Consider the following 54,099-nt stretch of genomic DNA (forward strand, 5'->3'; position numbering starts at 1 on the left):
AAAGGGTTGAATCAAGTCACTGAATCGCCGTGGTACGTGATCCGTATGCCCGGTGATGTGGGAGGAGGGGCATCGTGAGGTGCCTCCCTATCCCGATTAAGCTCTATTGTTGCGTGGTGCGCAACATGCTAGTATTCCCTCATGATTAAATCATTCCGTCACAAAGGACTGAAGCGGTTTTACTCGACCGGCCACACGTCTGGCATACAACCCGACCATGCCAAGAAGCTGCGTATGCAGCTGGCTGCTCTGGATACGGCGACTTCAGTGGAAGACATGGATATCCCTGGTTTTCGGCTTCATCCATTGAAGGGCAAAGACAAAGGCCGGTGGTCGATTAGGGTTAACGGAAATTGGCGCATGACGTTCGAATTCCAGGACGGCAACGCCTACATTCTTGATTATGAGGATTATCACTAATGACTATGCATAATCCGCCGCATCCTGGTGAATTCATTCGCGAGGTGTACCTGGAGCCTTTCGGTATCAGCTCTCGTCAGCTTGCTTCCAGTCTGGGCGTTTCACCTTCTACTTTGTCTCGGCTGCTCAAAGGGGATAGTGGCATTAGCCCTGAAATGTCTTTGCGGCTGTCCAAGGTTCTCGGGCGTACTCCTGAGAGCTGGTTGGCGATGCAAGATATGTATGACCTATGGGTGGCTCGCGGCACAGTCAATCTGGATGGTATTCATCGCCTGGACTTCGAAGCAGCTTAACCAGTGGCTGTTGTCGGACGCGCCTGCGCTGGCGCTCCGGCACGCCGCAAAGCCAAGCGTTACACCTCACTGATCCGACCTTGACGTCTGTACGGCAACGCCGTATATTTTGGCAATGCTATTCATCGAAACCTCAACGTTCACCAAGCTATTGCCGAATTACCTCACGGACGAGGAATATCGTGGGCTTCAAACCTACCTTTTGCAGAAGCCGGATGCCGGGGATCTAATCAAAGGCTCAGGTGGCGTTCGTAAAGTTCGATGGGCACCAGCGGGTTCGGGAAAGAGCGGTGGTATCAGAGCCATTTACTACTGGAAGAAGTCTGACCACGAGATATGGATGCTCACGCTGTACAGTAAATCAGAGCGCGCCAGCATTCCTGGCCATACGCTCAAGCAGATAGCGGAGGCAATCAAAAATGGGTGACAGGAACCTTGGGGCAGAAATTCTTGATGGCATCAATGAAATCAAGCAGTTCAAGAAGGGCAAATTGGCTCTACGAACCCATGAGCTATCAGAGCCCTCACCGCCTAAAGTGATCAGGCTGAAGTTGAACATGTCGCAATCTGCGTTTGCCGGTCTTATGGGTGTGAGTGTGCGAACCCTTCAGGATTGGGAACAGGGTCGGCGCGAGCCGCAGGGGCCTGCGGTTGCGCTTCTGCGCATTGCTGAGCAACACCCGGAAGTTTTCAATCAGCTTCACTGACCAGAGTGAGGTGTAACCAGGCCATGCACCGGATGCCAAAACCTCCGCTTCGCTCTGGTTTTGTCACCGGTGATGGCGGGCGTTATGCCTTAAAGAAGATGCCCTTCTGGCAACATGCGTTTGTGCAGGATACGGATAACTTCAACGACACCGTCGGTGGCTACCCGATAAAAGATGATGTGGCTTCCTTGGGGGTACTGTCGGTAGCCTGGGCTGATCTCCTCGCAGGATTGCCCGAGGTTCGGATTTTCACCTAGTAGGTTGAAGCACTGGTCGAACTGAAAAATGTAGTGGTTTCGCTGATCCCGGCCCCATTCACGCTCCGTGTAAAGTGCAATCGATTTGAGGTCAGCTTTGGCCTTCCTGGAAAGCTTGAAGTTCGGCATCAGCGCTCTTCGTTGTCCAGTTCGCGAATGAACGAGTCATAGGAGTAGTCTTCAAAACCACTGTCCTCGCCTTCTTTAAGCAGTTTGCGGAGAGCAGTCAGGCGGGTTTCGGACTCTTCAAGCAGGCGCAATCCTGCACGAACAACTTCGCTGGTTGAGCTGTATCGGCCATTTTTGAGTTGTTCCGCAATGAACGCATCAAAATGTTGGCCTAGAGTGATGCTGGTGTTCTTTTGCATGATGCCACCTCGCTAGTACCAATAATTGGTATATTTTGGTCCAGGTGGCATAACAATGCAATCCACGCGACAAGCGCGTGATTGGGGGCGTTAAATCAGTAGTGATACCGGAGTTGGGCGATAAGCAAAGCGTCATCCGTGACTTTGTAAACTATTCGGTGTTCTTCGTTGATCCGGCGAGACCAGTATCCGGCGAGGCTGTGTTTGAGGGGCTCTGGTTTACCAACACCTTCGAACGGTTCTCGCTTGGTCTCTTTTATCAGCTTGTTGATTCGGCTAAGAATCTTTTTTTCGGTTTTCTGCCAGTACAGATAGTCTTCCCATGCGTTCTCGGAGAAGATCAGTTTCATTCAAGAAGTTCCTTTTCCTGACCACCGCCTTGTTCCAGTTCGGCAACGGATTCCAGCAAACGACGGGCGTTCTTTGGTGCGCGCAAAAGGTATGCAGTTTCTTGCAGCGCCTCGTAGTCTTCAAGTGAGATCATTACCACGGACTGCGCCTTACTCCGGGTAATGATTACTGGAGAATGGTCCTCACAGACCTGCTCCATGGTTTTTGCTAGATTGGTTCTAGCGGCTGTGTAGCTAATGGCATCCATAAGGTTGCTCCTGTACAGGATATTGGTCATGTTCAGAATACCGTACGCCAAAGGATTTAACAATCGGCTGCACAGTGACCGATTTTCCCCCCGGTTCGCGGCTCCAAACCGGCGTGTGAGCCGGGCGTAAGCCCAACAAAAGACTCGGACCAAGATGAATACGTTCAAAAATTTAGTAGTAGTTGCATTTTTCAGCCTGATCGCAGGATGTTCAAGTGTCCAGCCTGTGGCCGGGGGTAGCTGGGCTGGATTCACTGAAACCGGGCAAGCGTCTTTTTATGGGGATAAGTTCCAGAACAGACAGACTGCCAGTGGCGAGCTTTATAAGCACGAGCTTCCTACCGCAGCACATAAAAAGTTGCCGTTCGGTTCAGAGGTGAAAGTCACCAACCTGGAGAATGGCAAGAATGTCGTTGTAAAAATCAACGATCGTGGGCCATTCGTGAAGGGCCGTATCATTGATCTCTCGAAATCTGCGTTCAGTAGTATCGGGAGCACATCATCGGGCTTGATCGACGTGAAAATCGAAGTGCTGAGGTAGCCCAAAGGGAGAGAATGCAGCGGACACCAATTACGGTTTCCCAACACTGAACTGCCAGTCAAACCTGCTTCGCTTCCACATCATCGCGGATAACCCGAAGTAGAGGGACATGTATAACGCAAAGTGCCATTCGATGACGTTCTCCGACTGATCGGCCCAGCTGACGCCGGTGGCTTTGATGACAACGTTGGCGATGCCCAGGCACCAATAGAGCACCATTAACAGGAACTGCAGGCTCAGGTAGCGGCGGATGTGGGTGTCCAGCTCGGTCGATTTCTGTTGAAGGCTTCGAATACTGAACATCTGTGCCAGTACCGTCAGGGCAAAATAGAGCGTCGTGCCGTATTGGCGCAGGAACTGGTAGAAATCGCCTTCGGTTCCCAGGAAGTCCACATAGAGAATCAGGAAGAGCGCGCCAATAGCCCCTGAAACAAAGGTCCAGGGATGGGCCTTTTGTGTGATCTGCTTTAACCAGACGCTTTGCAGGTACCAGAATAAAACCAGTAAAGCAGCCACGGGCATCATCAGGCCGCGAAACAGAAAGATCGCATTGCCTTCACGGGCCGCACGACTGATGGATGTGCACCCTCCGACATAAGGCACGCATTCGTTTGCCACCCCTTCCCATAATCCAAAGAAAAATGACCCGTGAGCCGCGATGATGGGAATCAGGCAAACACTCCAGGCAATATGGTGGGGATGCATACTGAGCTCCTGAACTTTTGAATTTTTATTATGGCAAGTTCGAGGAAAATGGGCGTGGATTGATCAAGCAAGAGCTCCCCGCTGACAGGGTGATTGCTAGTCCGTATTGGTATACTTCTGGCCGTACATAATCTGGAGGAACATTTTTTGAACGATAAACATTTGAAGTATCTGCTGATGGCATTTGCTTGCCTTGCGATCTTATTGGGTGGCGGTATGGCGCATGCTGCAAAGATGATCGATGGCAGTAAGCCTGGGGATATCCTGGAGATTGCCAAGGGTTTCGGCTATGCCACCTTGGACACCGATGATGACGGCGACCCGATGATCACTGGCCGTATCGATGGTAACCGCTTCGTTATTCACTTTTATAATTGCACCAATGGTGAGAACTGCGGCGTGATCCTGTTGAGAGCGGCTTGGATATCTGACAATGTCGACTGGGAGACGCTCAACGGCTGGAATACCAGAATGCTGGTCGGCATGGCCTATCTGGATGATGAGAACGATCCGGTCATCGAGTTGCCGGTGATTCTGGAGGGAGGGGTCAGTGCCGATAATCTTGAGGAGGTCTTTGATTACTGGCGCACCGTGCTGGGGAGCTTCGAGACGGAAGTGATCAAGGACTGACAATCAGCTTTGGTTCGGAATGATTACTCTGGCAGGCCGCCCTCATGGCTGCGGCCTGCATCTTTATTGAATCGCCGTCTTACCCGAAGTAGAAAAACGCCAGCTTGTTACCATCCGGGTCTTTCACGTAGGCCCCATAGAACTGCCCCGGAATGCGCTGCCCCGGTTCGCCGTCACAGGTGGCGCCCAGTTCAATGGCCTTTTTGTAGTGGGCATCGACGGCCTCCTTCGATCCGGGGTGGATGGCCACCATGTTGCCGTTGCCCGGATGGTTGGGTTCGCCGTTGAACGGTGTGCATACCGCCAGAGTGGGTTCGCGCATGCTCTTGCCGATGAACGCGATGCGGTCCATATCCAGCAATACCTTGGCGCCCAGATCACTCAGCAGTTCGCTGTAGAAGGCTTTTGCCCGTTCCATGTCACTGACACCGATGGTGACGTAGCCGATCATTGTGTTTTCTCCTCATTGGTTGTTGATGCAGCAGTGTAAATACGAGGCGAGCGGCGAAAAGCTCTGTTCGTCTCGGGGCTGCCAGGCGAATAGTCGGGAAGGGTAGAGATGGCGGAAGAGAGCAGGAGTCGAACCTACCAGGGATTGCTTGACAACCCCTCCCGGTTTTGAAGACCGGGCGCCCCACCGGGGAACGATCTCTTCCTTAAGCGTTTCTTGCTGACCAAGGTGGTGCAGTACTGTCCTCGCGAATTACATGGTCGTCACGGACTCGCCGAGTGTAGCCGATGCGATCGAAGAATTCGAGAATGCGAATAGCCACCTTGCGACCGCCGCTGCCGTCCGGATAGAGGATGTCCCGAAAAGGCGCTGCTCGGGCGCCGTCCTGGGTTTCATTGAGCTGGCGGACGATCCCGGCCAGCTCAGCCACGGCGTCGGTGGTGAAATAGTGGTCGTGGGCGACCGGGTAGAGTTCTCCGGCACGGGCGAGGCGTTTGAATAGTTGCCGCACCTCGTGCTCCGGCACGCCGGTGGCGTGGAAGACGTCCCGTACGCGCGGCGGGTTATAGGGCCTTTCGTCCAATAGTGGCTTGAGCCGGGCAAATTGCGCCCGGTCTTCGTCCGTGACATTGGCGCGGTGTGTTGGCAGGTGCAGCCAGGCCCGGGTCTGGATGATCTGGCCGGATGCCAGCAGTTCGTTGCAGAGGGCGTCGAAGGGAGCACCGGCGAGTCGTGCGGCAGTCATTCGGCGCAGACGGTCAGGCTCGACACCGATCATGTCCGGGCTGTTGTCGTGTTCGCGGGCAAGGGTATCGAGCAACCGGGTCTTGAGTGCCTCCCAGGCCGGTTGGGTGAAACCGGTGGCGGTCTCCCGATCCCGGATCACCTTGAGCCCTGCCCGCTCCCAGAGCACTTCAGCTTCCTCATCCGCCAGGTTCCAGTCCAGGGTGAAACGCCGCAAATCAACGCCGGCCGCAGCCTGTTCTGACAGGGTTTGCAGTGTGACCAGAGGATCGTCCCGGCGCATCTGGTCAAGCAGCGCCAGGCGTTGTTCACTGCGTTTGTGGCGCGTGGGCGGGAAGATGTCGAGCACCCGGCCTCCGCCGACGGTGCGACGCGCGCCGGCATCGCGCAGGATGAAGCAGTCCCCCCGCAGGGCCAGGGTTTCGCGTTCCAGCAGGATTTCGGCCAGCGCTGTGTTGCCGGATTCCACCTTCTTGCAATCGAGCAGTGCCACGCGCCCCATGATGTCATCGGCGCCCAGGTGTACATGCACGGTTTGCATGTGCTTGACCGGTTGCTGGCCGGCCGGAACCCGCAGTTCGCCCTGGAACCGCGTGAGCGGCAGATGCAGTGACGGGTCGATCAGCCGCATGCCCCGCTCGATGTCCTGCTTGTCGAAATCCCCTTTCAGGGCTACGGCGCAGCGGTCGCCGGCTCGGCCGGTTTCGGCTTCCCGGTCCTGAACGTGCAGTCCTCGCACTCGTGCCGTCAGGCCGGCCGGTGAGACCATGACTGTCTGGCCGACGGTGACGGTGCCTGCGTGGGCCGTGCCGGTCACGACCGTGCCGACGCCGGTAATCGAGAAGCGCCGGTCAATGGCAAGGCGGAAGCGGCCTTTTGCCGGCCGGGTGGGCCAGGCGGCTGCGGCGGTTTCCAGATACCCCCGCAGAGCCGGCACGCCCTCGCCGGTGTGGCCGGACAGGGGAAAGACGGGGCTGTCCCTAAGCCCGGTCCCGGCGAGCAGTTCCTTGATTTCTTCTTGTGCCTGCTCAAGCCGCTCGGGCGAGACCGCATCGATCTTGGTCAGGGCGACTGCGCCCTGTGTCCGGTCCAGCAGGTCGAGCAGTTCCAGGTGTTCCCGGGTCTGGGGCATCGGTCCGTCGTCAGCGGCAATGACCAGGAGCGCGAAATCGATGGCGGTCGAGCCGGCGAGCATGTTCCGGATGAGTTTTTCATGGCCGGGTACGTCAACGAATCCCAACACCGAACCGTCCGGCAGGGGGCTATAGGCATAGCCCAGGTCGACCGTGATGCCGCGGGCCTTTTCCTCCGGCAGGCGGTCGGCGTCGACGCCGGTCAGCGCTTTGACGAGGGTGGTTTTGCCGTGGTCGATGTGTCCGGCGGTGCCTATCAGCATGGTGCGGGGCTCAGCGTGTCGGGGTTTGGGGCAGATCCAGTTGCGCCGTGAAATTCGCTTCCTGTTCTGGCGGCAGGCAGCGCAGGTCGAGCAGCAGGGCGCCGTCCTCGATGCGGCCGACCACCGGCTTGGGCAGGCGGCGCAAGCGGGCCTCGAGATGGTTGAGCACGCTACCGCTGCGGCCTTGCGGACGCACCGCGAGACCGGCGGAGGGCAGGCGATCCACCGGCAGCGAACCCGAACCGATCTGGGAGCGCAGCGGGACGATCTCCACGTCCACCGGCCACGCGTCGAGCGCGGATTTCAGCTCTGGCAGCAGCCGCTGGGCGGCTTCGCGAATTTCGGCCTCGGGCCGGGTCAGTTGCTGCAGGGTGGTCAGGCGTTGTGACAGCCGATCCGGATCGCGATACAGGCGCAGTACGGCTTCCAGGCTGGCCAGAGTCAGCTTGCCGACGCGCAACGCCCGCTTTAGCGGGTTCTGTTTGATCTGGGCAATCAGGTCGCGGCGGCCCACCAGCATTCCCACTTGCGGGCCGCCGAGCAGCTTGTCACCGGAGAAGGTGACCAGGTCGGCGCCGGCCTCGATGCTTTCGCGCGGGGTGGGCTCATGGGGTAATCCCCAGCGTTCGAGATCGGTCAGGGTACCCGAGCCCAGATCCACCGCGAAGGGCAATTCGTGCTCATGGGCGAGGGTGGCGAGTTCGTGTTCGGGAACGGCGTGGGTGAAGCCCTCGATGGCATAGTTGCTGGTGTGTACCTTCATGAACATGCCGGTGCGCGGGCTGATGGCGCCGTCGAAATCCCTGAGGTGGGTGCGGTTGGTGGTGCCAACCTCGACCAGCTTGGCACCGGCCCGTTTCATGATATCCGGGACCCGGAACGCACCACCGATCTCGACCAGCTCACCCCGGGAAACCACCACTTTTTTCTTGTGGGCCAGGGTATTGAGCAGAAGAAACACCGCGGCGGCGTTGTTGTTGACCACCGTGGCGGCCTCGGCACCGGTCAGTTCGCAAAGCAGTTGCTCGACCACGTCGTCGCGATCACCCCGGCCGCCTTGCTCGATATCGTACTCCAGTGCACAGGGGTTGCGGGCCGCCTCGACCAGGGCCGCGATGGCCTCCTCGGGCAGTGAAGCGCGGCCGAGATTGGTGTGCAGCACGGTGCCGGTCAGGTTGAACACCGGGCGCAGGCGGGGAAGGGCCTGTGCCTGCGCGGCGGCGGACACATCCTCGATCAGGCTTGATTCATCCGGAATCGGTGCCCCATTACGGCCGGCCTCGCGGGCTGAGGCCAACTGGTCGCGAATCAGGCCGGTAATGACGGCGCGACCATGGGCTTCAACCAGGGCCTCGATGCGGTCATGGGTTAGCAGATGGCTGACCGAGGGCAACTTTGAAAGAGCATTCATCATGGAGTTCCATTTGTTGTCATCGTCCCGCCTTCCAGCCAAAAAGAACCCCGCCACTGGGACGGGGTTCGTGATGCTTGGCTACGAGATGAGACCGATCATTCCATGGAGGGATTCCAGACCTTCCAGACATTCCCGACCAGATCCGGCCCGGGTTTGAGGGTGGTCTTGCCCGGTTCCCAACCGGCCGGACAGGCTTCTTTGCCTTGAGTCGCACGAACGTGCTGGTAGGCCTGAATCTGCCGGATGGTTTCACCCAGCTTGCGGCCGACTGGCGGGGTGAGCATTTCCATGGCCTGGATGACACCATCGGGATCGATGATGAACCGACCGCGGAGCTCAACGCCCTGATTCTCTTCCCAGCAACCGTAGGCCCGGCCCAAGGCGCCGTTTTGATCGGCCACCATCGGGAAGGGGACTTCTCCTCCGATCATTTTGCTCAGTTCGTGCTCATCCCAGATCTTGTGCACGAACTGACTGTCGACACTGACTGAAATGACTTCAACATCCAGATCCTGGAGCTTCTGATAATTTGCGGCGACCGCCGACACTTCAGTAGCTCAGACGAATGTGAAATCACCCGGATAGAAACAGAGCATCACCCACTTGCCGGCATAATCGGAGAGCGACACGTTGGTGAATCCCCCCTTGTGATAGGCCGGTGCTGTGAAGTCCGGGGCCTTTTGCCCGACACGTGCTGCCATCACAGATACCTCTTCTTTCGCGGTTGGTTCAGTTGTTTCCGGCGGTGGGCCGCTCTCGACCGAGCCGGTAGGCCGGTCACACGATGCAGAATCCTGATTTGCCATAAGTTCTCCCTCAATAGCGGTGTGACAGATGCGAGTACAGGTACTCAAAACCCGTCACATTCAAGATTAGCGCATGGGAAACAGTTTGCCAGTCAGCCACTTTTCCAATTCGAGTATCATGAGCACGCCCAGTCCGATAGCAAGTATCACGAACCACATAGCGGCAGGGATGGGCCGGGTGCCAAAGAATGTTTCCATGAACGGTGCGTAGGTGAAAATCAATTGCAGTAATATCACCACGCCGACTGCCACCAGGACCTTGCCCGAGCCAAACAGTCCGGCGAATCCCAGCGAAGTGCTGCGAAGACGGCGCACACTGAACAGATAGAAAATTTCCATGATGACGAGGGTATTGACGGCATAAGTGCGCGATTCCTCAAGGCTGTAGCCGTGGTATTGGGTCCAGCTGAAGATGCCGAAGATTCCCGCGGCGAACAGCGACGAAACCAGCAATATGCGCCACACCAGGAAGGAGGTGAGCATCGATTCCTTGGCGGGCCGTGGCGGGCGTTTCATGATGTCGTTCTCACTGACTTCGAAAGCCAGTGCCATCGCCAGCGCCACCGAGCTGACCATATTGACCCAGAGAATCTGCAGGGGTGCAATGGGCAGAGTCAGTCCCGCGAGGATAGCCACGATGATGCTGACGGATTCGCCACCATTAACGGGCAACAGAAAGGCAATGGCTTTTTTCAGGTTGTCGTAAACGGTGCGTCCCTCACGCACCGCATCGACGATGGAGGCGAAATTGTCATCGCTGATCACCATCTCGGAGGCTTCCTTGGCTGCCTCGGTGCCCTTGTGGCCCATGGCGATGCCGACATCGGCACGCTTGAGCGCCGGCGCATCATTGACACCGTCACCGGTCATGGCGACGATGGCTCCCTGCTTCTGTAGCAGGGTGACAATTCGCAGTTTGTGCTCGGGACTGACCCGCGCGTAGACGTCCACCTCACTCAGGCGTTTCTGAAGCTCGGCATCGTCCATCGATTCCAGTTCGTGCCCGGTAATGGCCGCAGAAGTGTTCAGGAGCTTGAGTTGCGCGGCGATAGCACGCGCCGTTGATGAATGATCACCGGTGATCATCTTCACCCGGATTCCGGCTGCCTGGCACTCGCTAACGGCGCTGATCGCCTCTTCCCGGGGCGGGTCGATCAGCCCATAAAGACCGAGCAGTGCAAGGCCGTTCCGGACATCATTGAAGGTGAGCTCTGACTGGTCATCGCGAGCTGGCTTTGTGGCCACGGCCAATACCCTCTGCCCCTGTGCTGCCATCTCTTCGATTTGTTGGTGCCAGTAATCACGATCGAGCGGCTGGTTCTGATCCGCTCCCACTACCTCCTCACACAGTTCCACCACCCGCTCCGGGGCTCCCTTGAGGAAGATAAAGGCATGTCCTTCATGACTGTGGTGCAGTGTCGCCATGAACTTGTGCTCTGATTCGAAGGGAATGAGATCAGTGCGTGGGTATTGTTTGCTTTCCTGTTCCGGGTACATTCCGGCTTTCATGGCGGCGACCAGCAGTGCGCCCTCCATCGGGTCGCCATGGACTTGCCACCCGTTAGCACCCTCGCGTTTCTCCACTGAAGAATCGTTGCACAGTAGCGATGCCAGGAGCGTTTGGTGTAATAGGTTATCCTCGCTCGGCTCGCAGGTCTGACCATCGCGCTCGAACGTGCCGTGGGGATCATAGCCGGTGCCACTGAGTGCATAGTGGTCCCCGACAGTGACAACACTGCGTACCGTCATTTCGTTTCGGGTCAGGGTGCCGGTTTTGTCGGAGCCGATGATACTGACCGAACCGAGAGTCTCGACCACCGGTAGCCTTCTGATGATGGCCTTGCGCCTGGCCATGCGCTGAACGCCGATAGCCAGGGTCACGGTGAGGATCGCCGGCAGGCCTTCGGGTATGGCTGCCACGGCCAGCCCGACCACGATCATGAACATCTCCACCGCTGTGTGATCCCGAAGGGTGATCCCGGCCACAAAGACCAGCATTGCGACCAGCAGTACGGCAGCGGTGATCCAGCGCGCCAACAGGTTCATCTGTTCCAGAAGGGGCGTGGTGAGCGACTCCACATGTGACACCATGGTGCTGATGCGCCCGATCTCGGTACCAATTCCAGTCGCCACAACAACGCCGGTACCCTGCCCCTGGGTGACCAGGGTGCCTGAATAGGCCATGTTCCGTCGGTCACCCAGAACCGCATCGGGCCGGATCGGATCAAGCGATTTCGTGACCGCCACTGACTCTCCGGTAAGTGCAGCTTCCTGGACCTGTAGCCCCTTGACCTTCAGCAACCGCAGGTCGGCTGGTACCTTGTCACCCGATTGGAGCATTACCCGGTCCCCGGGCACCAGTTCCTCGGCGGGCAACGATACCCGACGTCCTTCGCGCACTACCATCGCCTTGGCCGAGAGCATCTGGCGGATAGCCCGCAGGGCATCCTCGGCTTTGCCCTCCTGGATAAAGCCGATGGTGGCATTCACCAGAACGACCGCCAGGATGACCCCCGTATCAATCCAGTGATGCAGTGCCGCGGCAATTGCGGCCGCTGCCAATAACACATAGATCAGAAGGTTCCTGAATTGGGAGAAGAGGCGGACCAGCACGCTGCTCCGCCTGGCTTCAGGCAGCGCATTCGGCCCGTATTCTGCCAGCCGCCGTCTGGACTCCTCCTCGGACAGCCCTTCGCCGTCGGTATCAAGCTGCGCCAGCAGATCGTCCTGGCTCAGGGCATGCCAGGTTGGTTGGGATGACGCGTCGTCGTCATGAGTCTGAATGCCGGATCTTGCCATGGGCTGTTCCTTTTCCCGGGGTGAGCCGAAACGATACAACAGAGTTAAACACAAGTTTGCGTTTTGCACATGACCCGGATCAGGACTCCGCTTTTCTCTGCCTGATTAGGGGTTTGTACCAAGCCTTCGAGACGAACCCCCTCAAAAACTGGATAATGACGGGTTTAAGCCTGACGGCTCGCCGAAATTCTCCAAGCCTGGTGCTCCCGCTATGGAAATCAAAGTCAATTTTCTCGACAACCTCCGCCTTGAAGCCAAGTTTGACGATTTCACCGTCGTCACCGATCAGCCCATCCGTTACAAGGGCGATGGCTCGGCCCCGAGTCCTTTCGACTACTTCCTGGCATCCTCAGCGCTGTGTGCGGCCTATTTTGTCCGGGTGTATTGCCTGGCGCGTAACATTCCCACCGACAACATCCGGCTGTCCCAGAACAACATCGTGGACCCGGAGAACCGCTACAACCAGATCTTCAAGATCCAGGTGGAGCTGCCGGAGGATCTGCCCGAGAAGGACCGCCAGGGCATTCTGCGTTCGATCGACCGCTGCACCGTGAAAAAGGTGGTGCAGACCGGCCCGAACTTCGAAATCGAGACCGTGGAAAGCCTGGACGAGGATGCCCAGGCGCTGCTGATGGTGGAGCCGGACAGCGAACATCACACCTTCATCGAGGGCAAGGACGCACCGCTGGAGCAGACCATCGCCAGAATGACCGGCATCCTGCGGGAGCTGGGCATGAAGATCGAGATCGCCTCCTGGCGCAACATCGTGCCCCACGTGTGGTCCCTGCACATCCGTGATGCCGCCTCGCCCATGTGCTTTACCAACGGCAAGGGTGCCACCAAGGAGAGCGCCCTGTGTTCGGCCCTGGGCGAGTTCATCGAGCGGCTGAACTGCAACTTCTTCTACAACGATCAGTTCTTCGGCGAGGAAATTGCCAACGCCGATTTTGTGCATTATCCGGATGAGAAGTGGTTCCAGCCGGGCCCGGAGGATGAGCTGCCCGAAGGCATCCTGGACGACCACTGCCTGGCCATCTACAACCCGGAGGGGGAGCTTGGTGGTTCCAACCTGATTGATACCAACTCCGGTCGGGTGGACCGGGGTATCTGCTCCCTGCCGTTCGTGCGCCAGTCCGATGGTGAGGTGGTGTATTTCCCCTCAAACCTGATTGAGAACCTGTTCCTGAGCAACGGCATGAGTGCCGGTAACACGCTTGCCGAGGCCAAGGTGCAGTGCCTGTCCGAGATTTTCGAGCGGGCGGTGAAGAAGCAGATCATCGAGGAAGAGATTGCCCTGCCGGATGTGCCCCGGCATGTGCTTGAGCGCTATCCCGAGATCGTGGAAGCCATCGAGGCGCTGGAAGCCCAGGGCTTCCCGGTGCTGGTGAAAGATGCCTCCCTGGGTGGTCGGTTCCCGGTGATGTGTGTGGCCCTGATGAACCCGAAAACCGGCGGTGTGTTCGCCTCCTTCGGGGCGCACCCGAGCTTCCATGTGGCCCTGGAACGCAGCCTGACCGAGCTGATGCAGGGCCGCAGCTTCGAGGGCCTGAACGACGTGCCGCCGCCCACCTTCAACAGCCTGGCCGTGTCCGAACCCAACAATTACGTGGAGCACTTCATCGACTCCACCGGCGTGGTGTCCTGGCGCTTCTTCAGCGCGAAGTCCGACTACGAGTTCAGTGACTGGAACTTCTCCGGCAGCAACGAGGAAGAGGCCGATCTGCTCTTCGGTATCCTCGCGGACCTGGGCAAAGAAGTTTACGTGGCGGTGCATGAGGATCTTGGCGCCCCGACCTGCCGCATCCTGGTGCCGGGCTACTCCGAGGTCTATCCGGTGGAGGACCTGATCTGGGACAACACCAACATGGCCCTGGACTACCGGGAAGACATCCTCAACCTGCACGCCCTGAGTGACGAGCAGCTGGCGGACCTGGCGGAGCGGCTGGAAGCGAGCCAGCTCGATAACTACATGACCATCATCGCCCTGATCGGCGTGGAGTTTGATGAGAACACCGTGTGGGGGCAGCTGACCATCCTCGAGCTCAAGCTACTGATCTGCCTGGCCCTGGGCTGGCATGAGGAAGCGCTGGAATTTGTCGAGATGTTCCTGCAGTTCAACGACAACACCGTCGAACGTGGTCTGTTCTACCAGGCCATGCAGGCGGTGCTGGAAGTGACCCTTGATGAGGAACTGGAGCTGGAAGACTACATCGTCAACTTCCGCCGCATGTTCGGCGACGACACCATGGATGCGGTAGTCGGCTCCGTGGAAGGCACCGTGCGCTTCCATGGTCTGACGCCGACCAACATGCAGCTCGAAGGTCTGGAGAAGCACCTGCGACTGGTCGAGAGCTACAAGAAATTGCACGCGGCCCGGGCACGGGCCGCAGGTATGCCATCGGGAGAATCCGGGGGCGCCTGAGCGCCCTTCTATTCCTCCACCACGACTTCAAAGCCCCCGTAGATGAGCCGCTTGCCGTCAAAAGGCATGGGATTCACATCCGGCTGTAAGCGGGGGTCTTCCATGATTCTGGGCATGGCCTTATCCCGTACCTCCCGGGAGGGCCAAACCAGCCATGAGAACACTACCGTCTCATCCGGGCGGCTTTTGACCGCCATGGGAAACGAGGTGACTTCACCCTCGGGTACATCATCTCCCCAGCATTCCACCATCTTCACAACACCGTGTTCCTTGAAGACGGCTGCCGCATCACTGGCGTGCCGGATGTATTTCGCCTTGTTGGCGGTGGGTACGGCTGCAACAAATCCATCGATATAGCTCATGGCGAGTCTCCTTGTTCAGTCTTTTGGGGGCAGTTCCCGAGCAGGTCTTACCTCGATACTGCCAAAACGGGCGGGAGGAATCCGGCTTGCCAGTTGAATCGCCTCGTTCAGATCCCTGGCTTCCAGCAGGTAGAACCCCGCCAGTTGTTCCTTGGTTTCCGCGAAGGGTCCATCGGTGATCAGCACCTCCTCATTCCGGACCCGAACGGTGGTGGCGGTATCCACCGGTTGCAGGGGCTGGCCGGTCACAAAATTGCCCTGGGCTGAGAGCCGCTCCACGCCGGCCACGCATTCCTGGTTGAGGTCGTGCCACTCCTGCTCGGTCATCGCATCGATGATGCTTTCCTGGTAATACACCAGGGCAACGTATTTCATGGTCTGCTCCTTTGTTGGTGGTCTTTTATAAGGGAGTCGTCCAGCACCAACGGAAATCGACAGCATCGGAAACTTTTTTCAGGTATTCGGCTCGAGTTCTGCCAGCCGACGTTGAAGGAATCGTTGCTCGGGACCCTGGCTGGTCAGCTCTATGGCGCGTTGGTACGCCGCTGCTGCCGCTTTCGGGTCGCCGGCGCGGCGATAGAGATCGGCGCGCGCGGCATGGAACAGGTGGTAATTGAGGATCTCTTTTTCGGTGATGAGGGCATCAAGCAGCCGAAGTCCATCTGCCGGCGTGTCACGCATGGCAACGGCAACCGCCCGGTTGAGTGCGATTACCGGAGAGGGCTGCTGGCGGTACAGGGCATCATAAAGACGGGCGATTCGGGCCCAGTCGGTGGCTTCTACCTGAAGCGCTTGGGCATGCACGGCAGCGATGGAGGCCTGCAGGGTATAGGGACCGGTAGGGGAAGCGGCGAGGGCGAGTTCCAGCCACTGAAGTCCCTGATGGATGTCCTGTTGGTCCCATAAGGTACGGTCCTGATCTTCGAGGGTTACCAGCTCACCGTGGGCGTCCTGGCGAGCATGACGTCGGGAGTGGTGTAGCCGCATCAGTGCGAGAAGTCCAAACACTTCCCCTTGAGGCAGCATGCGTCCAAGCTCCTCGGCAAGCCGGATTGCCTCATTGGCAAGACCGGTGTCAACAACCGCGTCTCCGTCGCTTCGGGAGTAGCCTTCATTGAATACCAGGTAAATAACTCGGAGCACATCCGGCAAACGCTGCGGAAGTTCTCTCGCTGCGGGAATCTCGTAGGGGATCCCCGCTTCCCGGATCTTTTTCTTGGCGCGCACGATGCGTTGGGCCAGGGTCGCGGGCTTTTGCAGCAGGGCGCTGGCTACCTGCTCGGTGGTCAGTCCACACATCTCCCGAAGTGTCAGGGCTACCCGGGCATCTATGGAAAGGCTGGGATGGCAGCAAGTGAACAGCAGCCGGAGCTGGTCGTCTGCGATGGTTTGCTCATCGGGCTCGGGAGCAACGTCTTCATCGTTTGCCAGAAGATGGGAATACTGCCGGGCGGGCGGTCTGCTTACGCCGGATCTGGTCGATGCCTTTGCGATGGGCCGCGCGAATCAGCCAGGCTGTCGGGTTGTCGGGGGTACCTTCCTCCGGCCATTGGCGGATGGCGGCGGTGAAGGCCTCCTGCATGGCCTCCTCGGCCAGAGCGAAATCGCCGAGCAGGCGGATGAGGGTTGCGAGCACCCGCCGGGACTGTTGCTGGTAGAGTTGCTCAAGTGCGAGAGGGTCGTTTGCCATTGGTTGCTGTCCGAGTTTTTCACTCCAGTGCAGTCACTTTAGTTCACTCGAAGCGGTCCCAATAGGGAGGATCTCCGAAGTAGCCGTCGAGAAAGTCGACAAAGCTGCGTACCTTGCTGGCCAGCAACTGCCGGTGCGCGTACACCGCGTATAACGCCATGGGCTCCGGTTCATGATCGGTGAGTATGACCCGCAGCTTGCCGTCCCGGATCGCTGAGCCTGCGATGAAGGTGGGCTGAACCGCGATGCCGGCCCCGGCAATAGCGGCCTCCACCAGCACATCGCCATTATTGCTGACCATGTCGCCCGTCGAATGGTCACCCGCACTCTGAAGCCAGCGGTGAACCTGTCCGGTGGCATCCTGATCCATGTAGCTGTAGCGCAGGTACCGGTGATTCCGGAGGTCCTCCGGGCACCGGGGTGTGCCGTGCTGTTCCAGGTAATCCGGCGAGGCGCACATCACCAGCCGCACCGGTGCGATGCGCTTGGCGATCAGTGACGAGCTTTTGAGGTGGCCGATGCGCAGGGCCACGTCAAAGCCCTCCTCGACGATATCCACCTTGCGGTCGTTCAGCTGCAGGTCGATGTCGACGGCGGGGTGGGTCTGCTGGAATTCGGTCAGCAGGAGGGCCATGTGGCGGATGGCGAAGGACACGGGGGCACTGATGCGTAACAGGCCGCGGGCCTCGGTCTGCAGGTCGCCCAGCTGGTTTTCCAGGTCGTCGATGTCGGTGAGCACCTGTTCGGCGCGCTGGTGGTAGCGGGTGCCGGCTTCGGTCAGGTGAAGTTTGCGGGTGGTGCGGTTGAGCAGGCATACGCCCAGGTGCTGTTCAAGCTGGGAAACGTATTTACTAACCAGCTGCGGTGACATCTCCAGTCGTTCCGCGGCACGGGTAAAAGTGCCTTCGTTTACCACGGTAACAAAGGCGCGCATGGCATCGATACGATCCATTGGTTTGTCCTGACTTGTTGTGATCGCACATTATCAACATACGGTTGATAATAAGACAACGTTGTCCACCTTAGTCTTTCATTCTGGCGATAGTAAAGTAGTCCGATCTTCTGGAGCGGCGCTTCAGAGCCAATCAACAGCGAAAGATTCAAGGTGACCCTTATGAACACTCAATTTGCCCAGGCGCTTTTCGGCTCTACTGGCGGCTTTGCCGCTCTGATCCTGCGGGTACCGGTCGGACTCATTCTGGCGGCCCATGGCGCGCAGAAATTGTTTGCCTGGTTTGGCGGCTACGGCCTGGAAGGCACCGGTCAGTGGATGGCCAGCATCGGCCTGGAGCCGGGCTACCTGATGGCGCTGATGGCCGGCAGTGCCGAGTTCTTCGGCGGCCTGGCGCTGGCCCTGGGCTTGCTGACCCGTCCGGCGGCACTGGTCAATGCGGTAGCCATGCTGGTGGCGGTCTTCGCAGTGCATATCGGTAATGGTCTGTTCATGTCCAACAATGGCTATGAGTTTGCCCTGACCCTGTTCGTGGTCAGTTTGGCCCTGGCCATTCAGGGTGGTGGACGCTTCGCCCTTGATAATGTGCTGCTCCAACGCCTGAGCGCTCGTGCTGCATTCAGCAGGCCTGCGGCGGCATAATCGAATCGGCACAAAGAACCAAAGTCGCTCCCTGATATCCCCGGGGAGCGTTTGTTCGGGAGTGACAACCATGCAGACAAGTACCGATGTGCTGTTCATTTCCCACGGTGGCGGGCCGATGCCGTTGCTGGGAGACCCCGGCCATCGCGAGATGGTCGAGCGGCTCGTGGAAATGGCCGGCCAATTGGCCAAACCTTCGGCCATCCTGGTGATCAGTGCCCATTGGGAAGAGTCGGTACCGACCATCACGTCCGGCGCTAATCCGCCGTTGATCTACGATTACTACGGCTTCCCTCCGGAGTCCTACGTCATTTGGTACCCGTGTCCTGGAGAACCGACGCTCGCGGGACAGGTTCATACAGCGCTAGGTAACGCCGGGATACCGGCGAGACTGGATGATCAGCGCGGCTTCGATCACGGCCTGTTCGTTCCACTGAAGCTGATGTACCCGGGGGCGGATATCCCGTGCGTGCAGTTGTCACTGGTGAATACCATGAATGCGGAAACTCACCTGGCCATTGGCCGGGCTTTGCGGGTTTTGGACTATGACAACCTGCTGGTGATCGGCTCGGGATTTTCCTTTCACAATATGCGCGCATTTTTTGCGCCGAACACGCCGGAAATCCAGGCCCGGAATCAGGCCTTCGAGCACTGGCTGGAAGAAACCTGCACAAATGCAACGATCACTGAAACGGATCGGGCAGACCGTCTGAGGCACTGGGACCAGGCCCCCACGCCCGGTTTTGCCACCCCCGTGAAGAGCATCTGTTGCCGCTGCACGTGTGTTACGGGCTGGCTGGGCAGGCCGCTCAAACCCGCTTTGAAGCAACCATCCTCGGGAAGCAGTCGGGGATGTTCTATTGGCGATCAAGCCATTGAAGTGGGAGTTCACACACAGCGTCCGGAGTGTGCCAGAATCGCCATGATACGGGTGAAAAAGGCGTATTCTCTTGTCCCCTGAGCTCTATCTCCTGTTGGCAGATTCACTGCTGGTGCTGCATGTACTGCTGGTGGGCTTTGTTATTTTCGGTCTGGCAGCGATTTTTATTGGCCATTTCCTCAAGTGGAGTTGGGTGCGGAATGTCTGGTTCCGGGTCACGCACCTGGTGGTCATCGTCATTGTTGTGCTGCAGGCCTGGTTGGGGGTGCTGTGCCCGCTCACGGTCTGGGAAATGGAGCTGAGGGAGAGAGCCGGCGCGGCCGGGTATGAGGGCTCGTTCATTCAGCACTGGCTGCAATCCTTACTGTATTACAGTGCGCCGGAGTGGGTATTTATTCTCGCTTACACCGCGTTCGGGGGCGTCGTCCTGGCCAGCTGGTTCCTGGTCAGGCCCGGGCGCCCCCGAAAGTGAAGGTAAGCGTCAGCTGAGTTTTTGGCCCCTGCGTTGACGACGCAGCATCAACCCACCAATTGCGGCAGCCACAAGGCCGGGCAGCAGAGGATCGAAGGGAGCATGGGGATTCACGGTGCAGCCACCGCTGCCGCCACCGCTGGACGTGGTCGGGGTTGTGGGCTCTTCAGGAGGAATGGGCTCCTCCGGAGCGGGCAACTCGAAGGCCCCGATATCGGGGGTGGCATCCCGCGGCTCGCCGCGCTGGTCTGTGGTCACTCCAGCCGTCGCAATACCGGCGCCCAGTGCCGGGCTGTCTTCCTGAAGTGCGTGGGTCAGTGTAGGCCCGCCGTTGTCTGCCAGTGCCTCAATTTTCGGATCAACGTTGTTGGTGTCGTTCGTGTCATTTAGCCAATCAACGTTGGTCACACAACTGTTATCGCTGCTCAGGTTATAGCCTAGGGAGGCTACAGAAGTGTTGCTTCCCGTTTTCCCGCAGTTAGCGGGGACCCGGTTCGCCTCATCTGAACCAGCTAGGTTGCCTTCCAGCAACACGTTCTTCAGCGTGACGGTCCCGCCGCCCGCCGGGAAGGTGTTGATACCCGAACCCGCGGTCTGGCTATCCGCATTGGCGATGTTCCGGGCAATAGTGACAAAGTTGAGATTCGCGGAGCCGTTGGTGTACAGACCACCGCCGACATCCGAGCCCAGATTGCCGCTGATGGTGGAGTTCAGCATGTTGACTGTCGCGCCAGAGCGGCTGCTGATGGCACCGCCGCCAATCGCTTCATTGCCGGTGAGAGTCACGCCGGTCAGAGAGATTGGTGTTGCGCCAGTGACGAACATGCCGCCGCCGCCTTCGGCGCTATTGTCGCGGATGGTTGAGTTGGTGATGGTTGTGTTTGCTTCGTTGTACAGGCCGCCACCATTCGTGCCGGAGGTGTTGTTGCTTACCACGATGTTGGTCGCTGTGGTTGTTGCTGCGAGGTAGAGCCCGCCACCGTCGCCCTGTGCGCTGTTTCCGTCAACCACGACGTCCGATAGGGAGAGGGAATATTCGGTACCCCCTTCCTCACCGCCGGTGGATCCACCTGTGCCTCCAGCATTGGCGTTTTCGGAACCTTCGAGATTCGGATCAACCTCAACGACAGCCGCCGCCGCACCGAGCGCCAGTGCGCCACCAGCCCTGCGCAGGTAGTAGTAGGTAGGTGAATCACCCGTGTCAGGAGTCGGGTTCGCTATGCCCAAATTATTCTCGAACGTCTGCCCGCTCGCCAAAGTGACGCCTTGAATGCTCACATCGACGTTGGTGGTGTTAACGTCCGTGGTATAGATGTGGAAAATCCGATCTGTTTCCAGTTCTGTCAATGCTGCGGGGTCCCACTCGATTCGGGTCGTGTCGGAGCCGGCTCCGGTAATGGTCATGCTCTGAATCAGGTCGAGATCGCCAATCGTCGCATCAGGGATGTTGTCTACGGTTGGTGCTTCTATTCCGCTGGTATTGGGCACCTCATCCAGTCCAGGCAGTGTCAGCCGGTACGTCCCCTCTGGCAGGATGATGGTATTGTCACCGGGTTCGTAAGCTCCTTCTGCCAGACAGTCGCTGGCTTCAGATCCCGCTGTATTGATGGCGATCACGGCTTCGCGCAGTGAGCACAGGTCGTCACCCGCATTCAAAACGTCAATTTCCGTGTTTACAGTAAGGGTCGCCGAATGCGCGCCGGTTGCGGCCATGGCGGCGCCGAGCGCCAGCGGGAAAAGCGAGTAGTGCCGAGAAACAGATCGTGTTTTCATCCTGAGGCTCCCTCCTGAAAAACACTCTGATCAATCTATAAATTGGCGAATAAGTGATCTCGCCTTCTTTTGCAGAATAGAACCCCAATGAGCTTTTCACACGTTTGATACCTCGTTGGTGTCTTGGAATTGACGTGTATCAAGTGATCCGGGCCATTGGGGTTCAGTGCAGCGGCTAGCGTGTCTGAATGACCCCGTTTTCATCCGAGATAACAATCTCCACCCGCCGGTTCTGCTGTCGCCCGGCACTGGTGTCATTGGATGCCACGGGATAAGCCTCGCCATAGCCCATGACTTCGATCCGGCTGCGGGCAATGCCTTCGGCGGTCAGCGCATCACGCACGGCCATGGCTCGTCGCTCAGACAGGTCCTGGTTGTAGGACTCCGAGCCGGTGCTGTCGGTATAGCCCTCGACCCTCACCCGGCGGTCCCCGTATTCCATCATGAAGTCGGACAGCCGCTGAACGGTGCGCATACCGGCGGGTTTCAGATCGGCCTTATTGAGGTCGAACAGGACATCGCCCAGGGTCAGGACCATACCGCGCTCGGTTTGCTCGGCCTGGAGGGCCTCCATTTCCGCCCGGAGCGCTTCTGTTTCGCTGGTACTCATTTCCAGCATGAGTTGCTGACGGCGCTCCTCCGCAGTACTGATTTCTTCCTGCAGTTTTGCGCGCAACCCTTGCTGTTCGGCAATCTGGGCGTGGCGGTTTGCAAGATAGGCCACGTGTTCCACCTGACTGATGTCGGCGTCGTCTTCCAGCAAGGCTTCCGCCCGATCCAGCTCAGTTTTGGCATTACGAAGTTCTGTTGCGGCGCTTCGCGCTACGTAAGGATTGCCCGAGATGCTGTTGTAAGCCTGGCGAGCCTCTTCGACTTTCGCGTTCTGTTCGGGGGCGCTGGCACAGCCAACCATCAAAGTGGATAGCCCGGCCGCCATAACTGTAGAAAGTGTACGGATCTTCATATCAATCTCCTTATTCCGGGCTTCCTATTGGTTCATTTCCATTTGTTTGCGGAGGTTTTCGATGCTGCTGTTGATCTCCGCTACAGCCCTCCTTGCCTTCTCGGTTTCGGCCCGAGCGCCCGCCAGCTGGGCATCAACGGCGGCCTGTTCCAGTAACCTCTCGGCTCTTCCGTACTCCTCCCGGTCTATCAGCTCACGGGCATCGGCCAGCTTGTTCTGAGCCTCGTTCAGCAATATGGGTTCGAATTCTCTGGCATCTGCAGCTTCTGCCTGCTGGATAGAGGTGTCCGCCCACTGAAGCTGGCTATCCGGTCTTGGGCCGGGACCGGCGCAGCCGATGAGCGTGGCAGTCAATCCAAGCAGAATGAGGGTGCGTGCGTAGTGATTGTGCGGCTTCATGAATGAACTCCCTTTTCCCAGACATTTCCTGTGATGTGGTGGTGCATCCGGAATTGTTAAATTCTGTAACCACTGACGTTCACTATAGCAGTCTGGTGGGAAGAGCAAGGCAGGAGTGGTGAAAAAATGATCAGCTCGGCCCGGGTACGGGTTCTACCCGGGCCGAGGCGGGGATCAACGCACCCGATCGGTCTGCAGGTACTGCTTCTTCGGCAGTGAGATGCCGTCGTCGTACAGGGTGGTTCCCGAGCGCAGGCACACGGAGAGGTTGCGGTGGGACTCTCCGGTTTCCTTAGGCAGAAGATCCTTCACGGTGTCCATCTCCGTGAGAAGTTCCTGCTCGGACAGGTTCATCTTCTCGCGGGCGAACTCACTGATCTTCAGCCCCTGGACGATCTGGTAGCGGCCGTAATCGCAACGTACGGGAAACGAGTAAATGATGCCTTTCTCGATGCCGTAGCTGCCGTCACTGACAATCCCCATGCTGACCCAGTCGTTCTCCGGTGTGCCGTTAATCCAGTCATGCATGTGGTGGAGGATGGCCGGGGCGGCGGAGGCGGCACTGGAGTGGCCGCGGGCGTCAAGGATGGCGGAGCCCCGCTTCTGGATCTTCTCGATGAAGGTGTCCCGGTACCAGTCCTGGTCGACCTGCGGCAGCGCCGGCTCGCCGTAGATGGTGGCGTGGTGCAGGTCCGGGAACTGGGTGGAGGAATGGTTGCCCCAGACGGTGACGCGGCGGATGTCCTTGGGGTTGGCGCCGGTATGGTTGGCGAGGATACCCCGGGTCCGGTTGTGGTCCAGGCGGGTGAGGGCGGTGAACTGCGCCGGTGACAGATCCGGCGCGTTGCGGCTGGCGATCAGGGCGTTGGTGTTGGCCGGGTTACCGACGACCAGCACCTTCACATCGCGGTTGGCCAGCTTGTTGATGGCCTGGCCCTGGTGGGCAAAGATTGGTGCGTTGGTGGCGATCAGCTCGCTACGCTCCATCCCCGGCCCGCGGGGCTTGGCGCCGATCAGCAATACATAGTGGGCACCGACTACGCCTTCCTCGAAGTTATCGTGCAGGCTGATGCTGTGCAGCAGCGGGAACGCGCAGTCCTCAAGTTCCATGGCGATACCACGCAGCGGTTCCATGGCCTGTGGCATTTCGATCAGTTGCAGGATAACCGGCTGGTCCTGGCCGATCATTTCACCGGTGGCGATCTTGAACAGCAGGGAATGGCTGATGCTGCCGGCGGCGCCGGTGATGGCGATTCTGACGGGACGTTTCATAGCAAGTAACCATTGTTGTTGTGGGTCCGGGTTTGCCGGCGTTCACCGGCGAAAACGAGAATGACGATTATGCTTGGAGGATAGAGGGTTCGTCATTGCCTGCGATGGTTTGTCGCACCTTCAGTCTTCGCCCTCGGCCTTGTCTTTGGCTTCCATCTCCTCTTTGCGCTTGCGGATTTTCTCCAGTTTTTCCGGTGGAAGCCGCATATGGGCAGAATCTCGCAGCAACATGAGGCTGCCAACGATCAGGGCCAGCGCGAGCAGAATAATGATCCATCCAATTATCGGCATGCCGTTTACCCTCGGGAGACACCAACCTCCATGGTGCACGAGGCCGGATGTTCCTTCCACATCATTTTGCTGCGCTGGCCGCCAATACCGCGGCCGGACTACATTACAGTCTGTATCCGGCTACACCGTTTCTGCCGAAGAGCGGGTGGGGTAACGCACGCAGGAGGGGATCATGAGTTCACAACAAGACCGGAGTGAGCCGGCAGGTAAATGGTCACAGAAAGTGACGGAGACCAGTGACTCGCTGGACCTCGAGGACGGTGTTTTTACCCTGGAGGATCCGAAGGAGATTGCGTTATCCCTGAAGCGTTCAGCGGAGCAGAGTTCACGGCGGAAATCCGAACCTTTCCGCTCCGCCATGTCGATGCTGACGTTCTACATCAACCGTGCGGGCAAACATCTTCCTGAAGAGCAACGGCATCGGCTGGAGCAGGCGAAGGATGAACTGCGGGTCATGTATGGCCGGCCACGGAAACAGTCTGGAAACCGGAAATAAGCAGACTGTGGGGTCTTCTGTTAAGTTTAGGGATAATCCCCCGAGAAGGAGTTCGACCATGTTCGTTGCCGAGAAAGCCACCGGGCACTTGATTGAAGTGCTGGACAGCGCCGCCCTGTTCGACCCTCACCTGGATTCCATCAGAGGCAGTCTTCACTACGGAGAGGAAGCGCAGGACCCGGAATCCTTCCGGAAATCCGAACTGGTATTTCCCTCCGGGGAACCCCTGCCGAAGTGCTGGACAGACCCGAATTACCGCCGTAAGGAATAAATTCTTTCCTGAGCCGTCCTCCTGATGAAAGCAACCCGAAACGGGCAAATCAGGAGGACGTAACCATGAAAAAACACGTACTGACCCTCGCAATCTGTTCCATCCTTTCCACCGGTGCACTGGCAGCCGAAGGCTCCGGTTCCGCCAATGCCAGTATGCAGGCCGAGACCAACATGAGTGCTGAGGCCAGTGCCCAGAATGGTGTTTCGGTCCAGGGCGGCGGATCCGCTTCGGCTGAAGGCAGCGCCAATGGCCAGTCGGTTCGCGACGAGGCATCCGAACAGGGCCAGGCGGCCAGCAGCGAGGCGCGCCAGAACACCAATCAGGCCGTACAGGTGGGCGTCGAAACCGGTCAGAAGGTCCGGGGCACAGCCAACGCCACGGCCGAAGCCGCTGCCTCCACTGCGGATGAACAGCGCCAGCAGGCGCAGGAGCGCATGAATGAGGCCCGGAAGGCCGAAATCCGGGCTGAAACCAATCAGCAAATCGGCACGTCTGTCTCCGATAGCGTGAAGAGTGAAGTTAGCAACACCGTGAAGGGCACGGTGCAGGGCTCCGCCACCGGCGGCGTTCTGTAAGCACTCACCCAAGCGCGGCCGGGTCCTGAAGTGGCCCGGCTTTTTTCTGGCAGAGAGGTACAGACATGCAACTGATACACCGAGCTTCCGCACTGACCCTGGCGCTGGTTTCTCCCGTACTGGCAGTCCAGGCTTCAGAGCGCGCCGACCTGAATGGCTACCTGGAAGGTGGCTATGAGCACGACAGTAACCTGACGGTTGATGAGCTGAACTCAGCTTCCGGAGAAAGCGACGAGGCCTGGGTTTACGATGCCGGCCTGGAAGCCGTGCTGAAACCGGCAGAACGACTGAACCTGACCCTGGGCTACTCGGCTTCCGGTAGCCGGTACCGGACCTTCGACCGGTTCGACCAGGATATCCATCTCGCCTCCGCGGATCTGAGCTATGATTTCGATCCGGTCACTGTGGGTGCCAGCTACCACTATTCCCGGGCCACCCTGGGTTCCGACCCTTTCCTGGATTACCGGCGGGGCAGTGTTTATCTGGGGAGCCTGTTGGGCGAGAACGTCTACCTGTTGGTGAGCCTGCAGGACAAGGGCAAGGATTTCGAAGACAGCGATGCCCGGGATTCGGACATCCGCGGCGCCAGCCTGGATGCGTTTTTCTTCTTCAATCAGGCTCGGAGTCACGTGTTGTTCGGGCTCGACGGGGATTGGGAGGACGCCGAGGCGGATGCCTACGACAACCGCCTGGTGCGGGTCAGGCTTGCGCTGGTGCACAAGTTTGTCCTCGGTGGAGAAGATAATCGTTTCCGGCTGGGTTGGCGTTACGAGGACCGGGAATATGACGAGGTGATCATCAGCAGCTCCGATCCGCTGCTTACGGACCCGCTGACCGGGGATCTGGCAGAGCGGACATCAAGCCAGCGGGCGGATAAGGCGGCGATCTTCGAGGCCAGCTGGCGCATCGGTCTGAACGACGTGTTCAGCCTTGAACCCAGCATCAGTCATGGCAATCACACCTCGAACGTGGACTCGGCGGATTACGACAGGACCGTGGCCGGGGTCACCCTGAGGGCGGGCTTCTGACCCGCACCGGTCAGTAGTCGAGAAAGCCGTGGCCAAAGGCCGGGTCACGGCCACGTTCACCCAGATCCCGGGCCTCGCCGATCAGGGCCTGTATGGCATCCTCTTTCCCGAGGCTGGTCAGACGGCAGGCGAGGGCGGCGGTAACCACGGGCGCAGCCAGAGAGGTGCCGCTGTCTGAGGTCATCCCGCCATCCGGAGCAGCGACCGGAACCAATACGCCCCGGGCCGCAAACATCACCTGCTTGCCACGATTGGCCCACCGATAGAGCTCATGCGAATCGTCCACCGCGGTAACACCGACGACCCCGGGGTAAGCTGCCGGATACAGCGGTGGCGCCGCCGGGCCCTGATTACCCACAGCCGCCACCAGCACAATGTCGCGATCCAGAAGGTTGCGGATAACGGTTGCCAGCACCCGGTTATCCGGCCCCGTCAGGCTGATGTTCAGAGCGGAAATATCCTGTTCCGACAGCCAGTTCAGGCCCTGCAGAAGATGTCCCAGGGTGGCACCGGACAGGTTCCGGTTCCGGTCAAAAAACACCGATGCGTTGAACAGCGTGGCCCCGGGCAGGCGGGCGGGCGAGTCACCGCTGAGGTCGCCCACCATCAGGCTCGCGACGGCGGTTCCGTGGGCGCGTGGTTGCGAAAGCTGGCTTTTCACACCGTCGACGTCCAGGAAACGGGACTGCACCACGCGGGCCTGACGGAACGCGGGATGCCCGGAGGCAATCGAGGTATCCACCATTCCGACCCGGACCGGGACTGAACACAGACTCTGCCACTGGGGCGACCGCGCCTGCGGCTCCGGCGGTGGCCCGTCAGCCTGGGGACTGTAGATGTGGTTCCGGTCCAGCCGGTCCGCAAGCTTTGGCAGAATTGATCGCAGAGCCTCCCGGGAGTCCAGCTCCGGCGATACCCGGAAGCGGACAAGGTTCAGGCCCAGTCCCCCCAGGTCCTGACGCTTGAGCAGCGTAATGCCGGGTTGATCGAGTCGGGCGATTTCCTCGTCCGTGCCGGTGAACAGCCACTGGCGTTCCACCGCACGCCCGCCATCTTCGACGGCAACCTCGGTAAACGCCACCTCGCCCTGTTCCGTCAGGACAGGAAGCTCCGGGGGCAGGTTTTCAAGGGGGTTACGGAGGGTTTTAGTCGCGGTTTCCACCCGGTCCCCGACCTGCCGGGCCATCCTGCGTTCCACGAGCCGTTCTGCGCTCTGTTCCACCTGCCGGGTTACAGGCCCGGCCGCACCCTCCAGCACGCTGCCGGTACCCAGCGCCAGGACCGGGGTAGCAAGAGAGGCCAGGGCAAGTGCGGGGAGCCAATGGATCTTTCGGGAGTGCTTCATCGTGTCTGTCCGGATTCGGAAGTGTTTCATTCGATATAACGACCGGGTCGGGAAAAAATTCCTTTCTCTATGGAATAAAACGGTTTCTGGCTCGTTGTACTGGTAACACGTATCAGCAAAGAGCGCTATGCGACAGGAAATCACTGAACTTGTGCCCAGGCTCAGACGCTTTGCCTACTCGCTCACCGGCTCCATGCCCGATGCCGACGACCTGCTCCAGAACACGGTGGAACGGTTGCTGGCCCGGGACATGCCCGAGGACGCGGACCTGACCAGGTGGGCGTTCCGGGTTTGCCGGAATGTCTGGATAGACGAATGCCGGGCCCGAAAGGTTCGCCGGGAGGCGGCGGAGCAGCCGGAGCTGACCGACGGTCAGGTTGTCGATGGTGAGCGTCAGACCACCCGGAAAATCGAATGGAACCGGGTGTATGCGGCCATGGCCCGGCTGCCGGAAGATCAGCGCCAGATCATTTCCCTGGTGGCGATCCAGGGCCTGTCTTACCAGGCCGTGGCCGAGATCCTGTCGGTACCCAAGGGTACGGTGATGAGTCGGCTCGCCCGGGCAAGATCGGCATTGAGCGCTGCACTGGCACCCGCAAGCATGAGGACCGAATCATGAAGATTACCGACGAGACCCTGTCTGCCTTCCTGGACCATGAACTGCCCGAGTCAGAAATGCAGGCGATGCGTGACGAGCTGGCCGCCGATCCGGCGCTGGCCGAAAGGCTGGCGGAGCTGGCGTCGGTGGATGCCGAACTGCAGGCCCACTATGGCGCGATCGATGACCAGCCGATGCCCGAGGCGGTCACCCGGCTGCTGGCCGATGCGCCGTCCGGAGCTGTCGGCGGCGAGCCGGACAACGTCATTGCCTTTCCCTGGTGGCGCCGGGTGCGGGAGCATACCGGCAAAGCTGTCGCCGCAGCCGTGATTGCCGGGTTTGCTCTCGCTCAGTGGCTGGCCGTGCCAGGCCCCGGCGAAGAGGCCGGCTGGGCGGAGGTGGCTCAGGCCCTGGAGACGCGCCCGAGCGGTGAGCCCCATGTCATTGACGATACCACCGTGACGCCGAGGCTGACCTTCCGGAACCAGGACGGAGACTGGTGCCGGCAGTACCTGGTGCAGAAGGCTGACCATGCCTCCGAACAGATCGCCTGCCGCACCGGTGCCGGCGACTGGCAACAGGTGGCGAAAGTCGATGTGGAGGTGAGCGCCTCAGCGGAGACCTATCAGACCGCGACTGGAGGTCGTGTCCTGGATGAGACGCTGGATCGACTCATGGAAGGGCCGCCCATTGGCCCTGATGCGGAAAGAACCCTGATCGAGAAACAATGGAGCGGCCAATAACGGCCGCTCTTTTTTTGAGCAAATTTGAAATTCCTGTCACGTTTCTGTAGCCTTTATTTTAATTGAACGTTCAATTAATAAAAAACAGGCAGAAATCAGAGCCTGTTTTCGACACGGAAATCATCGGGAACACGCGGAATCGCCATGCCAAAAGTTGGAATGAAAGATACCCGCAAGCAGCAGCTCATCGACGCCACCATGGAGTCCATCGCCGAGCTGGGCATGCAGAACACCACCATCGTCAGCATCAGCAAGCGGGCGGGGATGTCCTCGGGGATCATCAGTCATTACTTCGGGGGCAAGCAGGGCCTGATCGAGGCGGCCTTGCGTTACCTGCTCGAGCAGCTGGGCAAGGAACTGCGTGAGCGCATGGCGAAAACCGATGGCTCGCCGGAGCAGCGGCTTGATTGCATCGTGGAAGCCAACTTTTCCGAATTCCAGCGCTCGGCCCTGGCGGCCAAGACCTGGCTGAGCTTCTGGTCCCGCTCCATGCATGAGCCGGGGCTCAAGCGCCTGCAGCAGATCAACAACGCCCGACTGTACAGCAACCTGCGCTATTCCTTCGCCCAGGTGTTGCCAACGGGCCAGGCCACCGAGGCCGCCCGGCAGACCGCGGCAATGATCGATGGTTTCTGGCTGCGAAGTGCCCTGAGCCTGGACCCGATGGAAAGCTTCGAGGCGGGCGAGCGGCTCACCAAACAGTTTATTCACGACACCCTGGCCAAGGCCGGGGCAACGAATTCAGCGAATTGAGGTTACCGGTCACTATGTCCAACAACGTCCCTGTGGTTCAGAACTTTGTGCATGGCCGCTTTCTGGCCAACACCAGCGGTGAGACCTTCCCGGTAGTGAATCCGGCCACCGGCCAGGTCATCTACGAAGTGGAAGTGGCGGATGAGTCCGTTCAGCAGGCGGCCATGGAAAGTGCCCGGGCCGGTTTTGCCCAGTGGTCCGCCATGCCGGCCATCGAGCGCAGCCGCATCCTTTTGAAAGCGGTGGCCTTGCTGCGCGAGCGCAATGACGAGCTGGCGGCCGCGGAAGTGCGGGATACCGGCAAGCCCTGGCAGGAAGCGGAGGCCGTGGATGTGGTCACCGGCGCCGACGCCATCGAATTCTTCGCCGGCCTGGCGCCCTCGATCGAGGGCAACCAGCAGGACCTGGGTGGCGATTTCTACTACACCCGCCGCGAGCCGCTGGGTATCTGCGCCGGCATCGGTGCCTGGAACTACCCGATCCAGATTGCCTGTTGGAAGTCGGCTCCGGCCCTGGCCTGCGGCAACGCCATGATCTTCAAACCCTCCGAGGAAACCCCGATGGGCGCCGTGAAGCTGGCGGAAATCTTTGTGGAGGCTGGTGTGCCGGCTGGCGTTTTCAACGTGGTCCAGGGTGCGGCGGAAGTCGGCCAGTGGCTGACCCACCACCCGGACATCGCCAAGGTGTCGTTCACCGGCGAAGTTGCCACCGGCAAAAAGGTAATGTCAGCGGCATCTTCCACTCTGAAGGACGTCACCATGGAGCTCGGCGGCAAGTCCCCACTGATTGTCTTTGACGACGCCGACCTGGAGAACGCCATCTCCGCCGCCATGGTGGGCAACTTCTACACCCAGGGCGAGATCTGCACCAACGGTACCCGGGTGTTCGTGCACGAGGACATCTACCCGCGGTTCATGGAGCGCCTGCTGGAGCGGACCCGCAAGAACATCAGGCCGGGCGATCCGATGGACCCGGATACCAACTTCGGGGCCCTGATCTCGGAAAAGCACCGGGATCTGGTGCTGGATTACATCGCCAAGGGCCTCGCCGAAGGCGCGACCCTGAGCCATGGTGGCCGGGCCTTCGAGCCGGAAGATTCCAAAGGTGGCTATTTCGTGGAGCCCACCATCTTCACCGACTGCACCGACGACATGACCATCGTGAAAGAAGAGATCTTCGGACCGGTGATGTCGGTGCTGACCTTCTCCGACGAGGACGAGGTGATTGCCCGTGCCAACAACACCGAGACCGGCCTGGCAGCCGGTGTGTTCACCAACGACATCCGTCGGGCGCACCGGGTCATCCACCAGATCCAGGCGGGTATCTGCTGGATCAACAGCTACGGTGAATCCCCGGCGGAAATGCCGGTGGGCGGCTACAAGCTCTCGGGCATCGGCCGGGAAAACGGGCGCGAAACCATTGCTCACTACACCCAGATCAAGTCGGTGTATGTCGGCATGAAAGACCTCGACGCGCCGTTCTAAGCCAGTTAACCGACCGGGAGACACCGAATGAAAGAAAACCGCTACGACTACATCATTGTCGGTGCCGGTTCCGCCGGTTGCGTGCTCGCGAACCGTCTCACCGAGGATGGCCAGAACAAGGTGCTGCTGCTGGAAACCGGCGGCAGTGACAAGAGCATCTTTATCCAGATGCCCACGGCCCTGTCCATTCCCATGAATACCAAAAAGTTTGCCTGGCAATTCGAGACCGAGCCGGAGCCTTACCTGGACAACCGCCGCATGCACTGCCCCCGGGGCAAGGTCCTGGGCGGTTCGTCGTCCATCAACGGCATGGTCTATGTCCGTGGTCATGCCCGGGATTTTGACGAGTGGGAATCTGAAGGCGCCACCGGCTGGCAGTACGCCAATGTCCTGCCCTATTTCAGGAAGGCGGAAACCTGGGCCTTTGGTGGCAATGAGTACCGGGGCGATTCCGGGCCGCTGGGCGTGAACAACGGCAACAACATGCAGAACCCCTTGTACAAGGCCTTTATCAAGGCGGGTTCCGATGCCGGTTATCTCGAAACTGCCGACTACAATGGCGCCCAGCAGGAAGGCTTTGGTGCCATGCACATGACGGTCAAGAATGGTCGTCGCTGGTCCACTGCCAACGCCTACCTGCGACCGGCCATGGAGCGGGACAACCTGACTGTGGTCACCCATGCCCTGGTGCACAAGGTATTGCTGGACGGCAAAACCGCCACCGGCGTGCGTTACGAGCAGGGTGGCAAGGTCCACGAGGTGCAGGCCAGCCGTGAAGTGATTCTCTCCGCCGGCTCCATTGGTTCTCCGCACCTGTTGCAGCTGTCCGGTATCGGCAAGCGCGAGGTGCTGGAGCAGGCCGGTATCGAGGTGCAACATGAACTGCCCGGCGTGGGCGAGAATCTGCAGGACCACCTGGAGTTCTACTTCCAGTTCCGCTGCAACCAGCCGGTGTCCCTGAACCGCAAGCTGGACTGGTGGAACAAGCTCAAGATCGGGGTGCGCTGGATCCTGCGCAAGGACGGTCTCGGTGCCACCAACCACTTTGAGTCCTGTGGCTTCATCCGCTCCAAGGCCGGTGTCGAGTGGCCGGACCTGCAATACCACTTCCTGCCGGCGGCCATGCGCTATGACGGCAAGGAAGCGTTCGATGGCGATGGCTTTCAGCTGCACATCGGTCATAACAAGCCGAAGAGCCGCGGCTTTGTGCACGTGCAGTCCGCCGATCCGAAGCAGGCACCGCGCATCCGCTTCAACTACCTGGAGCACGAAGCCGATCGCGAAGGCTTCCGGGATTGCGTGCGGCTGACCCGCGAAATCATCAACCAGCCGGCCATGGACGACTACCGCGGGGCGGAAATTCAGCCCGGTGCCGAGGTTCAGAGCGATGAGGAAATCGATGCATTCGTTCGCCAGGCCGTAGAAAGCGCCTACCACCCGTCCTGTACCTGCAAGATGGGCACTGACGAGCTGGCAGTCGTGGAACCGGACACCCGGGTACGCGGCATCAAGAACCTGCGGGTGGTGGACTCGTCCATCTTCCCGACCATACCCAACGGCAACCTGAACGCGCCCACCATCATGGTGGCCGAGCGGGCAGCCGACCTGATCCGGGGCAAGGACCCCCTGCAATCTTCTGACGCGCCTGTGGTGATGGACGACCAGTGGCAGGCACGGCAGAGACCGGGACAGGCAAAGCGCGCGCTGGCATAGCGCGTCGTCATCCCGCCCGGGCGTGCAACGCGCCCGGGGTTTTGCAAGCCCTCAGGATTTCCCTATCAGCGCGACGGCATCCCGCCGTTTCCGGGCGCCGGATAGGCAAGTCCTGGGTTTGTGTCCGATTCGAAAGAAGCAGCGCTTACAAAGTAGAGGAGGAACACCCATGCTGTTCACTATAATGATGACCAACAACCGGAGGTGCAGCCCATGACACTCTGGTTATCCACAGGCCTGATTTTTACCTTCGCCGCCATTGCCCTGATTCTGTACAAATGGTGGGACATGCAGTGCATCGGCGTAACGCCGGTCCGCACCTTTACGTTCATTGCCATACTGTTCACCTCCGGTCTGGACGTGGGGCTGATCATGTTCCCTCTGACCGAGTTTGGCGGCTATGGCAACGTTGGAGAAAATCCGGAATACGGCTTCGCCAACCCGCTGGCCATCGAGTTCGGCTTCTGGGCGTTCCTGATCTGGGGTTTCTATTTCCTGACCTGTTTCTACTTCGCGATCATCGAGCCTCGGGTAAAGTTCTTCGAGATCCCGCTGGTGAAGCTGGTTAACAACGTGGTGATCATCGGCACCTGTGCGTTCACCGCCTACCTGCTGCTGGTGAACCTGCCCTGGTACCTGCCGCAACTGGGTGACGGCGAATCCGTGGTGCCCGCGTTCTACGTGATCGTGTTCCTGTCGATCGCGCTGGCGGTGTATTCCAGCTCCAAGGTCAAGTACATCCGCATTCTGAGCATCGGCTCCAGTGTGCTGTTCATTGCCCTCATTGTCGGCATGTGGTTCCGGGCCTTCGTACTGGGCAAGGGCTCGCCGGCGGATTTCTTCGGTACTGCCAGCATGCTGGGCGAGTACTTCGGCAACATTCACCAGTTTGTGCTGCCGATTAACGACTACCACGCCTTCTACCTGTTCTGGTGGTTCGCCTGGAGCATCATGATCGGCCAGTTCACCGCCCGTTTTGTCAGTGGTATCCGGACCTGGCAGTTGCTCATCGCCATGCTGGTGGTGCCGTCCATCGCCATCGGCGTGTGGTTCAGCGTGCTCTATTACTACCACGCCGAGGGCCTGCAGATAGCTGCCTTCACCAACATCGCCATGATCTCGGTGGGTGTGCTGATGGTGGTGAATTCCCTGGATTCGCTGATCCGGCTGTACACCGACAACCTGAACCTGACGGCACAGCGCCTGGGCCGGGTCAACTACGTGATCTTCAACCTGGTGGCCATGGTCGGCCTGACCATGCTGTTCCAGCTGGATTTCCTGCGTATCCAGTGGGTTGGGGCGCTGGTGATTGCCCTGTATTTCGCCTGCTTTGCCTACATTCTGGCGAAGAAACGGAGCGAGGTGGCTGCCATCAAATCGTCACCGAAGGAAAATATTCTGGATTTCCAAAAGATTGAACTTGCGGGATAAGACCCCATATCAACAACCGCAGTTACTTCCCGGGATGGAAATAGCTGCGGGTTGTTGGCCCCGGCATCGTTCGGATAGGCTGAGCCTATCCCTTGATTGGAAATTATCAATTTAACCGAAGCCGGAAAAATCCGTATCTTTGCGTCCCGTAAATTCTTCAACCCTAAAATGCACCAAACAGGAGTTATCTTTAATGGGCATCATTAACAGCGAGATCAAGCCGTTCAACGCCACCGCTTTCAAGAACGGTGAGTTTGTTGAGATCAGCGAAGCAGACGTAAAAGGTAAGTGGGCTGTCTTTTTCTTCTACCCGGCCGACTTCACTTTCGTATGCCCGACCGAGCTGGGCGACGTTGCTGACAAGTACGAAGAGCTGCAGAAGCTGGGCGTAGAGGTGTTCTCCGTGTCCACCGACACCCACTTCACCCACAAGGCGTGGCACGATACTTCCGAGACCATCGGCAAGATCCAGTACTACATGGTTGGCGACCAGACCGGCACCATCACCAACAACTTCGGTGTTATGCGTGAAGGCCAGGGCCTGGCCGACCGTGCTACTTTCGTAATCGATCCGGACGGCATCATCCAGGCCGTTGAGATTACTGCCGAAGGCATCGGCCGTGACGCCGACGATCTGCTGCGCAAGATCAAGGCCGCCCAGTACGTTCGCAAGAACCCGGGCGAAGTTTGCCCGGCCAAGTGGAAAGAAGGCGAAGAGACCCTGGCTCCGTCCCTGGACCTGGTCGGCAAGATCTAAGTTTCCCGTTACGGTGAAACTGAATGGATACGAGGTCTGCTGAGCGGACTTCAGATTCCCGAAGAACCCCGGTCAATCCGGGGTTCTTTGCGTTTGGGGGACAGCAATTTGCTCAGCTCACGCAGCCACAGCACGGAGCTGGCCACTGCGGCGCAGAACAGCCAGTCCCCGAAGGTGAGGCTCACGGTGGAGAACGCCTTCTGCAAGAACGGCAGGTAAACCACCGCCAGTTGCAGTGCCAGCGACAGGGCAATGGCTGCCCAGATCCAGAGATTGGAGAACAGGTTTCTGAAGGCACTGTGTTGGTCTGAACGGGAGGTAAACACGGTAAACATCGAGAACAGCACCAGGGTGGTGAAGGCCATGGTCTGGCCGTAGGCCAGGCTCCCGCTGTTGTCGATGAAGCCGCCCGGCATGGAGGCGTCAAGGACGAACAGGGTGCCGGCGGCGGTTATGGTGCCTACCATTACGATACCGGCCCACATCCGGCGGGTAATCACACCTTCTCCCCGGGATCTGGGCGGTTGGTTCATGGAGTCTTCGTCACCGGGATCGAGCCCCAGCGCCAGTGCCGGTGCACCGTCACTGACCATGTTGATCCAGAGAATCTGGGTGGCCAGCAGGGGAAGTGCCAGACCATCACTGCTGGCCGCAAGCCCGATCACCTCCGCCAGAAGCACCCCGAAGAACATGGTCATCACCTCGCCGATGTTCGAGGACAGCAGGTAACGCAGGAACTTGCGAATATTGGCGAAAATGCCCCGGCCTTCCTCCACAGCCGCCACGATGGAGGCGAAGTTGTCATCAGCCAGGATAATGTCCGAAGCCTTGCGTGAGACGTCGGTGCCGGTAATGCCCATGGCTACGCCGATGTCGGCCGTGCGCAGGGCCGGGGCGTCGTTCACGCCATCGCCGGTCATGGCTACGATGTCTCCTTCTTTCTGCAGCGCCTTCACGATTCGCAGCTTGTGTTCCGGATTTACCCGGGCATAGACGGAAACCTTCTGCACGGTCCTTTGCAGCAAGTCGTCCGGCATCTTGTCGATTTCCGCCCCGGTCACGGCCCGGCCGCCACTGCCGATACCCAGCTCCGCGCCGATGACCGCTGCTGTCACGGGATGGTCACCGGTGATCATCACTGGCCGGATGCCTGCGGCCAGTGCCTGGGCGACGGCCTCCCTGGCTTCCTCCCGGGGCGGGTCGATCATGCCAATGAGTCCGACGAAGATCAGGTCTCGCTCAACGTCTTCGTCGACCTCGTCGGGTTCGAAGCCATCGGCTGGAAGCAATCTGGCGGCGACGCCGAGAGTCCGCAGGGCCTCGCCAGCCAACTGCTCATTCGCGATCAGGATCTCCTTCCGGCGTTCGGGAGTCAGGGGGCGGGTAGTGTTGCCCACCCGTTCGCGATTGCACCGGCCCAGCAGCACATCCGGGGCGCCCTTGGTGAATACCTGAATGTGTTCCCGTTGTTGACTGTCGGTGTGGAGGGTGGACATCAGTTTACGTTCGGAGGAGAACGGCACTTCGCCGACCCGTGGGTAACGGGCATCCAGAGTCTCGTCGGCAAGCCCTGCTTTGCGGGCGGCAACGACCAGGGCGCCTTCGGTGGGATCGCCCTGGATGGTCCATTGGTCACCTTCCTGCTGGAGCACAGCGTTGGTGGCGCGATCACCGACAGTCAGAGCCCGTTCGAGTTCCAGTCGCAGATCTCCGGACAGTGGTCCCGCGGCCTCAGCGCCCTCGCTCCACGCAGTCACCTCCCCCTCCGGCTCGTAACCGGTACCCCCGAGGGTAATCCGGCCGCTGGCGGTCACCACCGCGCGCACGGTCATCTCGTTGCGGGTCAGGGTGCCAGTCTTGTCCGAGGCGATCACGTTGGCCGAGCCGAGGGTCTCCACGGCGGCCAGGTGCCGGACGATGGCATTGCGGCGGGCCATGCGCTGTACGCCAAGGGCCAGGACCGCGGTGACCACTGCAGGCAGGCCCTCGGGCACGGCGGCCACGGCCAGGGCGACACCTAGAATGAGTACATCGAAAACTGCGGAAAATTCGGTGACGTGTTCCACCAGGATGATGGTTGCGATCATCACCACCGCAATGGCGATGACCACCAGGCCCAGCAGCCTGCCGACCCGGGCCAGGTCCTGCTGGAGCGGGGTGGTTTCCGGTGGTGCCGCCTCCAGCATGCCGGCAATCTGGCCCATCTGGGTTTGCATTCCGGTGGCGGTCACCACCGCCTTGCCCCGGCCGTAGGTTACGGTGGTGCCGCTGAACACCATGTTCTGGCGGTCACCGACGGGAGCCTCACCAATAATGGTTTCGGGTTCCTTGGCCTCGGGCAGGCTCTCGCCGGTGAGCGCGGCCTCTGAGGTCTGCAGGGCCACCGACTGGATCAGCCGGCCGTCGGCGGGGATGGTGTCACCTTCCTCCATCAGCAATATGTCGCCGGCAACCACATCACTGGCAGGAATACTGCGTTGCTCACCACTGCGAATGACCCGGGCCCGAGCCGCGGACATCTGCTGAAGTGCCGCGACCGATTGTTCGGCCCGTGCCTGCTGGATAAAACCCATCGCGGCGTTGAGCACAACGATGGCGAGGATGGCAATGGCTTCGTATGGCAGTTCCGAATCACGCTCGAACAACCACAAGCCGAGAGAGACCGCTGCAGCGATCAGCAGCAGGATAACCAAAGGATCGTTGAATTGAGTCAGCAGCTTACGCCAGGCCGGAACCGGTCTGGCGCTGACCAGTTCGTTCGGGCCGTCCCGCTCCAGCCGAGCCCTGGCCTCGTCGTCGCTCAGGCCCTGGGGTTCGTCACTGCCCAATGCCTCGATGACAGAGCTGGGAGAGAGCCGATAGGCTGCCATCGGTTCTCCCGGTATTCGTTCTCCGGCCATGGGTGATCGTCCTTGTGGGCGTGAGGGTCACAAGGAACAGTGTAGACGCTGGATATGACCGGAGAGGTGATCCCTGTCAGGAGCCGGCGATCTCGCTGCCGTAATCGGCGCCGCGGGCCTTGAGCCGGTAGAATTCCTCGATTACTTCCGCCATGGCCTCCGGGCAGTAGGGACGCAGTCCACTCAGGACCAGGCGCTTGGTTACATCGCCTACGGGTTTGCCATCGGCCTTCAACAGGTACTCCAGGGTCACATTGCCCCGTTTGCCGGCAGCTTCGAGTTCGGCGTTGCTCAGCTCCAGTTCCGGGGAGGAGGCATCCACCGTGTCCAGGGCCAGGCTCATGCTCTCATACATCACCATGGGACGGTCCGGATTGAACATGACACCGTTCGATTCCATCAGCGGTTTCAGGGTGTGCGGGAAGTTCTTGCCCGAGGCCGCCACGTAGCAAAGGGTGAAGTCCTCGATGAACTGCTCATCCCGGGTAATCTCGCCGCTGCGGATGACTTCAAGGTAAACCTTGCCGCCCTCGTCACAGACTTCGATGCAGTCATTGCCGTTTTCCCGGAACAGGAGCTCAACGCCATCACCGACCAGGGCGCGGAACCGGAACGTCATGTTCTGGGAAAGCCCGAAGCGGGACAGGACCACGGCAAACAGCAGATCTCCGGGCACACAGAAGCGCCGGGCATCGGGATCATGAATCGGGTTGAAGTCCCCGGCCACTTCCTTGGCGAACTGACTGGCCTGGAGCGCGGAAATGGTGACACGTCCGTCCTGGAGGGAGTGGAAACGTTCTAGAAACATGGTTCGCCTTTTACGGGTCGCGGGACTGACAATGGGAGATTAACTCTTCGTCCTCATATGATAGTTGAGCCGCATCAATAGCAAAATGCGCTATTTGTCCTACTGTGGACATAAAGCAGGGAAGTTACGGGGGAGCAGGCCATGGGTATCACGGCAATTCCGGTAGACCAGCGGGTGATCGATATCGATTCCCGCCGGTTTGCCTCGGTGGAAAAGGCACTCGTGGAGCTGATCACCAACAGCGATGACAGTTACTCGCGGCTGGAGCGTGCCGGCGTTGAGGTCACCGAAGGCATCACCATCCAGTACGAGCGCCACCAGAACGGCGCCATGCTGGTGGTTGCCGACCAGGCCGAGGGCATGACGTGGCAGCAGGCCCTGACCAGCCTGACTTACGGCGGTGCCCACAGTCCCCTGGCGAATGGTGACGCAACCGGGCGGGGCTTCTTTGGTCGTGGCCTCAAACAGGCTATCTACGGTCTTGGTTATGGCTGGCTGGAGACGCTGCACAATGGCCGCTATACCCGCATCGACCTGTTCCGTGGCGAAGACGGTGGCTACCTCTACGACGACGGCGAAGGTGATCGTGAGGCAAAGGATACCGATTATGAGCGCCTCGGCACCGATGCCAATGGCACCCGGGTGGCCATCGTAATAGACAATCCCCTGGTCCACATTTCCCAGTACCGTTCAGTTTTGCACTCGATCTCTCACAACATTTACCTGCGGGAGATCCTCGGCCGCCGGCGGGTGGAACTGGTGCACCGCCAGGCCGGCAAGGAAGTGGAACGGATGGGGCCGGTCCACTACCTGGAACCGGAATCCCGGGTGCTTCTGGGGCCACAACAAGCGTGCAGTTTTGTCTACGAGCAGGTGACCTATCCCTTTACCCTGACCCTGAAACGGGCGCTCAATGCCGAGCTGACCCTGCATGGTGATGAACGGACCAATGGACTGCTGGTGTTGTCCGGTAATGCGGTGCTCGATTGCCAGCTGTTCGAGTTCGAGAACCAGGTAGGGACGGAGTATCTGTTTGGCGAAGTGAACTGCCCCTCCCTGGCGGAAAAGCTGGGTCAGGGCCTGGCCATCATCAGCGATGAGCGGGATGGCCTGAACCTGAAGGATCCCTTTGTGGCAGCGTTCGGGCGGGCCGTCAGCAAGTATCTCCGCCCGGCGGTACAGGAAGAGCGGGAGCAGCTGCGCCACCTGGAGCATGCGACTGCGTCAGGCAGGACCGACCACATGATCGAGCATCTGCTGGAGCGCATGAACCGGGCCGCAATCCAGGATCTGCAGATCGCCTTGCCGCCGGCGGGCGATACTGATGCAGAATCGGCGCCGGAGCCTGAAGAACCTGCCCTGCGCTTTACCACCCCGTTCTATTTCCGGCAGGCCGGGCACCCGTTTCATGTCTCCTTGCTGGTGAACCCGGCCAGCTTTGCCCCGGATGACGTGTTGCATATCAGCTACCGTTTTCCGGATTCTGTTGAGTTGGATACCAAACCCACGGAGTTGCCGGTGTCCCAGCTGACCGATCGGAACCGCATTGAGTGGACCATCACCGGTGATTCCGTCGGCGACCGGGGGGAGATTACCGTTCGCAGCCAGCACTACTGGGCATGGTGCGAGGTGGTGATTGCGGATCATGGCGCCCATCATCGGCACCATCGGCCCAAGCATCATCCCAGGCACAATCACCGGGCCGCATCTCGTGACCACGGGGAGGCGATGTTCATCGGTTACGATTTCCGCGCCCTGCACAACGAACTGGAGCGGGCGGTATACAGCCCGAAGGAACGCAAGATCCTGATCAATACCGAGGCACCGACCGTGCAGCTTTACGTGGACGGCCGCGGACGCTTCCGGGATTCCGCCCGCCTGTTACTGGCGGAGCTGTTCATGGACGTGATTTCTGATGAGCTGGCCCGCCACCAGCTGGCACGGTCGAAGGAGTCGGAAAGCTTGGCAGCATTCCATGCCGCCAAGATGGACATCATCCGCCGCTACGGCAGCGACATTCACCGTTCTTTCATCAACGCCTGACAGTCTGCCAGGGAGTGGCTGACTATTGCTGCATTCCGCTTTATAGGGTTGCCCTATCAATCACTTTGGGGCAATTAATTTGAGGCTTAGGCTTCGAATCCTTATCTTACCTGCATCTTCAATTATCGATTCATTTTGAATTCAGACACTTAGCTTTACGACATATCAAGGGGAAAAACCTACATGTTGGATGCCAATATCAAGCAACAGCTCCAGGCCTACATGGAAAAACTGCAGCAGCCGATCGAGCTGGTGGCGGCCTACGACGACAGCAAGAAGTCCCAGGAGCTGAAAGAGTTGCTGGAAGACATCGAGCCGATGTCCTCGAAAATCAGTCTGCGTATTGAGGAAGATCCGGATGTGCGTCGCCCGTCCTTTGCGATCAACCGGGTGGGTAGCGACATTGGTGTCCGTTTTGCCGGCATCCCCATGGGTCATGAGTTCACCTCACTGGTGCTGGCCCTGCTGCAGGTAGGTGGTCACCCTTCCAAGGAATCCCGGGAACTGATCGAGCAGATCAAGGATTTGGAAGGGAGTTTCGAGTTTGAAACCTATTTCTCCCTGTCCTGCCAGAACTGCCCGGACGTGGTCCAGGCCCTCAACCTGATGGCTGTCTTGAATCCGAACATCAAGCACACCTCCATCGACGGTGCCCTGTTCCAGGACGAAGTGGAACAGCGTGAAGTGATGGCGGTGCCCAGCGTGTTCATGAACGGCGAATCCTGGGGCCAGGGCCGTATGACCCTGGAAGAGATCGTGGCGCGACTGGATACCAGTTCTGCAGAGAAGGAAGCCGAGAAGCTCAATCAGAAGGATCCGTTCGAAGTGCTGGTCATCGGTGGTGGCCCGGCCGGCTCTGCTGCCGCGATCTACGCCGCCCGTAAAGGTATCTCCACTGCCATCGCAGCCGAGCGTTTCGGTGGCCAGGTAGCTGATACCATGGGCATCGAGAACCTGATTTCCGTGCCTTACACCGAGGGCCCGAAGCTGGTTTCTGCCATGGAGCAGCACGTCAAGGAATACGACGTGGACATCATGAACATGCAGCGCGCCGAGAAGCTGATTCCGGCCGCCAGGACCGGTGGCCTGCACGAGGTGCGCCTGGCCAACGGCGCGACCCTGAAATCCCGTACCGTGGTGCTGTCCACCGGTGCCCGCTGGCGCCAGCTGGGTGTACCGGGAGAGGAAGAGTACCGCAACAAGGGTGTGGCCTACTGCCCGCACTGTGACGGCCCGCTGTTCAAGGGCAAGCGTGTGGCGGTCATCGGCGGTGGTAACTCCGGCGTGGAAGCGGCCATCGACCTGGCCGGTATCGTGGGTCACGTAACCCTGATCGAGTTCGGTGCCGAGATGCGTGCCGATGACGTGCTGCAAAAGAAGCTGCGCAGCCTGAAGAACGTGGAGATCATCACCTCCGGCCAGACCACCGAGATTACCGGTGAGAATGGCAAGGTGAATGGTTTGACCTACACCGACCGGAATACCGGCGAGTCACATCACGTGTCACTGGAAGGTGTGTTCGTTCAGATCGGCCTGGTGCCGAACACCGAGTGGCTCAAGGGCGACATCGAGCTGAGCCAGCACGGCGAGGTCATCGTCAACGACCGTAACGAGACCTCCATCCCGGGCGTCTTCGCGGCCGGCGATGCCACCACCGTGCCCTACAAGCAGATCGTGATTTCCATGGGTGAGGGGTCCAAGGCGGCACTGAGTGCCTTTGACTTCCTGATCCGGAATTCCGTCGAGGACTGAGGCCGGGGTGAAAATGGGGTCAGATGAACAAGTTCATCAGACCCCGATCAGCACCTAGCCCGTGGTCAGAAGAAAGCCTTCTTCTGACCCCTTTTTCATCCCCAAGTCCGCGCCCGAACCCCGGGGTCAGATGAACGCTTTCATCTGACCCCTCTTTCATCGCACCTCACCGCCCGGAAATATCCTTCTCCAGGCTTCCGTCTACCTCCACACTCCCCCCATCCTCCGGAAACAGATGCCCATACGCCGCCCGCACCCCATCCACAATGAACTGGTGCGGCACATCGTCAAACACCCCGTGATCGTTGATGTATTCCATGTGCGCCTGGCCATCCTCGGTGAATTCCTGGAACACCGAGTCATTCACACCATCAAACTCCAGCGGCTCCACCTTCATCAGCTCGCACAGCTGCCTGTTGAACGCCGGGGTTGCCTTTACCCACCGGCCATTCAGGTACAGCTCGATAAAGCCGTGCATGCGGAAAATGTCCGAGCGCAGCCATTCGATCAGTTTGGGGCTGGAGAGGTGGTTGCGCACATCCGCGAGGCCCAGGCGGCTGGGAATGCCGATGGCCCGGGCGGCGGCGCCGAGCAGGACGGCCTTGGGAATGCAGTAGGTCTCGCCGCTGGTCAGCGCGTAGCTGGCGGATAAAGTGGTGGGGTCAGTACGGAATACGTAGGGGTTGTAGTTGATGCTGTCCCGGACCGCCAGGTACAGCACCTTGATCTGCTCCACCGGGTCGTCGGAAGCACCCTCAAGCTGCCGGCTGATCCAGGCCTTGAGTTCGGGCTTGTTGTAATCGAAGAAGGTGGTGGGCTGAAGGTAGCGTTCCATAGGGACTCATCCAGAATTCGGGCATCAAAGCCCGATCCTCCCTGATTAGCAACCTACGGGCAATGGCCATTTCCACCAAAGCCATTGCCCGCTTTGCTCATTTCTTGCCTTCAAAGCCCTGCATGACATTGACCGCATTCACGCCGATGGCGTCCACGTCGTAACCGCCTTCCATGGTGAACACCGTGGGCAGACCCAATTGCTCCAGGCGCTTGCCGATCTTCAGGTAATCGCCGGAGGTGAGTTTGAAGAAGGAAATGGGATCCTCTTCGAAGGTATCCACGCCCAGTGCCACCACCAGGGCATCCGGCGCGAATGCCTGGATGCGCTCGCAGGCCTTCTCCAGACCCTGGCTCCAGATGTTGAAGGGAGTGTCAGGTGGGAAGACGATGTTCAGGTTGTAGCCTTCGCCATCACCCTCGCCGGTTTCATCCCCGAATCCCAGAAAGTGCGGAAACACCAGGTCCGGGTCGCCGTGCAGGCTGATGGTGAGGACATCGTTACGGTCGTAGAAAATCGCCTGGGTGCCGTTACCGTGGTGAAAATCCACGTCGAGCACCGCGACCTTGCCGTAGCCCTGGTCCCGGAAGGCCTGGGCGACAATGGCGGCGTTATTGAAGAAGCAGTAGCCTCCGAACACATCGGCATGGGCATGATGACCCGGCGGCCGGCACAGGGCGAAGGCGGCGCGCTCGCCGCCTGCGACCAGTTTCTGGGCGGTCAGGGCGACGTTGGCCGACGCCCGGGCCGCTTCCCAGGTGCCGTCTGAGATAGAGGTATCGGCGCCGAGACTGTAATAGCCGAGGCGGCCGTCGATGTCCTTCGGTAGCCGGGCGCGCATGCCCCGGCCAACCCAGAAAGTGGGGATGGCCTCGCCCGGCTTGCCGGCCGCCACCCACTCGTCCCAGCAGGTTTCCAGGAAGCTCACATAATCCGCCGTGTGCACCCGCCTGACCGGCTCAAGCCCGAACTCTTCCGGCTCCAGGATTTCCCCGAGCGCCTGATCCTTCACCCGCGCCAGGATGGTTTCGGCCCGGGAGGGCTTTTCGTGGGGCTCGATCAGCAGGCCGCCATCCAGTTCGGTTCTGACATGGCGACGGCTGTGCAGGGGTGAGAACACGGTTTTCATGGCGGCGGACATTCCTCGCTGAACGGATCGGATCACTTTGGCACACGGGGGATCGTGGCTCAAATGCGGCAATTGTGGCAGGCTGGTGCCCTTTTCAGGGAGAGGGGATTACCGCTATGACGCATTGTGTATTGCTGGAGAAACATGACTGAGCTGATTGCGGAGATGTCTCTCGCGGAAGGACTTGGGCAGCTTTGTGGCCTGATTGCCCTGGGATTCTGCATTGCCGGCTTCGCCAACAAGAACGACGACCGGCTGATGGTGCTGCTGATCTCAGCCAACGTCGCCTTCGCCCTGATGTTCGCTTTCTTCGAGAGCTGGACGGCGTCGGCACTTACGGTGCTGGTGATTGTCCGCATCACGCTCGCCCGAAAGTATCAGGGCAACTGGCAGATCATGGCGGTGATGCTGGCGGTGAATCTGGTGGTGGCCGGGGTTACCTGGAAATCCCTGACCGATGTCTTCCCGCTTACGGCGGCGGTACTCGGCACCGTGGGCATGTTCATGCTCCGGGGCATCGCGCTCAGAATCGTTCTGGGCCTGGCGGCTTTGGCCTGGATGCTTAACAACATTGTGATCGGCTCGGTGGGTGGCACCCTGGCCGAAGCCATGGTTCTGGTGACCAATATCATCACCATCATCCGCCTCTACCGGCTGCAGAAAAAGTATCCGGATTTCCGGCCAGGCGACTGACCGGGAGAGAACTGCCCACCTTTTCTCGCGGTGAATTCTGGACTATTGTCAGAGAGGATTTGCCATCAAAAACCACTTATTTCTGCCTGGAAGAAGGAACAGACTATGGCCAACGAAAGCTACCATGAACCCGTCGAAGAGCTGTCCGACGAGACCAGGGACATGCACCGGGCAATCAGTTCGCTGATGGAAGAGTTTGAGGCCGTGGACTGGTACAACCAGCGTGCATCTTCCTGCAAGGATTCCCAGCTGAAGGCAATTCTCGAGCACAATCGGGACGAAGAAAAGGAACACGCGGCCATGGTGCTGGAATGGATCCGCCGGAAGGATCCGACCATGGACAAGTACCTGCGAGAGTTCCTGTTCAAGGACGGACCGATCGGGCACTAGCCAGTTTTCGACCGCGGCCTTCAGTCCGGGTAGGTTTGCAGAAGTTCATTGCCTGTCCGGCGAATGGACTCGAGGGCCTGCACGTTCTTCCAGTCTTCCCGGTAGACCATCCCGAAACTGAAAGAGATCCTCGGAGAGAAGGGCCGCATTACCACATCGCTGCGGCCCACCAGCTGATCCGTCGCCGTGATAGGATTCATCACACTGATCCCGACATCGTTGGCCACCATTGCAGCAATGGCGCCGATATTCGACTCGGTTTTGCCCGCAATAGAGATTGAGTGGCTGGCGGCGAGATGGAGCAGGGGGTCCGCGCCCACGTTAGGTTGGTTGCTGATGACGAGGTGTTGGTTCTGCAGGTCCTCGATTGTGACTTCTTCCCGGTTTGCCAACGGGTGATTTGCGGGTACCAGGCAGTGCGCCTGGGTGGTCAGCCACTCCTCGATCCTGAGCAGTCTTGAGCTCACCGGCAACGTGACGAAGCCGATGTCTGCGTGACCGGACTCCACCTCCCGAAGTACATCGTGGCTGGACATCATGTCGAAACTGATGCTGAAACCGCGATTCTCTTCCAGCAGGGTGCCAATCAAGCGGGGAACAAATCCGAATGCGAGCCCCGGAATCGCAGCAATGCGCAGGCGAGAGGTGCCGAACTCTTTCAGCGCCAGGACGCTGTGCCGCAGTTCCTCGATATTCCCCATCAGGCGCAGGATTTCCTCGTAAAGCTCATACGCCTCGGGCGTCGCGACCAGTCGGTTTTTCTCCCGCAGGAATAACTGAATCCCAAGGTTGTCCTCCAGCTGGGCCAGGGAACGGCTCACCCCGGATTGGGTAATGCCCAGGGTTCGTGCGGCCTGTGAGGCGCTCCCGGCTTCCAGCAGTGTCTTGAAGATCGCCAGCGATTTCAGGGAATGGATGTTGACGTCAGCCATGATTGCAAGTCATCGAATCCGGTAAAAAAATCATATCTTGAAATACTTTTACATATCTTTCTAGACTGCAAATCAACAACATTACAACCATACCGGATTGCAACATGTCATCTTCTCCCCTTTTCTACCAGGCCGGCCCTGCCATGCCTGAGGTCTCCCACGGACGTGGCGTCTATCTCTGGGATAGGGACGGCAAGGAATATCTTGATGGCTGCTCGGGTGCCATTTCCTGCAACCTGGGTCATCACCATGACGGTATTCGTGATGCCATGCTGGCGCAGCTGGAAAAGGTCGCTTTTACCTACCGCACCCAGTTCGAGAATGCGCCGGCCATGGCATTGGCTGAAGAGCTGGTCAACATGACCAACCGGGACCTGGAAAAGGTCTTTTTTGTGTCCAGTGGTTCGGAGTCGGTCGAATCCGCGATCAAGCTCGCGCGCCAATATTTTGTGGCTCGTGGCGAATCCCATCGGCGCCACTTTGTCTCTCTGCGTCCGTCCTATCATGGCAGTACCCTTGGCGCGCTCGGCGTGACCGGATATCAGCCCCTGGAGGCCCCCTTCGCAGACATCACCCAGGGTTCCATCAAGGTGCCTGGTCCCGATTTCTATCGCCACACCGAGACGGATGACGATACCCATATCCGCAAAGTGCTGCAGGAAACACGTGAGCGAATCGACGCTGCCGGTGGCGAAAGCATCATCGCGGTGGTTCTGGAGCCGGTCGGTGGTGCCAGTACCGGCGCCCGCATGGTCAACCAGGCCTACCTGGAAGGCATCCGCAAGCTGTGCGACGAGATTGGTTGTCTGCTTATTTTTGACGAGGTCCTGTCTGGCGTCGGTCGCACCGGCACCTGGTTTGCCTACCAGTACTGGGGCGTTGCGCCGGACCTGCTGACCACTGCGAAAGGCCTTGGAGCCGGCTATTACCCGGTGGGTGCACTGCTTTGCCGGGAGGACATTGTCGATACCGTCATGGCCAATGGAGGGTTCCAGCATGGCCATACCTATGCCGGCAATCCGTTGGCCTGCGCAACTGGTCTGGCTGCCGTGGAAGCGATACGGAACGAGAAGCTGCTGGATAACGTTGCCGCCCGGGGGCAGCAGGTGCGCGAAGGCCTTGAGGCCCTGAAAGCCCGTTATGACTTTGTGGGTGATGTTCGCGGAATCGGACTGCTCTGGGGCGTGGAGCTGGTCATGGACCCGGCGACCAGGTCGCCGTTTCCTGCGGAGGCCAACCTGTTTGCCAGTGTGACCGCCCTCGCCAAGGAAGAGGGACTGCTGATCTACCCCCGCCGGACCCTGGACGGGCTGGCCGGTGACCATTTCCTGATCAGCCCTCCGCTCAACATCTCCGAACAGGAAATCACGATACTGCTGGAGCGCCTGACCCGGGCCCTGCAACGTCTTGAAAGCGAAGTGGTGGCGCCCCTGGCCGCCACAATCGCCGAACCCAATGCCCAAAGCACCATAGGCTGATCTCGCATGACACTGCTGAACCAGAAATACACGTCCGTCGAAGATGCCATCGCGATGATTCCCGATGGTGCTTCCATCATGGTCGGCGGCTTTGGCTCACCGGGCACCCCGTTCGCCTTGCTGGACGAACTGCTGGCCCAGGGCCAGAAAGGACTAACCCTGATCAAGAACGACGCCAACGAGCCGGATATCGGGATCGGGCGGCTGATCCGTGCGGGTCGTGTGGATCGCCTGATCACCTCGCACATCGGCCTGAACCGTGTGGCGATTGAAGAAATGAACCAGGGTCGGCTGGCGGTGGAAATGTATCCCCAGGGCCTGCTGGCGGAGAAGATCCGCTGTGCCGGTGCCGGCCACCTCGGCTTCCTGACCGACATCGGGCTTGAGACCGAGATCGCGCAGCAACGGCGTGAACTGGAGCTTAACGGCCGCAAATGTGCCATCGAGCCCGCCATCACTGCGGACTTTGCACTGATTCATGCGGATGTCGCCGATACCTACGGCAACCTCGCTTACCGGGGCACGGCGATCAACTTTAACCCCCTGATGGCCATGGCCGCGGACAAGGTGATTGCCCAGGCCTTCCGGGTGGAGTCGCCGGGAGGCCTGAAACCCGAAGCCATTCATACGCCCTGTGCCTTCGTTAACCATGTGGTCCGGGTCGATCCTGCCACCAGTGAACAGGGGATACGTGCCCATGCCGTCTGATAAGGAAAGAATGCTTGCCCGCGCCGCCAGGGAAATCCTTCCCGGCCAGATAGTGAACCTGGGTATCGGCCTGCCGACGCGTCTGTTTCATTACATGCCCGAGGATCTGGAGGTGCTGGTGCACTCCGAGAATGGCGTGCTGGGCTGTCAGCCTCTGGGCCAGGGTGTGGCCCCGGACTACGAGCTGATCGACTCCGGCGGAGCCTACATCGGTACCCGTCCGGGTGCCAGTGTGTTCGACAGTGCCCTGTCCTTTGCCATGATCCGGCGCAGCCGCGTGGACGTGACTTTCATGGGCGCGTTCGAGGTGGACCAGCAGGGCAACCTCGCCAACTGGAAAATCCCGGGCAAGTTCTCTCCCGGTATCGGCGGGGCGATGGAACTGGCCCAGAAGGTCGAGAAGCTGGTTGTGCTGTGTTCACACAACGACAAGCACGGTAACTCGAAGATTCTCAAACAATGCCGATTGCCGCTCACAGCCCCCCGGTGTGTCTCGCTCATCGTGACCGAGAAGGCGGTAATGGAAGTGACGGAGAAAGGGCTGGAAGTGATTGATCTCGCCGAGGGCATGGATGTGGAAAGCTTGCGCGCTGCCACGGAGGCCGAGCTGATCATTGATGAAAGCCGGCTCGGGAGGTTCTGATGCTGTCCGCCATCGAACAACGCATTCTGGATTGTTGTGATGAGCTCATGGGCGACACCGTGGAGCTTACCCGTGAACTGGTGAGGGGGTATAGCGTTCTCGGCCGCGAGCACAGCGCGCTGGAAACCATGGAGAGCTGGTTCCAGCGCCTGGATTTGCCGGTGGAACGCGTGGCGCTGGATTCCCCCGGTTTCTCGGAGCATCCCCATCGCGCCCCCACCGAATGGTCCAGCGAAGGCCGCTACAACGTCGTTTCCCGTCTTAATCCCTCCTCCAAAAAACCGCACCTGATCTTTAATGGCCACCTGGATGTGGTGCCGGCTGAGCCGACCGATATGTGGACCCGGTCACCCTGGGAGCCTTGGGAGAAGGATGGCTGGCTGTATGGTCGTGGCGCCGGTGATATGAAGGCAGGCATTGCCGCGATGGTGATGGCGGTCGAGGCGGTGCGCCAGGCCGGCGTGGAGATTGATTTCCCATTGACGTTGCAGACGGTCATCGAGGAAGAATGTACCGGCAATGGCGCACTGGCCTGCCTTCATCAGGGCTACACCGGCGATTTTGTGCTGATTCCCGAGCCCTTCGGCGCCCAGATCTACAGTGGCCAGGTGGGCGTGCTCTGGTTCCGCATGCGCATCGATGGGGTGCCGGCTCACGTACTGGACACCAAGGCCGGTCGCAATGCCATCGAGACGCTTCAGACCTACCTGCCAGCGTTCAAGGCACTGGAAGAGGAAATCAACAGCCTGCCGCGTCCTGCGCCCTACGAGGCCAAGGCGCATCCGTTCAACCTGAGCATCGGCAAAATCGAGGGCGGCAACTGGGCTTCCAGCGTACCCGCTCACGCCATTCTGGAAGGCCGGGTTGGCTTCCCGCCGGGTACATCGCCCGATGAAATCATGACCCGGGTGCGTCAGGTGATCGCCGACCACCACCAAGCCCTGGGTGATGGCTCCCCGGAGCCACGCGTGGAGTTCCATGGCTTTCGCTCCGAGGGCCATCTGGTGGATCTCGAGACCCCAGGCATCCGGCTGCTGTCCCGGTGCCACGAGGATCTCGTGGGGGAGCCTCCGGCCCATTACCTCTCGACCTGTACCACCGACCTGCGGGCCTTTCATGTCTCTGGTGGCATCAACGGCACCTGCTATGGCCCCGTTGCCCAGCGCATCCACGGCGTGGATGAGTGTGTCGATATCGAGTCAATTCGCCAGGTGTTGGCCACCTATGCCCTGTTTCTCAGCCGCTGGTCCACCGCACGGGAGATCCAGACCGGGGGGATCGCGATGATTATCGAGCGGTGCTGACTTGTGCTGCTACAACGACCAACAAGGATTAAACAATGACGTCGTTTTTTGAGAATCTGTTATCTACCTTCCCGGCTTTTATGGAAGCCGCCTGGATGACCCTTCGCCTGACCGGGGTTTCGCTGGTCCTGGCCCTGGTCATCGGGCTGATCTTTGCTCTGATGAAGGTCACTGGTGTCCGCTGGCTGGGCGTGATCTACAACGGCTATGTGGGCATTATCCGCGGTACACCCCTGATTGTTCAGATCATGTGGCTGTACTTCGGTATAACCCACATCGTTGTGCTCTCGGCTTTCTGGGCCGGCACCATTGCCCTCGCCATTCACAGCGGTGCCTACATCGCCGAAATCTTCCGGGGCTGCATCCAGTCGGTGGACAAAGGACAAATGGAGGCCGCGGAATCCCTGGGGATGAAGCGGGCCCTGGCCATGCGACGGGTGATCCTGCCCCAGGCTCTGAAACGGGCCATCCCACCGCTGGGTAACCAGTTCATCATCGGTCTCAAAGACTCGTCGCTGGTGGCTTTCATTGGCATCACGGAAATCTTCAGCCTGTCCATGGATAACGCTGCCGTGACCTTCAAGCAGCTCGAGTTCTACACCATCGCAGGCCTGTATTACCTGGCCATGGTCGCCATGGTCACCTTCGTTCTGAGCCGCGTTGAAAACCGGATGGATACAGCCAAATGATCAAAGTCGAGCAACTCCACAAGTACTTCGGTGACCTCCACGTTCTCAAGGGTGTTGACCTTGAGGTGGCCCCCCAGGAAGTGGTGGTCATGATCGGTGCCAGCGGGTCGGGCAAGAGTACGCTGCTGCGCTGCCTCAACTTTCTCGAGATGAAGGACCAGGGGCGCATCCTCATTGATGGCAAGGAAGTGGACCCGGCCACCACACCCTTGAACAAGGTGCGTGAGCACGTCGGTATGGTGTTCCAGCATTTCAACCTGTTCCCGCACATGACCGTGCTGGAAAACGTCATCGAAGCGCCGGTCCACGTCAAGAAGGTCCCTCGGGCCGAGGCCCTCAAGCGCGGCCGGGAATTGCTTGAAAAGGTCGGCCTTGGCGACAAGGGCGACGTCTACCCGGAGAAGCTGTCCGGCGGGCAGAAACAGCGAGTGGCTATTGCCCGCGCTCTGGCGATGGAGCCGTCGGTCATGCTGTTCGATGAGCCCACATCCGCCCTGGATCCCGAACTCGTAGGCGAAGTGCTTGAAGTCATGAAGAGCCTGGCCGCCGACGGCATGACCATGGTGGTGGTGACCCATGAGATGGGCTTCGCCCGGGAGGTCGCCGACCGCGTCGTCTTCCTGGACAACGGGCAGATTGCAGAGCAGGGGGATCCGGAGACCTTCTTCAGTAATCCCCGGCACCCAAAAGCGCAACAGTTTCTCAGTCGGGTTCTGTAAGCCATGAGTATCGCGATCCAGGCGCTGGAACCGTGTTATATCGATCAGCTGGCAGCCTGGCACCAGGCCCAGTGGTATCACCTCGACGACTCGGTGAACGAGGCTGTCCGTCGGAAACGGCTCGCCGAGCACTGTGACACCCGTTCGCTACCGGCCACTTTCGTTGCCCTCGAGGACGGCGAACTGGTCGGCAGCATCTGCCTGGTGGCACATGACACGTCGGATCGGCCGCAGTATTCGCCCTGGTTATCGCGAATCTTTGTGGCACCGGAACATCGAGGCAAGGGGATCGGCAAGGCGCTGATCGACCGGGCCAAGGCGGAAATGCGTCGACAGGGCCACGACGCGCTTTACCTGATCACGGAGGATAAGGGCCCTTATTACGCCCGGATGGGCTGGATAAAAGTCGAAAACTACAAACTCAACGACCACCCAGTGGAAATCATGAAGATCTCATTGCACGGATCTTCTTCAAAGAGAGGGGAACACAATGAAAAAACTGATCCGTAACCTGATTGGGGTGACCAGTGCGCTGGTCGTCGCCGCTACCATCAACGTAACGCACGTGGACACAGCGAAGGCCGCCGATAAAGAGGTCTTCACCTACGCCATGACCGGTCTTTATCCGCCGTTCAGCTTCCGTCAAAGCGGCGATCTTGCCGGTTTTGACATGGAAGTCGGGCAGGCACTGGCGGAGGAAATGGGTATGCAGCCCAATCCGGTCGCCAATCCCTGGCAGACCCTGATCGCGGCACTCAAGTCCGGTCGTTTTGATGCCATTATCGGCAGCATGGCGATCACCGAGGAGCGTCTGAAACAGGTGAACTTCACCGATCCGTACTACAGCTCCGGGGCTCAGGTTTTCGTCAGCACCGATAACGACGAAATCACCGAAGTTGAGGATATCCGTGGCAAGACCATCGGCGTTCTGGTTTCCAGCAGCTTCGCCAAGGCCGCTCGCGAATACAGTGACAACATCACCACTTATACCGACGACGTCACCGCGTTGCGGGATCTCACCGTGGGTGGTCGCGTGGACGCGGTGATCACCGATCAGCTGATCGGCGAGAATGCCATCCTGAACGCCGGGCTTGGGGTCAAGCCGCTGGGCGATCCGATTTACGTTGATGACATCGGTATTGCGGTCAACAAGGGCAACGAGGCCTTGCTTGAGAAGCTCAACCAGGCCCTGGCCGCCATCAAGGCGAATGGCAAGTACGCACAGATCAGCGAGAAGTACTTCGGTCGCAACATTGCCGAGTAAGCCTTTGCCTGAGAGAGCGAAAAGCGCCGTCGGGTCGGGGTCAGTTACCCCGACCCGACCTTATTAACACAGCGCTTCAAGTGCCCCTTCAATCACATTCAGTCCTTCCTCCAGCACCGAATCTTCGACCGTGATCGGTACGAGAATACGAATGGTGTTGCCGTAAAAACCACAGGACAGCAGGATCAGGCCATGGTCACGGGCTTTGGCGCACACGGCTCCGGTGAGGGCCGGATCGGGATTGCCATTGCTGTCGAGCAGTTCGAAGGCGGCCATCGCGCCCAGGTTACGGGCATGGCCCACCTGTTCAAAGCGCTTTTCCCAGGCGGCAAACCGGTCTGCCAGTTTGTCCCCGAGTGCGGCACTG

58 protein-coding genes, 1 tRNA gene and 1 pseudogene (1 of these 60 only partly in view) are annotated in these 54,099 nt (G+C 59.5%); 33 read left to right on the forward strand and 27 right to left on the reverse strand.

Going from position 1 to position 54,099, the window contains the following annotated elements:
• Positions 1–141 precede the first annotated feature (141 nt).
• From ACESMW_RS04660 to ACESMW_RS04675, 4 genes are all read left to right on the forward strand, one after another.
• Positions 142–420, forward strand: coding sequence for a type II toxin-antitoxin system RelE/ParE family toxin (locus ACESMW_RS04660; protein WP_031211838.1), 279 nt, complete (start codon positions 142–144; stop codon positions 418–420).
• Positions 420–713, forward strand: coding sequence for a HigA family addiction module antitoxin (locus tag ACESMW_RS04665; protein ID WP_023012140.1), 294 nt, complete (start codon positions 420–422; stop codon positions 711–713). The genes ACESMW_RS04660 and ACESMW_RS04665 overlap by 1 nt, the downstream gene beginning before the upstream one ends.
• Before the next feature lie 115 nt (positions 714–828).
• A complete protein-coding gene (locus ACESMW_RS04670) occupies positions 829–1,140 on the forward strand; it encodes a type II toxin-antitoxin system RelE/ParE family toxin (RefSeq protein ID WP_012137896.1) in 312 nt (103 codons plus the stop codon).
• Positions 1,133–1,420, forward strand: coding sequence for a helix-turn-helix domain-containing protein (locus tag ACESMW_RS04675; protein ID WP_012137897.1), 288 nt, complete (start codon positions 1,133–1,135; stop codon positions 1,418–1,420). Before ACESMW_RS04670 ends, ACESMW_RS04675 begins: the two co-directional genes overlap by 8 nt.
• 89 nt (positions 1,421–1,509) lie before the next feature.
• On the opposite strand, the gene ACESMW_RS04680 is transcribed toward ACESMW_RS04675, so the two are convergent.
• The 4 genes from ACESMW_RS04680 to ACESMW_RS04695 form a co-directional block, all read right to left on the reverse strand.
• The gene (locus ACESMW_RS04680; RefSeq protein ID WP_372985901.1) at positions 1,510–1,806 is read right to left on the reverse strand and encodes a type II toxin-antitoxin system RelE/ParE family toxin; all 297 of its coding nucleotides are present in this window, start codon (positions 1,804–1,806) and stop codon (positions 1,510–1,512) included.
• Positions 1,806–2,045: a type II toxin-antitoxin system ParD family antitoxin gene (locus tag ACESMW_RS04685; protein ID WP_092002830.1), complete on the reverse strand. Its 240-nt coding sequence runs from the start codon at positions 2,043–2,045 to the stop codon at positions 1,806–1,808. The genes ACESMW_RS04680 and ACESMW_RS04685 overlap by 1 nt, the downstream gene beginning before the upstream one ends.
• A gap of 95 nt (positions 2,046–2,140) precedes the next feature.
• Positions 2,141–2,395, reverse strand: coding sequence for a Txe/YoeB family addiction module toxin (locus tag ACESMW_RS04690; RefSeq protein WP_372985902.1), 255 nt, complete (start codon positions 2,393–2,395; stop codon positions 2,141–2,143).
• Entirely contained in the window at positions 2,392–2,643 is a 252-nt protein-coding gene (locus ACESMW_RS04695) for a type II toxin-antitoxin system Phd/YefM family antitoxin (RefSeq protein ID WP_007154508.1), read from the reverse strand. Before ACESMW_RS04695 ends, ACESMW_RS04690 begins: the two co-directional genes overlap by 4 nt.
• Positions 2,644–2,797: 154 nt before the next feature.
• On the opposite strand from ACESMW_RS04695, the gene ACESMW_RS04700 reads away from it, so the two are divergent.
• Positions 2,798–3,184 carry a septal ring lytic transglycosylase RlpA family protein gene (locus ACESMW_RS04700; RefSeq protein ID WP_372985903.1) on the forward strand — a complete coding sequence of 129 codons (387 nt, stop codon included), beginning with the start codon at positions 2,798–2,800 and terminating at the stop codon, positions 3,182–3,184.
• 30 nt (positions 3,185–3,214) lie between these two features.
• Here the strand turns inward: ACESMW_RS04700 and ACESMW_RS04705 are convergent, their stop codons facing one another.
• Positions 3,215–3,889, reverse strand: coding sequence for a hypothetical protein (locus ACESMW_RS04705; protein ID WP_372985904.1), 675 nt, complete (start codon positions 3,887–3,889; stop codon positions 3,215–3,217).
• 147 nt (positions 3,890–4,036) lie between these two features.
• On the opposite strand from ACESMW_RS04705, the gene ACESMW_RS04710 reads away from it, so the two are divergent.
• Positions 4,037–4,519: a YbjN domain-containing protein gene (locus ACESMW_RS04710; RefSeq protein WP_091998252.1), complete on the forward strand. Its 483-nt coding sequence runs from the start codon at positions 4,037–4,039 to the stop codon at positions 4,517–4,519.
• Between the two features lie 79 nt (positions 4,520–4,598).
• Here ACESMW_RS04710 and ACESMW_RS04715 read toward each other — a convergent pair whose 3' ends face one another.
• The 6 genes from ACESMW_RS04715 to ACESMW_RS04740 all read right to left on the reverse strand — a co-directional run bounded on the left by ACESMW_RS04715 (position 4,599) and on the right by ACESMW_RS04740 (position 12,129).
• A complete protein-coding gene (locus ACESMW_RS04715) occupies positions 4,599–4,970 on the reverse strand; it encodes a VOC family protein (protein WP_372985905.1) in 372 nt (123 codons plus the stop codon).
• 109 nt (positions 4,971–5,079) lie between these two features.
• A tRNA-Sec gene (locus tag ACESMW_RS04720) sits at positions 5,080–5,175 on the reverse strand.
• Positions 5,176–7,110, reverse strand: coding sequence for a selenocysteine-specific translation elongation factor (gene selB / locus ACESMW_RS04725; protein ID WP_372985906.1), 1,935 nt, complete (start codon positions 7,108–7,110; stop codon positions 5,176–5,178).
• 10 nt (positions 7,111–7,120) lie between these two features.
• Positions 7,121–8,524: an L-seryl-tRNA(Sec) selenium transferase gene (selA, locus tag ACESMW_RS04730; protein ID WP_372985907.1), complete on the reverse strand. Its 1,404-nt coding sequence runs from the start codon at positions 8,522–8,524 to the stop codon at positions 7,121–7,123.
• Positions 8,525–8,619: 95 nt separating this feature from the next.
• A complete protein-coding gene (prxU, locus tag ACESMW_RS04735) occupies positions 8,620–9,330 on the reverse strand; it encodes a thioredoxin-dependent peroxiredoxin (RefSeq protein WP_372985908.1) in 711 nt (236 codons plus the stop codon).
• A 66-nt stretch (positions 9,331–9,396) separates the two neighbouring features.
• A complete protein-coding gene (locus ACESMW_RS04740; RefSeq protein WP_372985909.1) occupies positions 9,397–12,129 on the reverse strand; it encodes a cation-transporting P-type ATPase in 2,733 nt (910 codons plus the stop codon).
• A gap of 211 nt (positions 12,130–12,340) precedes the next feature.
• Here ACESMW_RS04740 and ACESMW_RS04745 point away from each other — a divergent pair, with 211 nt between their 5' ends.
• Positions 12,341–14,551 carry an OsmC domain/YcaO domain-containing protein gene (locus ACESMW_RS04745; protein WP_372985910.1) on the forward strand — a complete coding sequence of 737 codons (2,211 nt, stop codon included), beginning with the start codon at positions 12,341–12,343 and terminating at the stop codon, positions 14,549–14,551.
• A gap of 8 nt (positions 14,552–14,559) precedes the next feature.
• Here ACESMW_RS04745 and ACESMW_RS04750 read toward each other — a convergent pair whose 3' ends face one another.
• From ACESMW_RS04750 to ACESMW_RS04765, 4 genes and pseudogenes are all read right to left on the reverse strand, one after another.
• Positions 14,560–14,913: a DUF1428 domain-containing protein gene (locus tag ACESMW_RS04750; RefSeq protein ID WP_372985911.1), complete on the reverse strand. Its 354-nt coding sequence runs from the start codon at positions 14,911–14,913 to the stop codon at positions 14,560–14,562.
• A 15-nt stretch (positions 14,914–14,928) separates the two neighbouring features.
• Positions 14,929–15,288: a YciI family protein gene (locus tag ACESMW_RS04755; RefSeq protein ID WP_372985912.1), complete on the reverse strand. Its 360-nt coding sequence runs from the start codon at positions 15,286–15,288 to the stop codon at positions 14,929–14,931.
• Between the two features lie 78 nt (positions 15,289–15,366).
• A pseudogene (locus tag ACESMW_RS04760) lies at positions 15,367–16,603 on the reverse strand (RNA polymerase sigma factor).
• Between the two features lie 43 nt (positions 16,604–16,646).
• Positions 16,647–17,555, reverse strand: coding sequence for a LysR family transcriptional regulator (locus ACESMW_RS04765; protein ID WP_372985913.1), 909 nt, complete (start codon positions 17,553–17,555; stop codon positions 16,647–16,649).
• Between the two features lie 162 nt (positions 17,556–17,717).
• Here ACESMW_RS04765 and ACESMW_RS04770 point away from each other — a divergent pair, with 162 nt between their 5' ends.
• The 3 genes from ACESMW_RS04770 to ACESMW_RS04780 all read left to right on the forward strand — a co-directional run bounded on the left by ACESMW_RS04770 (position 17,718) and on the right by ACESMW_RS04780 (position 19,549).
• The gene (locus tag ACESMW_RS04770; protein WP_372985914.1) at positions 17,718–18,197 is read left to right on the forward strand and encodes a DoxX family protein; all 480 of its coding nucleotides are present in this window, start codon (positions 17,718–17,720) and stop codon (positions 18,195–18,197) included.
• A 70-nt stretch (positions 18,198–18,267) separates the two neighbouring features.
• The gene (locus ACESMW_RS04775; RefSeq protein ID WP_372985962.1) at positions 18,268–19,158 is read left to right on the forward strand and encodes a DODA-type extradiol aromatic ring-opening family dioxygenase; all 891 of its coding nucleotides are present in this window, start codon (positions 18,268–18,270) and stop codon (positions 19,156–19,158) included.
• Positions 19,148–19,549 carry a DUF2784 domain-containing protein gene (locus ACESMW_RS04780; protein ID WP_372985915.1) on the forward strand — a complete coding sequence of 134 codons (402 nt, stop codon included), beginning with the start codon at positions 19,148–19,150 and terminating at the stop codon, positions 19,547–19,549. Before ACESMW_RS04775 ends, ACESMW_RS04780 begins: the two co-directional genes overlap by 11 nt.
• A gap of 9 nt (positions 19,550–19,558) precedes the next feature.
• Here the strand turns inward: ACESMW_RS04780 and ACESMW_RS04785 are convergent, their stop codons facing one another.
• From ACESMW_RS04785 to ACESMW_RS04805, 5 genes are all read right to left on the reverse strand, one after another.
• Positions 19,559–21,322, reverse strand: a complete 1,764-nt coding sequence (locus tag ACESMW_RS04785; RefSeq protein WP_372985916.1) for a choice-of-anchor Q domain-containing protein — start codon at positions 21,320–21,322, stop codon at positions 19,559–19,561.
• A 175-nt stretch (positions 21,323–21,497) separates the two neighbouring features.
• Complete coding sequence (locus tag ACESMW_RS04790; protein ID WP_372985917.1) at positions 21,498–22,286, reverse strand: OmpA family protein; 789 nt, start codon at positions 22,284–22,286, stop codon at positions 21,498–21,500.
• A gap of 24 nt (positions 22,287–22,310) precedes the next feature.
• Positions 22,311–22,685, reverse strand: coding sequence for a DUF4398 domain-containing protein (locus tag ACESMW_RS04795; protein ID WP_372985918.1), 375 nt, complete (start codon positions 22,683–22,685; stop codon positions 22,311–22,313).
• Between the two features lie 174 nt (positions 22,686–22,859).
• Complete coding sequence (locus ACESMW_RS04800) at positions 22,860–23,957, reverse strand: malate dehydrogenase (protein ID WP_372985919.1); 1,098 nt, start codon at positions 23,955–23,957, stop codon at positions 22,860–22,862.
• 120 nt (positions 23,958–24,077) lie between these two features.
• Positions 24,078–24,248 (reverse strand): DUF2897 family protein, encoded by a 171-nt coding sequence (locus ACESMW_RS04805; protein WP_372985920.1) that lies wholly within the window; start codon positions 24,246–24,248, stop codon positions 24,078–24,080.
• 172 nt (positions 24,249–24,420) lie between these two features.
• Here ACESMW_RS04805 and ACESMW_RS04810 point away from each other — a divergent pair, with 172 nt between their 5' ends.
• From ACESMW_RS04810 to ACESMW_RS04825, 4 genes are all read left to right on the forward strand, one after another.
• On the forward strand, positions 24,421–24,744 hold the full coding sequence (locus ACESMW_RS04810) for a DUF3175 domain-containing protein (protein WP_372985921.1): 324 nt from the start codon (positions 24,421–24,423) through the stop codon (positions 24,742–24,744).
• Between the two features lie 58 nt (positions 24,745–24,802).
• Positions 24,803–25,015 (forward strand): acetyltransferase, encoded by a 213-nt coding sequence (locus ACESMW_RS04815; protein WP_372985922.1) that lies wholly within the window; start codon positions 24,803–24,805, stop codon positions 25,013–25,015.
• Between the two features lie 65 nt (positions 25,016–25,080).
• A complete protein-coding gene (locus tag ACESMW_RS04820) occupies positions 25,081–25,593 on the forward strand; it encodes a hypothetical protein (protein ID WP_372985923.1) in 513 nt (170 codons plus the stop codon).
• A gap of 65 nt (positions 25,594–25,658) precedes the next feature.
• Positions 25,659–26,621, forward strand: a complete 963-nt coding sequence (locus tag ACESMW_RS04825) for a hypothetical protein (RefSeq protein WP_372985924.1) — start codon at positions 25,659–25,661, stop codon at positions 26,619–26,621.
• Positions 26,622–26,631: 10 nt separating this feature from the next.
• Here ACESMW_RS04825 and ACESMW_RS04830 read toward each other — a convergent pair whose 3' ends face one another.
• The gene (locus ACESMW_RS04830; protein WP_372985925.1) at positions 26,632–27,966 is read right to left on the reverse strand and encodes a S8 family serine peptidase; all 1,335 of its coding nucleotides are present in this window, start codon (positions 27,964–27,966) and stop codon (positions 26,632–26,634) included.
• A 127-nt stretch (positions 27,967–28,093) separates the two neighbouring features.
• Here ACESMW_RS04830 and ACESMW_RS04835 point away from each other — a divergent pair, with 127 nt between their 5' ends.
• From ACESMW_RS04835 to ahpC, 7 genes are all read left to right on the forward strand, one after another.
• Positions 28,094–28,585, forward strand: a complete 492-nt coding sequence (locus tag ACESMW_RS04835; RefSeq protein ID WP_372985926.1) for an RNA polymerase sigma factor — start codon at positions 28,094–28,096, stop codon at positions 28,583–28,585.
• Positions 28,582–29,307, forward strand: a complete 726-nt coding sequence (locus tag ACESMW_RS04840; protein WP_372985927.1) for a hypothetical protein — start codon at positions 28,582–28,584, stop codon at positions 29,305–29,307. Before ACESMW_RS04835 ends, ACESMW_RS04840 begins: the two co-directional genes overlap by 4 nt.
• Before the next feature lie 144 nt (positions 29,308–29,451).
• Positions 29,452–30,060, forward strand: a complete 609-nt coding sequence (gene betI, locus ACESMW_RS04845; RefSeq protein WP_372985928.1) for a transcriptional regulator BetI — start codon at positions 29,452–29,454, stop codon at positions 30,058–30,060.
• Positions 30,061–30,074: 14 nt separating this feature from the next.
• A complete protein-coding gene (gene betB / locus ACESMW_RS04850) occupies positions 30,075–31,544 on the forward strand; it encodes a betaine-aldehyde dehydrogenase (RefSeq protein WP_372985929.1) in 1,470 nt (489 codons plus the stop codon).
• 27 nt (positions 31,545–31,571) lie between these two features.
• Positions 31,572–33,257 (forward strand): choline dehydrogenase, encoded by a 1,686-nt coding sequence (gene betA / locus ACESMW_RS04855; protein ID WP_372985930.1) that lies wholly within the window; start codon positions 31,572–31,574, stop codon positions 33,255–33,257.
• A 213-nt stretch (positions 33,258–33,470) separates the two neighbouring features.
• A complete protein-coding gene (locus tag ACESMW_RS04860; RefSeq protein ID WP_372985931.1) occupies positions 33,471–34,688 on the forward strand; it encodes a BCCT family transporter in 1,218 nt (405 codons plus the stop codon).
• Between the two features lie 193 nt (positions 34,689–34,881).
• The gene (gene ahpC, locus ACESMW_RS04865) at positions 34,882–35,445 is read left to right on the forward strand and encodes an alkyl hydroperoxide reductase subunit C (protein ID WP_217647726.1); all 564 of its coding nucleotides are present in this window, start codon (positions 34,882–34,884) and stop codon (positions 35,443–35,445) included.
• 50 nt (positions 35,446–35,495) lie between these two features.
• Here ahpC and ACESMW_RS04870 read toward each other — a convergent pair whose 3' ends face one another.
• Together ACESMW_RS04870 and ACESMW_RS04875 are read right to left on the reverse strand one after the other, a co-directional pair.
• On the reverse strand, positions 35,496–38,315 hold the full coding sequence (locus ACESMW_RS04870; RefSeq protein ID WP_372985932.1) for a cation-translocating P-type ATPase: 2,820 nt from the start codon (positions 38,313–38,315) through the stop codon (positions 35,496–35,498).
• A gap of 106 nt (positions 38,316–38,421) precedes the next feature.
• Positions 38,422–39,153: a DUF3581 domain-containing protein gene (locus ACESMW_RS04875; protein ID WP_372985933.1), complete on the reverse strand. Its 732-nt coding sequence runs from the start codon at positions 39,151–39,153 to the stop codon at positions 38,422–38,424.
• 141 nt (positions 39,154–39,294) lie between these two features.
• On the opposite strand from ACESMW_RS04875, the gene ACESMW_RS04880 reads away from it, so the two are divergent.
• Entirely contained in the window at positions 39,295–41,196 is a 1,902-nt protein-coding gene (locus tag ACESMW_RS04880; RefSeq protein ID WP_372985934.1) for an ATP-binding protein, read from the forward strand.
• Positions 41,197–41,379: 183 nt separating this feature from the next.
• A complete protein-coding gene (ahpF, locus tag ACESMW_RS04885; protein ID WP_372985935.1) occupies positions 41,380–42,948 on the forward strand; it encodes an alkyl hydroperoxide reductase subunit F in 1,569 nt (522 codons plus the stop codon).
• A gap of 166 nt (positions 42,949–43,114) precedes the next feature.
• On the opposite strand, the gene ACESMW_RS04890 is transcribed toward ahpF, so the two are convergent.
• Complete coding sequence (locus ACESMW_RS04890; RefSeq protein WP_372985936.1) at positions 43,115–43,783, reverse strand: transglutaminase-like domain-containing protein; 669 nt, start codon at positions 43,781–43,783, stop codon at positions 43,115–43,117.
• 97 nt (positions 43,784–43,880) lie between these two features.
• A complete protein-coding gene (locus ACESMW_RS04895; protein ID WP_372985937.1) occupies positions 43,881–44,912 on the reverse strand; it encodes a histone deacetylase family protein in 1,032 nt (343 codons plus the stop codon).
• A 144-nt stretch (positions 44,913–45,056) separates the two neighbouring features.
• On the opposite strand from ACESMW_RS04895, the gene ACESMW_RS04900 reads away from it, so the two are divergent.
• Both ACESMW_RS04900 and ACESMW_RS04905 read left to right on the forward strand, forming a co-directional pair.
• Positions 45,057–45,605 carry a YgjV family protein gene (locus ACESMW_RS04900; RefSeq protein ID WP_372985938.1) on the forward strand — a complete coding sequence of 183 codons (549 nt, stop codon included), beginning with the start codon at positions 45,057–45,059 and terminating at the stop codon, positions 45,603–45,605.
• A 105-nt stretch (positions 45,606–45,710) separates the two neighbouring features.
• On the forward strand, positions 45,711–45,995 hold the full coding sequence (locus ACESMW_RS04905; protein WP_372985939.1) for an encapsulin-associated ferritin-like protein: 285 nt from the start codon (positions 45,711–45,713) through the stop codon (positions 45,993–45,995).
• 20 nt (positions 45,996–46,015) lie between these two features.
• On the opposite strand, the gene ACESMW_RS04910 is transcribed toward ACESMW_RS04905, so the two are convergent.
• On the reverse strand, positions 46,016–46,927 hold the full coding sequence (locus ACESMW_RS04910) for a LysR family transcriptional regulator (protein WP_372985940.1): 912 nt from the start codon (positions 46,925–46,927) through the stop codon (positions 46,016–46,018).
• Between the two features lie 104 nt (positions 46,928–47,031).
• Here ACESMW_RS04910 and ACESMW_RS04915 point away from each other — a divergent pair, with 104 nt between their 5' ends.
• The 8 genes from ACESMW_RS04915 to ACESMW_RS04950 are packed head-to-tail and all read left to right on the forward strand — an operon-like array spanning position 47,032 to position 53,732.
• Positions 47,032–48,405, forward strand: coding sequence for an aspartate aminotransferase family protein (locus ACESMW_RS04915; RefSeq protein ID WP_372985941.1), 1,374 nt, complete (start codon positions 47,032–47,034; stop codon positions 48,403–48,405).
• Positions 48,406–48,411: 6 nt separating this feature from the next.
• Complete coding sequence (locus ACESMW_RS04920) at positions 48,412–49,113, forward strand: CoA transferase subunit A (RefSeq protein WP_372985942.1); 702 nt, start codon at positions 48,412–48,414, stop codon at positions 49,111–49,113.
• Positions 49,103–49,756: a 3-oxoacid CoA-transferase subunit B gene (locus ACESMW_RS04925; protein ID WP_372985943.1), complete on the forward strand. Its 654-nt coding sequence runs from the start codon at positions 49,103–49,105 to the stop codon at positions 49,754–49,756. The genes ACESMW_RS04920 and ACESMW_RS04925 overlap by 11 nt, the downstream gene beginning before the upstream one ends.
• On the forward strand, positions 49,756–51,060 hold the full coding sequence (locus ACESMW_RS04930; RefSeq protein WP_372985944.1) for an ArgE/DapE family deacylase: 1,305 nt from the start codon (positions 49,756–49,758) through the stop codon (positions 51,058–51,060). Before ACESMW_RS04925 ends, ACESMW_RS04930 begins: the two co-directional genes overlap by 1 nt.
• 35 nt (positions 51,061–51,095) lie before the next feature.
• Positions 51,096–51,749 (forward strand): amino acid ABC transporter permease, encoded by a 654-nt coding sequence (locus ACESMW_RS04935; protein WP_372985945.1) that lies wholly within the window; start codon positions 51,096–51,098, stop codon positions 51,747–51,749.
• Complete coding sequence (locus ACESMW_RS04940; protein ID WP_372985946.1) at positions 51,746–52,468, forward strand: amino acid ABC transporter ATP-binding protein; 723 nt, start codon at positions 51,746–51,748, stop codon at positions 52,466–52,468. The genes ACESMW_RS04935 and ACESMW_RS04940 overlap by 4 nt, the downstream gene beginning before the upstream one ends.
• 3 nt (positions 52,469–52,471) lie before the next feature.
• Positions 52,472–52,978: a GNAT family N-acetyltransferase gene (locus ACESMW_RS04945; RefSeq protein WP_372985947.1), complete on the forward strand. Its 507-nt coding sequence runs from the start codon at positions 52,472–52,474 to the stop codon at positions 52,976–52,978.
• The gene (locus ACESMW_RS04950; protein WP_372985948.1) at positions 52,959–53,732 is read left to right on the forward strand and encodes a transporter substrate-binding domain-containing protein; all 774 of its coding nucleotides are present in this window, start codon (positions 52,959–52,961) and stop codon (positions 53,730–53,732) included. Before ACESMW_RS04945 ends, ACESMW_RS04950 begins: the two co-directional genes overlap by 20 nt.
• Positions 53,733–53,795: 63 nt before the next feature.
• On the opposite strand, the gene gabT is transcribed toward ACESMW_RS04950, so the two are convergent.
• Positions 53,796–54,099: the 3' portion of a 4-aminobutyrate--2-oxoglutarate transaminase gene (gabT, locus tag ACESMW_RS04955; RefSeq protein WP_372985949.1), read on the reverse strand. It continues 968 nt past the right edge of the window; only the last 304 of its 1,272 coding nucleotides appear in the window; the start codon falls outside the window, past its right edge; it ends in the stop codon at positions 53,796–53,798.

Origin of the sequence: Marinobacter sp. (genome assembly GCF_041690455.1) — a bacterium.
Lineage (GTDB): Bacteria > Pseudomonadota > Gammaproteobacteria > Pseudomonadales > Oleiphilaceae > Marinobacter.

What these genes read in the sequence shown, in the direction of transcription:
- ACESMW_RS04665 (WP_023012140.1), top strand. Translation starts at nt 420, where the DNA reads ATGACTATGCATAATCCGCCGCATCCTGGTGAATTCATTCGCGAGGTG.
- ACESMW_RS04680 (WP_372985901.1), bottom strand. Translation starts at nt 1,806, where the DNA reads ATGCCGAACTTCAAGCTTTCCAGGAAGGCCAAAGCTGACCTCAAATCG.
- ACESMW_RS04840 (WP_372985927.1), top strand. Translation starts at nt 28,582, where the DNA reads ATGAAGATTACCGACGAGACCCTGTCTGCCTTCCTGGACCATGAACTG.
- ACESMW_RS04740 (WP_372985909.1), bottom strand. Translation starts at nt 12,129, where the DNA reads ATGGCAAGATCCGGCATTCAGACTCATGACGACGACGCGTCATCCCAA.
- betI (WP_372985928.1), top strand. Translation starts at nt 29,452, where the DNA reads ATGCCAAAAGTTGGAATGAAAGATACCCGCAAGCAGCAGCTCATCGAC.
- selB (WP_372985906.1), bottom strand. Translation starts at nt 7,110, where the DNA reads ATGCTGATAGGCACCGCCGGACACATCGACCACGGCAAAACCACCCTC.
- ACESMW_RS04765 (WP_372985913.1), bottom strand. Translation starts at nt 17,555, where the DNA reads ATGGATCGTATCGATGCCATGCGCGCCTTTGTTACCGTGGTAAACGAA.
- ACESMW_RS04880 (WP_372985934.1), top strand. Translation starts at nt 39,295, where the DNA reads ATGGGTATCACGGCAATTCCGGTAGACCAGCGGGTGATCGATATCGAT.
- ACESMW_RS04940 (WP_372985946.1), top strand. Translation starts at nt 51,746, where the DNA reads ATGATCAAAGTCGAGCAACTCCACAAGTACTTCGGTGACCTCCACGTT.
- ACESMW_RS04820 (WP_372985923.1), top strand. Translation starts at nt 25,081, where the DNA reads ATGAAAAAACACGTACTGACCCTCGCAATCTGTTCCATCCTTTCCACC.
- selA (WP_372985907.1), bottom strand. Translation starts at nt 8,524, where the DNA reads ATGATGAATGCTCTTTCAAAGTTGCCCTCGGTCAGCCATCTGCTAACC.
- ACESMW_RS04705 (WP_372985904.1), bottom strand. Translation starts at nt 3,889, where the DNA reads ATGCATCCCCACCATATTGCCTGGAGTGTTTGCCTGATTCCCATCATC.
- ACESMW_RS04810 (WP_372985921.1), top strand. Translation starts at nt 24,421, where the DNA reads ATGAGTTCACAACAAGACCGGAGTGAGCCGGCAGGTAAATGGTCACAG.
- betB (WP_372985929.1), top strand. Translation starts at nt 30,075, where the DNA reads ATGTCCAACAACGTCCCTGTGGTTCAGAACTTTGTGCATGGCCGCTTT.
- ACESMW_RS04795 (WP_372985918.1), bottom strand. Translation starts at nt 22,685, where the DNA reads ATGAAGCCGCACAATCACTACGCACGCACCCTCATTCTGCTTGGATTG.
- ACESMW_RS04830 (WP_372985925.1), bottom strand. Translation starts at nt 27,966, where the DNA reads ATGAAGCACTCCCGAAAGATCCATTGGCTCCCCGCACTTGCCCTGGCC.
- ACESMW_RS04925 (WP_372985943.1), top strand. Translation starts at nt 49,103, where the DNA reads ATGCCGTCTGATAAGGAAAGAATGCTTGCCCGCGCCGCCAGGGAAATC.
- ACESMW_RS04890 (WP_372985936.1), bottom strand. Translation starts at nt 43,783, where the DNA reads ATGGAACGCTACCTTCAGCCCACCACCTTCTTCGATTACAACAAGCCC.
- ACESMW_RS04675 (WP_012137897.1), top strand. Translation starts at nt 1,133, where the DNA reads ATGGGTGACAGGAACCTTGGGGCAGAAATTCTTGATGGCATCAATGAA.
- ACESMW_RS04860 (WP_372985931.1), top strand. Translation starts at nt 33,471, where the DNA reads ATGACACTCTGGTTATCCACAGGCCTGATTTTTACCTTCGCCGCCATT.
- ACESMW_RS04790 (WP_372985917.1), bottom strand. Translation starts at nt 22,286, where the DNA reads ATGAAGATCCGTACACTTTCTACAGTTATGGCGGCCGGGCTATCCACT.
- ACESMW_RS04800 (WP_372985919.1), bottom strand. Translation starts at nt 23,957, where the DNA reads ATGAAACGTCCCGTCAGAATCGCCATCACCGGCGCCGCCGGCAGCATC.
- ACESMW_RS04690 (WP_372985902.1), bottom strand. Translation starts at nt 2,395, where the DNA reads ATGAAACTGATCTTCTCCGAGAACGCATGGGAAGACTATCTGTACTGG.
- ACESMW_RS04945 (WP_372985947.1), top strand. Translation starts at nt 52,472, where the DNA reads ATGAGTATCGCGATCCAGGCGCTGGAACCGTGTTATATCGATCAGCTG.
- ahpF (WP_372985935.1), top strand. Translation starts at nt 41,380, where the DNA reads ATGTTGGATGCCAATATCAAGCAACAGCTCCAGGCCTACATGGAAAAA.
- ACESMW_RS04920 (WP_372985942.1), top strand. Translation starts at nt 48,412, where the DNA reads ATGACACTGCTGAACCAGAAATACACGTCCGTCGAAGATGCCATCGCG.
- ACESMW_RS04895 (WP_372985937.1), bottom strand. Translation starts at nt 44,912, where the DNA reads ATGAAAACCGTGTTCTCACCCCTGCACAGCCGTCGCCATGTCAGAACC.
- ACESMW_RS04685 (WP_092002830.1), bottom strand. Translation starts at nt 2,045, where the DNA reads ATGCAAAAGAACACCAGCATCACTCTAGGCCAACATTTTGATGCGTTC.
- ahpC (WP_217647726.1), top strand. Translation starts at nt 34,882, where the DNA reads ATGGGCATCATTAACAGCGAGATCAAGCCGTTCAACGCCACCGCTTTC.
- ACESMW_RS04870 (WP_372985932.1), bottom strand. Translation starts at nt 38,315, where the DNA reads ATGGCAGCCTATCGGCTCTCTCCCAGCTCTGTCATCGAGGCATTGGGC.
- ACESMW_RS04905 (WP_372985939.1), top strand. Translation starts at nt 45,711, where the DNA reads ATGGCCAACGAAAGCTACCATGAACCCGTCGAAGAGCTGTCCGACGAG.
- betA (WP_372985930.1), top strand. Translation starts at nt 31,572, where the DNA reads ATGAAAGAAAACCGCTACGACTACATCATTGTCGGTGCCGGTTCCGCC.
- ACESMW_RS04825 (WP_372985924.1), top strand. Translation starts at nt 25,659, where the DNA reads ATGCAACTGATACACCGAGCTTCCGCACTGACCCTGGCGCTGGTTTCT.
- ACESMW_RS04910 (WP_372985940.1), bottom strand. Translation starts at nt 46,927, where the DNA reads ATGGCTGACGTCAACATCCATTCCCTGAAATCGCTGGCGATCTTCAAG.
- ACESMW_RS04700 (WP_372985903.1), top strand. Translation starts at nt 2,798, where the DNA reads ATGAATACGTTCAAAAATTTAGTAGTAGTTGCATTTTTCAGCCTGATC.
- ACESMW_RS04715 (WP_372985905.1), bottom strand. Translation starts at nt 4,970, where the DNA reads ATGATCGGCTACGTCACCATCGGTGTCAGTGACATGGAACGGGCAAAA.
- ACESMW_RS04915 (WP_372985941.1), top strand. Translation starts at nt 47,032, where the DNA reads ATGTCATCTTCTCCCCTTTTCTACCAGGCCGGCCCTGCCATGCCTGAG.
- ACESMW_RS04900 (WP_372985938.1), top strand. Translation starts at nt 45,057, where the DNA reads ATGACTGAGCTGATTGCGGAGATGTCTCTCGCGGAAGGACTTGGGCAG.
- ACESMW_RS04755 (WP_372985912.1), bottom strand. Translation starts at nt 15,288, where the DNA reads ATGAAATACGTTGCCCTGGTGTATTACCAGGAAAGCATCATCGATGCG.
- ACESMW_RS04770 (WP_372985914.1), top strand. Translation starts at nt 17,718, where the DNA reads ATGAACACTCAATTTGCCCAGGCGCTTTTCGGCTCTACTGGCGGCTTT.
- ACESMW_RS04930 (WP_372985944.1), top strand. Translation starts at nt 49,756, where the DNA reads ATGCTGTCCGCCATCGAACAACGCATTCTGGATTGTTGTGATGAGCTC.
- ACESMW_RS04785 (WP_372985916.1), bottom strand. Translation starts at nt 21,322, where the DNA reads ATGAAAACACGATCTGTTTCTCGGCACTACTCGCTTTTCCCGCTGGCG.
- ACESMW_RS04950 (WP_372985948.1), top strand. Translation starts at nt 52,959, where the DNA reads ATGAAAAAACTGATCCGTAACCTGATTGGGGTGACCAGTGCGCTGGTC.
- ACESMW_RS04750 (WP_372985911.1), bottom strand. Translation starts at nt 14,913, where the DNA reads ATGAGCTATATCGATGGATTTGTTGCAGCCGTACCCACCGCCAACAAG.
- ACESMW_RS04935 (WP_372985945.1), top strand. Translation starts at nt 51,096, where the DNA reads ATGACGTCGTTTTTTGAGAATCTGTTATCTACCTTCCCGGCTTTTATG.
- ACESMW_RS04775 (WP_372985962.1), top strand. Translation starts at nt 18,268, where the DNA reads ATGCAGACAAGTACCGATGTGCTGTTCATTTCCCACGGTGGCGGGCCG.
- ACESMW_RS04875 (WP_372985933.1), bottom strand. Translation starts at nt 39,153, where the DNA reads ATGTTTCTAGAACGTTTCCACTCCCTCCAGGACGGACGTGTCACCATT.
- ACESMW_RS04695 (WP_007154508.1), bottom strand. Translation starts at nt 2,643, where the DNA reads ATGGATGCCATTAGCTACACAGCCGCTAGAACCAATCTAGCAAAAACC.
- ACESMW_RS04805 (WP_372985920.1), bottom strand. Translation starts at nt 24,248, where the DNA reads ATGCCGATAATTGGATGGATCATTATTCTGCTCGCGCTGGCCCTGATC.
- ACESMW_RS04835 (WP_372985926.1), top strand. Translation starts at nt 28,094, where the DNA reads ATGCGACAGGAAATCACTGAACTTGTGCCCAGGCTCAGACGCTTTGCC.
- ACESMW_RS04815 (WP_372985922.1), top strand. Translation starts at nt 24,803, where the DNA reads ATGTTCGTTGCCGAGAAAGCCACCGGGCACTTGATTGAAGTGCTGGAC.
- ACESMW_RS04670 (WP_012137896.1), top strand. Translation starts at nt 829, where the DNA reads ATGCTATTCATCGAAACCTCAACGTTCACCAAGCTATTGCCGAATTAC.
- ACESMW_RS04660 (WP_031211838.1), top strand. Translation starts at nt 142, where the DNA reads ATGATTAAATCATTCCGTCACAAAGGACTGAAGCGGTTTTACTCGACC.
- ACESMW_RS04745 (WP_372985910.1), top strand. Translation starts at nt 12,341, where the DNA reads ATGGAAATCAAAGTCAATTTTCTCGACAACCTCCGCCTTGAAGCCAAG.